This window comes from Halobiforma lacisalsi AJ5, assembly GCF_000226975.2.
In the GTDB taxonomy this organism is placed as follows: domain Archaea; phylum Halobacteriota; class Halobacteria; order Halobacteriales; family Natrialbaceae; genus Natronobacterium; species Natronobacterium lacisalsi.
Genome location: NZ_CP019285.1, coordinates 3,827,723 through 3,883,074, shown reverse-complemented (window position 1 = coordinate 3,883,074; position 55,352 = coordinate 3,827,723). Strand labels below are relative to the sequence as shown.

The following is a 55,352-nucleotide window of genomic DNA, read 5'->3' as shown; positions in this document are numbered from 1 at the left end:
GTAGTCGAAATCCTCGCCCCGCGGATCGACCTGTTCGGCGTTCTGGTCGAGAATCTCCAGGTCCAACTGGTTCGGCCACCAGTCTTGATCAGAGCCTATCATCATCGGACGATTGGTACTTTCCCCTATTAAGATTGTCTACTCGAGGAAGAAAGTGTTCGTGGATAGTTAAAAAATATTATCGAATTAGGAACGATGGTCGGTACCGGGCTCGCGACGTGTCGCCGGCACGACCCCGATGAGTCGGTCACAGAGCGAGACTTCGGTCGCTCCGATCGGCCAGTCCGCTCGCTCGAACGGTGGCGGCAGGGGTCGGTTCCGGTTCCAGCTTTCGAAGATTCCGGCCACTCAGGCAGTGATACCGGGTTTGCTGTCCGTCGTCCGCAGCGACTTTGACGTCGGTCACGCGCATCCGTTCGATCGCTTCCCGGACGAGCGTTCCCATACTGACGGACGGTCTCGTCGATGGTCAGCGATATCGTATCCATAAATTCGATGCACTGTCCCCGAATACCGATTCCGTTTCTCCTCTTTGGATCTCCGAAAGTTGGAATAAAAGTTTGTATTTGTGAAGGACAGGAAGTCATATCCGGGGTGTTCGTGATCGGTCGGTGACCGCGTCGCTCCTTCTTACTCGACGGAACGATCGATCACCACGTAGTCGCCGACGTCTACCATCCGGCCCGCAGGAACCCGGAGCTGCCCATCCTCCGTCCGAGCGAACCCGTAGCTCCGCTCTGTCGCCGGCGAGACGAGGAGGTGCGCCAGGTGGCCAGTTTCGACGTCCATCGTCACGTTGTGGACCGTCCCGATCTCGGTTCCGTCGGAGCCGAGCACTGGGGTATCGGAGAGCGTCGAAGCGAGGACCGTCGTCATACCTCGACGGTTCGGCAGAAAGGTAAATAAAACAACTGGTCGGGCGGGTCGGCCCCGGACGGTCGCAGTTCCAGTTTTCAGTGATCCGTTACTCCTCCGGCGTATCGTCGTCGCCACCGTCGATGCGCCGACTCACGTCCACCCGGTAGTTCTCGAGGATGTCCCGGCCGAGCAGGACGGGGTAGTCCATGTGGCTCCGGTCCTCGACGCTCGCGGTGACGGTGTGCTGGTTGCCGCCGACGCCGACGACCACGTCGACGACGGGACGGCTCTTCGCTGTCTTGCTGCTCCCGGACCTGATACGGGTGATCGACTTGATCGGTCCCGCACCGATGTCCGCGGCGAGGCCCGTGTCGATGCTCGTCCGGGTGGCCCCCGTGTCCGACTTCGCACGGACCGTCGACGACCCGCTGGTACCCGAGAGGACGACCTCTTCGATGTAGCCGATGACGGCGGGTTCGGTGTCGGTCGACGTCTGCTGCACCGGCTGGGCCGTCGGCCGCGAGTCGTCTAGCACACGCGATAGCTCGTCGACCCGCTCGTCGTCGACGTCGCCGCCCGCCCGTTCGATCGCCAGTTTCGCGATCCGGGGAGCGGGACTGACGCCCGTCGCCTGGTAGAGCCCCTTGAATCCGGCCGTCGGGTTGACCTCGAGGACGAACCACCCCTCGTCGCCCTCGACGAGGTCGACGCCCGCGTAGTCGAGGCCGATCGCGTCGGCCGACCGGACCGCCATCTCCGCGGCCTCGTCGGGCAGGTCTCCGGTCGCGTCCTCGACGGAGCCGCCGAGTGCGACGTTCGTCCGCCAGTCGTTGTCCGGCGCGTACCGGTACATCGCGGCGACGATCTCGCCGTCGACGACGTAGACCCGGAGATCCCGGTGGCGAACGTCCTCGCGGTCGACGAGTTCCTGCAGGAAGGCGTAGCGGTTCCCGACCTGGGCGTTGACCGGCTCGTCCGGCCCGACCTTCCAGGTCCCGCCGCCGTGGGTGCCGATCGCGGTCTTGTAGACCGCCTCCTCGCCGTACCGATCGCGGGCGGCGTTCAGCGTGTCGCTGCTGAGCGCGAGCGTCACGTTCGGCGTGCGAACGTCCTGGCTCGCAAGCGCCGTCGCCGTCGAGAGCTTGTGGATGGCGGTGAGTACCGTCGTCGGCTCGTTGAGCATCGGAACGAGCTGTGCGAAGGTGTTCGCCAGTCCCAGTTCTTCGCAGGGCTGTTCGGTGTTCGACAGCAGCATTCGGTTCGCGATCACGTCGACGTCGGGCTCCAAGACGACGCTTCCGTCGACGATGCTAACCGACGTGTTCTCGGTTCGAAGCCACGCCGTGTCGTGGCCCAGTTCCTCCACCGCGTTGAGGATCGCTTTCGTCTCTTTGCTCGTGTGAAAACTCAGGACGCCGACAGTGACGGGATCGTCGATCATACACACTAGATGCCGACCGCCGGGATAAGTATTGATAGGGAACCGCAAGCGGACGCGCCCGTCCTCGGTCGTCGCCGAAGGCTCCCGGTCGACCCCTCGAGGCCGCCGGTTCAGTGGCTCCCCTCGGACCGGATGACGGCCCGGACTTCGGTAGGATCGAGCAGGCCGCTGGCCACCGCGAGGACGGCCCACGTGGCTGCCCCGAGCGCGATCGCGCCGACCAGCATGGGAAGGTTCGAGACCAGCGGGGTCACGAGCGAGACGGCGATGGCCATCACGAGCGTGATCGCACAGATCGTCCCGATCGATCGTGCCAGCCGCCCGAGCCGGAGCGAAAGCTCCTCGTGGACGATGTAGAGGTTCACCGCGACGTACACCGAGTGGGTCGCGACCGTCGCGAGCGCCGCGCCGACGACCCCGATCGTCGGGATCAACACCAGGTTCAGTCCGAAGTTGGTGACCGCGGTGACTCCCTTCGCGATCGCGCGGGAGCGGGCGCGTCCGAGGTAATCCAGGCTGTCGCTGGTCAGGTTCGTGATCGCCTGGAGGACGACGAACCCCGCGAGGACCTGCAGCACGGGAACGGCCCCCTCGTACTCCGGGAAGACCATGGTCACGAACGGGTCGGCGACCAGCACGAGTCCGGCGGCCGCGGGGATGTAGACCAGCATCGTGTGGGTCAGCGACTCCTCGTAGATCCGGCGGGCCTGCTCGAGCTGGTCGTTCGCTTTCTGTTCGCCGAAGTTCGGCGAGATGGTAAACCCGAGCGACTCCGAGGGTGCGAGCACGAAGTCGACGACCTGTTTCCCGAGCTGGTAGAACCCCACGGCCGCCGAGGGGAGGAAGACCCCGACGAGAACGATGTCGAGGCGCTTGTCGATGACGTTCGCGCTGCGGGTTGCCGTCAGCGGAACGCTGTATTCGGCCAGTCGCCTGGAGAGTCCCTCTTCGTACTCCTCGGCGGGTTCGTAGGTCCGATAGAACTTGAAGTAGAGAACGCCGACCCCGAACGCTCCGGCCATGGCGTAGCCGACGATGTAGCCGAACAAGGCACCGAGCGCGCCAAACCCAAGCAGGACGAAGCCGACGGCGAAGACGAGTCGCGTCGCCCCGCTGACTGCCTGCACCGCGGCGCTGTACCCGAGGCGATTGAACCCCTGGAACGCCATCATCGAGAAGCCGCTAACGGAGTTTGCCACGATGAAGAGGACGCCGGCCGCCAGGAACGGGGCCGCCTCCGGGTCCCCGAGCAGGACCGCGATCCGATCGTGAAAGACCAGCAGCGCGTACGCGACTACCGCGAGGACGATCAGCTGATACGCGACGGCCGACCGTAGCAGGTGTGGGATCTGTCCCTCGTCTTTCTCGCGGTATTCGGAAATGTACCGCGCGGTGGACTTCCCGATGCCGAGATCCGCGAGCAACTGGACGACCATCAGAACCCCGATCGCCCAGTACAACGCCCCGTAGCCGTCGGGCTCGAGGATGCGCGCGAGGACGAACATCAACAGCGCGCTCGAGAGCATGTAGACCGCCCTCGAGACGAGCGTCGCCTTGAACCCGCGAACGATCCGGTTGCGTGTACTCGAACTCATAGAGAAGCGCACGACCGACGCCGCCGCGGTCGTCGTCCTCGAGGACGCCCGATCGGGCAATTGTAATGCGGGGTAAACAACGAGCAAGCCGCCCGCTTGCGGGCGAAACCTGTGCTTATTCGAAGGATACGCTCGTCCTACTCGCGCCGCTGCTTCGCGTCGGACGCGACGGCCTCGAGTTTGACTCCTTCGGGTCCTTCGCAGTAGAGCGCGTAGTAGCCGCCTGCGTAGGGGTGTTGGTCCTCGTAGAGCACCTGCGCGTCCGTCCGGCGACGGATGCCGTCGGTAAGGCGGTCGACCCGCTGTCGGGTATCGGCGTGGAACGCGAGGTGATTCAGGCCGGGCGACCGCCGGTCGAACGGGGGCCTCTCGTCGTCCGCCTCGACGAGCACCACGTACGTCGGGCCGTTCCGCCAGGACCTACCGCCGTCCCAGTCGTCTTTCGGTTCGTACCCGAGTTCGGTGAGCCACCACGCCCAGAAGTCGACCGTCGTCGCGAACTCGGAAGCGTACAGTTCGATATGGTGGAGCCGTCCGAGCCGTCCGGTATCGGCGGTATCGTCCATACGCCGTTCAGTCGTCGAACCGACAAAACAGTGGGCCTCGCCCGACTACAGGTACGAGGCGTCCCACCGAGTCGCCTTCCGCCGATTGCCACAGACGTTGCACTCGATACGCCCCATCGTGTCCATGGCGTTGTCCAGCGAGTCGCAGTTCCCACAGAGCCACGCGTACACCTCCTCCCGATCCGCCGTGCTGTAGGTACTGTAGAACGGGGCTTTGGCACCGCGAGCGGCTTCTCCGTAGCTGACGTAGACGCTTTCGCCGTCGACCTCGAGTTCGTCGACGGCACCCCAGCCCTCGTCCCCGAGGTCGCTCTCGACGTAGACGTTCTCGGTGAACGTCTCGGAGCCGATTTCGACCTCGCGCTGGCCCGCTCGCTCGAAGCCATGGTCCCGGTAGAACTGGTTGCCGCCCTCGTTGTCGGCGAGAACGAACCCGACGACCTGATCCGCCCCCTCCTCGAGCAGCCGTTCGCGGGTCCGGACGAGGAGTCGGACCCCGGTGCCGTCGCCGCGCTGATCGGGGGCGACGTGGAGCCACTGGAGTTGTCCCGTCCCGTATCGCTGTCCGACCAGTTCGCTCTGGGAGAAGCCGACGACCTCGCCGTCGCGTTCGACGACGAGCACGAGCGCGTGGTCGTCCTCGAGGAAGTCCACGAACCCCTCCCCGTACCACTGCTCGATCGCCTCGTCGATCGTTTCCTCGTCGAGGAAGTCCGTATACGTAGAGTTGAGCGACTCCTCGGCGATCGAGCGGACGGCGTCGACGTCCGTGGTAGTTGCTTCACGAATTTCCATGCGGGGGCGTACCACCCCCTCGTATAAAACGTATGGTTACGGGGAGAGATTTTCCACCACCTCGGCCATTCGGTGCCCGTTCATCCAAAAACCGATCGCGACCGTACGGGGACGTAATTCGGAGGGCAAGATTCACGTTTCGTCCCGTCCAGCGGGGGATATGAGCGACGACGTCCCCCGCGACGACCTCGAGCCCCCCGACGGGGTAACAGTCACGCCCCCCGATCTGGACGCCAATGGAGACGATCCCGAACCGTTCACGTACAACGGCGGCCGGGTCGACCCCGGCGAATCGGCCAACATCCGGTACGGTATCAGCGAGACGTACCTGGGCGATCCCGTCCGCATCCCGGTGACGATCGTCAACGGCGAGCAGCCGGGCCCGACGGTCTTCCTGTCGGCCGCGGCCCACGGCGACGAGTTGAACGGCATCGAGGTCGTCCGCGAGGTCGCCCACGACTGGAACCACGCCGACCTCCACGGGACGCTCGTCTGCCTGCCCGTGATGAACGTCCCCGGCTTCCTCGCCCAGGAACGATACCTGCCCATCTACGACCGGGACCTCAACCGGTCGTTCCCCGGCCGGGAGGGATCGACGAGCGCCAGGCGGATGGCCCACCGCATCTTCACGAACTTCATCGAACCCTGCGACCTCGGGCTCGACTTCCACACCTCCACCCGCGGCCGGACGAACATGCTCCACGTCCGGGCGAACATGGACGATCCGACGGTCGCCCGGGTCGCCAACGCCTTCAGTTCCAACGTCATCATCGCCGGTGAGGGGCCGTCGGGGACCCTCCGCCGCGAAGCGACCGACGCGGGCGTGCCAACGATCACGATCGAGATGGGCGAGGCCCACCGCTTCCAGCGGCGCCTCATCGATCGCGCGCTGACCGGCGTCGCGAGCGTACTGGCCGAGTTCGGCTGTCACCGCGACTCGGCCGTTCACTGGCCCGGCTGGCGCACCGTCATCGACGACGACGACGAGAAGACCTGGATCCGCGCCGACGCGGGCGGCATCGTCGACATGAAACGCGGCCGCGGCGAACTCGTTCGGGAGGACGAGGTGATCTGCTCGATCACGAACCCGTTCAAGGAAGAGGACGACATCGAGACCGTCGAAGCGCCGTTTACCGGCCTCATCGTCGGCGTACTCGAGAACCCCGTCGTCTACCCCGGCAACCCGCTGTGTCACCTCGTCGGCCTCTCCCAGGACACCCTGACCGCGCTCGAGCGGGAACGGGGCGAGGGCAGGGCACGGTCCCGGTCGCGACTGCGGGACTGACCGGACAGCGGTCGGTCTTCCCGGCTGAACGGATCCGACGCGTGACATTCCGGTTCGATGTGCGCTCGAGCCGAACGGGTTCGGTTCGCGCTCACGCACACCGCGAGTTTCCAACGAGTGACTCGGTAGTGGCGGTAATTGGAAGCGACAAAAGTAACTTCTATACCCTCACGGTCAAACGGTCCACATGAGCGCATGAGTCAGTCTTACAACCGCGGCCTCATCGAGGATTTCGGCCGCTGGAAAGAGTTCAAGGCCGGGATGTGGGCGTGGATCTTCCACAAGTTCACGGGGTGGATGCTGATCGGTTACCTGTTCACCCACATCGCCGTGCTGAGTACGGCAATCGGCGCAGCGAGCGGTGATCCAGCGATGATTCAGGCGGAGACGGACGTCTACACGACGACGCTGCAGGGGCTCGAGGACCTGTTCATCATCCGCGTCCTCGAGGTCGGGCTGCTCGCCGTCGCCGTCTTCCACATCCTGAATGGGCTCCGACTGCTGATGGTCGACCTCGGCATCGGGCTCGAGGCACAGGACAAGAGCTTCTACGCCTCGCTGATCCTGACGGGGGTCATCACTGTCGCGAGCGTTCCGACGTTCCTCTCGGGGGTGGGCCTCTAATGGCCGAACGCTACAGTTCCTTCGCCCCCGGCGGGACCGCGTGGCTGCTCCAGCGAATCACGGCGGCGTTTCTCGTCGTCGTCCTCGCGTTTCACTTCTTCCAGCTACACTTCGTCAACCACGCTTACGAAGTGACCTTCCTCGGCACGCAGGCGCGGATGCAGAACGTTGGCTACTTCCTGACGATGGTGTTGTTCCTGATTGCCGGGGCGTTCCACGGCGTCAACGGCGTCTACAACGCACTCGTCAACCAGGGTCTCGACGGAACCCCGAAGAAAGTAGTACTCGCAGTCCTTGTTATCGCTGGTGGCGCGCTGATCGTCCAGGGAACCTACGTCGCACTCGCTATGGCCGGGTGGACCTAACATGAGTACACAACAACAAGAACCCGAGACGCAGGAAGCACCGAAAGATCCGGACATGAAAGGGGCCCAGTCGCCCCAAGACCGCCGCCTCGCCGAGAAAGAGTCGGGCGCGATCGACGAGGAGTCCGAGAAACGGGCCGAACTCGAGGGGGAGACGGTCCACATCAAGGTGTTCCGGTACGACCCCGAAGTCGAGGGCAAGCAGGAACCCCGCTTCGACGACTTCCACGTCCCCTTCAAGAAGGGGATGACCGTCCTCGACGCGGTCATGTACGCCCGCGACGAGTACGACTCCTCGCTTACGTTCCGCCACTCCTGTCGACAGGCGGTCTGTGGCTCCGACGCCTTCTTCGTCAACGGCAAACAGCGACTCGGTTGCAAGACCCAGATCTCCGATCTCGAGCAGCCGGTTCGCATCGAACCGCTGCCCCATCAGGAGGTCGTCAAGGACCTGGTCGTCGACATGAGCCACTTCTACGACCAGATGCACGCCGTCGAGCCGTACTTCCAGGACGAAGACACGCCCGACGTCAGCGACCTCGAGGAGCAGCGCCAGAGTCCGGAGAACCGCGAGAAGATCAAGATGTCCTCGCGATGTATCTGGTGTGGCGCCTGTATGTCCTCGTGTAACATCGCGGCCGGCGACAACAAGTACCTCGGCCCGGCGGCGATCAACAAGGCCTACAAGTTCGCGATGGACGACCGCGAGAGCGAGGAGATCAAAGAGCACCGACTCCGCATTCTCGAGCAGGAACACGGCGTCTGGCGGTGCCAGACCCAGTTCTCCTGTACGGAAGTGTGTCCGAAAGACATCCCGCTAACCGAGCACATCCAGGAACTCAAGCGGGAGGCTGTCAAGAAGAACCTCAAATTCTGGTAATATGTACGAACACGACGTCATCGTGGTCGGCGCGGGCGGCGCCGGCCTCCGAGCCGCGATCGCAGCGCACGAAGCGGGAGCCGACACGGCACTCGTCTCGAAACTCCACCCGGTCCGCAGCCACACCGGCGCGGCCGAGGGCGGGATCAACGCCGCACTCCAGGAGGGCGACGACTGGGAACTGCACGCCTACGACACGATGAAGGGGTCGGACTACCTCGGCGACGCCCCGGCAGTCGAGACGCTGGCCCAGGACGCCCCCGAGGAGACGATGCACCTCGAGCACTGGGGGATGCCGTTCTCCCGCGAGGAGGACGGTCGCGTCTCCCAGCGCCCGTTCGGCGGGCTTTCGTACCCCCGCACCACGTACGCCGGTGCCGAAACCGGCCACCACTTGCTGCACACGATGTACGAGCAGGTCGTCAAGCGGGGCATCCAGGTGTACGACGAGTGGTACGTGATGAACCTCGCGACGACGGACGAGCCCGATCCCAACGATCGGGAGTGTCACGGCGTCGTCGCCTACGACGTCCAGTCCGGCAACATCGAGGGCTTCAAAGCCAACCAGGGCGTCGTCCTCGCGACCGGCGGCCCCGGCCAGGCGTTCGACCACACCACGAACGCCGTCTCCTGTACCGGCGACGGCCACGCGATGGCCTACCGTGCGGGCGCCCCGCTCGAGGACATGGAATTCATCCAGTTCCACCCCACGTCGCTGCCGTCGACCGGCGTCCTCATCAGTGAGGGCGTCCGCGGGGAGGGCGGCATCCTCTACAACAGCGAGGGCGAGCGGTTCATGTTCGAGTACGGCTACGCGAACAACTCCGGCGAACTCGCCTCCCGCGACGTCGTCGCCCGCGCCGAACTCACCGAAGTCGACGAGGGGCGGGGCATCGAGGACGAGTACGTCCACCTCGACATGCGCCATCTCGGCGAGGAGCGTATCATGGACCGCCTCGAGAACATTCTGCACCTGGCAGAGGACTTCGAGGGGGTCGATGGGCTCGTCGAGCCGATGCCGGTCAAGCCCGGCCAGCACTACGCGATGGGCGGCATCGAGACCGACGAGAACGGCCAGACCTGTATCAACGGCCTCTACGCGGCCGGCGAGTGTGCCTGCGTCTCCGTCCACGGCGGCAACCGACTCGGCGGCAACGCCCTGCCGGAGCTGATCGTCTTCGGCAAGCGCGCCGGTCGCCACGCCGCCGGCGACGATCTCGGCGAGCCCGAGATCCGGACCGGGTACGGCGACGACGCCGAGGACGAGGACGACACCGAGTTCCCGGTCACGCCCGGCAAGGCCGGCCTCGACGAGGTCGACGAGGCCATCGCGGCGGACGGCGGCGTCGCCGCCGACGCCGAGGGGCTGCTCGAACGCGCCGTCGAGCGCGAGCGGGCCCGTGTCGACCGCCTGCTGGATCGCGACGAGGGCGTCCAGCACGCCGAGATCCGCTCGAAGCTCCAGCAGGCGATGACCGACTACGTCAACGTCTTCCGGACCGAGGACGGCATCAAGAAAGCGCTGAAGATCATCCGCGAGTGTCGCCAGGAGTATCAGAACGTCTACGTCGACGACCCATCGCGGACGTTCAACACCGACCTCCAGCACACGATCGAGACGCGGAACCTGATCGACGTCGCCGAGACGATCGCGCTCGGTGCCCTGGTCCGCAACGAGTTCCGCGGGGCCCACTGGCGCCAGGAGAACCAGATCCGCGACGACGAGAACTGGCTCAAGCACACGATGGTCTCCTGGGACGGCGGCGAGCCGTCCGTCTGGTACCGTCCGGTCATCCTCGAGGGTCAGGACAAGACCTACGAGCCGAAAGAACGCAGCTACTGACTGCGCTGTTTACGGCTCGATACTCGTAGTTCGCGATTCCAACGTCGGAGTCGGCCGATTCCCTGCTCGGTGCTTTGCTTTGCTTTGCTTTCGTCCCTTCTCTTCCCGTTTCGCTCCAACCACGAGACCAGCAGGGCTATCCGTCTCCCCGGAGTAACGTCGCCAAATGAGTATCGCGCGATTCGTCTACGCGAATCTCGTTTTCGTCCCGTTGCTCGTCGCGGCCGCCTACGTATTCTACGAGTCGCTGCCGGTGATCGCGGTCCCGCTCGTAGTCGGATACCTAACCTTCGTGTTCCTCGTCTCGCTGGCGTGGGGGCTATCGAAGCTGTCGATGGCGCTCGAGTCGTAACGGTTCGAAACCGTCTTCTCTGTGTCTCTCGCCCAGTTGTGAACCTCGCCCGACGAATCCATAGAGATAAGAGCCGCGAACGGCTATCGTGGTTCGGTATGTTGCTGTCGGGGACTGTCATTGCCGACGCGGACACCGTGATCGCGGACGGTGCCGTCGTCGTCGAGGACGACCGAATCGTCGCAGTCGGGGACCGCTCGGACTGTATCGAACGCTATCCGGACCACGAACGCCGTTCGTACGACCTGCTCGCTCCGGGAACCGTCGGCGCACACGTTCACTCCGTCCAAAGCCTGGGACGTGGGATCGCCGACGACACCGCCCTGCTCGAGTGGCTGTTCGACTACGTCCTGCCGATGGAGGCCTCGCTGTCGGCCGAGGAGATGCGGACCGCGGCCGAACTGGGCTACCTCGAGATGATCGAGAGCGGGACGACGACCTGCATCGACCACCTCTCGGTGCATCACGCCGAGGAGGCCTTCGAGGCGGCCCGCGATCTGGGGATCCGCGGTCGACTCGGGAAGGTGATGATGGACAAGGAGTCCCCCGACGGACTGCTCGAGGACACCGACGAGGCCCTCGCGGAGAGCGAGCGGCTCATCCAGCGGTACCACGGCGCCGCGGACGGGCGTATCCGCTACGCGCTGACCCCGCGCTTTGCCGTCAGCTGTACCGAGGAGTGTCTCCGGGGATCGCGAGCCCTCGCGGACGAGTACGACGGCGTTCGGATTCACACGCACGCGAGCGAGAATCGGGACGAGGTCGCCACCGTCGAGAAGGAGACCGGTCGGCGGAACGTCCACTGGCTCGACGAGGTCGGACTGACCGGTGAGGACGTCGTCCTCGCCCACTGTGTCTGGACCGACGAGAGCGAACGGGAGGTGCTCGCGGAAACCGGCACCAACGTCACCTACTGCCCGTCCTCGAACATGAAACTGGCGAGCGGCGTCGCGCCGATCCACGACTACCTCGATCGGGGCATCAACGTCGCACTCGGCAACGACGGCCCGCCGTGTAACAACACGCTCGACCCGTTCACTGAGATGCGACAGGCCAGCCTCCTCCAGAAGGTCGAACGGCTCGAGCCCCAGGCGCTGCCCGCGCCGACGGTCTTCGAGATGGCGACGATAAACGGCGCCCGCGCGGCCGGCTTCGACCGGGTCGGCGCGCTCCGCGAGGGGTGGAAAGCCGACATCGTGGGGCTCGAGACCGACCTGACGCGCGCGACCCCGATCCACGACGTCCTCTCGCATCTCGTGTTCGCCGCCCGCGGGGACGACGTTCAGTTCACGATGGTCGACGGCGAGGTCCTGCTGGACGACGGGGAGGTGCTCGTCGCCGACGCCGACGCAATTCTCGATCGCGCCCGCGAATTCGCCGCCGACCTCGAGGTCGCCCCCTAACAGGTCGACGAAAAGTCCTTCGACGATCGACGACCGCCTTACAGTCCGAGCCAGCTCGATACGTTGGCCGTGATCCCCGCCGCGTCGACGAGCTTGTATCCGAGGTAAATCCCGACGATACCCATGAGTCCGGGCAGTTCGGGCGGTGCAGGGATCGGGACATCGAACAACGCGAAGAAGCCGCCCGTTGCTGCGCCCGTAGCAAGACCGAGTAAGATGAGCTCGTAATTCATATCGGTCAACGGGGCGGGACGAACGAAAATCCTCCGAACTGGAGTCGCGGCCCGACCCACTTCGGCCTACTTCCGTTCCCCACGCTCGACGACCTCTCGGCCGTCGAGTTTTCGACTATCGTCGACACTGAACTTTATTATTGTCGAAAACAGGACTGTCTCGTATGCAGACGACTGCGACGTCGACACAGGACGTATCGATGCCAGCCGACCTCGAGTCGCCGCGCGCGAAACTCGTCTACCTCTATCTCTCGTCCTACGGACGGTGTCCCGCCGATCGACTCTGTACGGACCTCGACCTCTCGAAGAGTACGGTCCTCTCGATTACGGGGACGCTCCGCAAGCGAGGACACCTCGAACGGACGGACGACGGGTTCGAACTGGCCCGCACGTAACGGCCGGTTTTTCCGGGATCCGCCGCTCGAGCGCGGGACTGTCGACTCCTCGCTCGGCGTTCGATCGGAGAAACGGAACGCTACCGCCGAATCAGAGTTCGATCCGTTCGACCAGTTGCTCCCGGTTCTCGTTGGTGTTGACCGCCACGATCCGGATCTCGTCCTCGAGCCCCGAGTCCCGGAGTTTGGCCTTCAACAGGTTGTCGACCTGGTAGACGCCCGCGGCGTTGGTCATCGCGATCTCGACCATCACAGGCCGGGTGTCGCCCTCGTGGAGCGATACTCGCTTGATCGCCTGGCTCGAGAGCGTGTTGATCCCGCGGCCGCCGTGTTCGTAGGGGATCCGCGACCGACCGCTCTCCATGTCCAGGGCGTCGGCGACGCGGATTACGCCCGCTTCCGTCGTCAGCGGCGTCTCCGCGGTGTGGTGACAGAGGATCGCGTGGAGGATCTCGCCTTTCATCCGGACCGTCTCCGCGACGTCGTAGAACTCGGGGAGGATCCGATCGAGGATGTCCGCGGCCAGCGGGATGGAGTAGTAGACGTGTTCGTCGCGGTGGACGACGTGGCCGACGTCGTGTAGCGTCGCGGCCAGCGCGACGATCACCGACTCGTCTTCCTCCGCGAGTCCCTGCTGGCCGGCGTGGAACTCGACGCCGCCGCCTTTCAGCAGATCGTACAGACACAGCGCGCGGTTGCGAACGATCTCGATGTGTTTCACGCCGTGATCGTTGTACCGCATCCGGTCGACCGCGTTGACGTTCTGGGCCTCGAGATAGGTCTGGATCTCTTCGTCGTTCTCGACGAACTCGAGGACGCGATTCAGTTTTTCGTCGGGGAACTCGTGTTCTGCATTGGGAGAATAGATGCGACGAGAGTCCGCTTCGGTACCAGAGTCGCTCATAGCCAAACGACGGCGGCCGGTTAGAAAAACCCTGTGCCGGCTCCGAAATTTCCGCGTCGACGGGAGGACGGAATCGGGGGATCGCCGGTCGGCTTACGCGGCGTCTTCGGCGGCCGCTTCGACCTCGACGTACTCCGGCTCGACGCCGGGGTCGTCGCTGACCCACGAGTAGGTGATCTCACCGTCGCTGTCGATCACGAAGACCGACCGCTTCGCGACGCCGTGGACGCCCAGGTCGGTGAAGTCCATCTCGACGCCGAACTGGTCGACGACCTCCCTGTTGAGGTCGCTGATCAGCCCGAACTCGAGGTCGTTCTGCGCGCGGAACTCGTTGAGCGTGAACGGGGAGTCACGGCTGACGCCGTACACTTCGGCATCGACGTCGTCGAACGCGGACAGCCGGTCCTGGAACGTACACATCTCCGCGGTGCAGACGCTCGTGAACGCACCGGGGAAGAAGGCGAGGACGATCGGTGCTTCGTCCTCGAGGCGCTCGGAGAGCGTGAAGGATTCGACGTCGCCGTTCGCAAGCGGTGCGGTGAAATCGGGTGCAGCGTCTCCAGTTTCTACCATCGGTGGCTAGTTTCCGTTCGGCGTGAAAGACTGTTTCGTTACCAAATTAGTTCGGACGTTCAGGAGGGGCCGGCTGTAGAGGGCGTCGATACGGTGCTCGAGACGGTATTGGCGACGCCGAGTGCGTCTCCGGAAGACCGCCTACGCTTATCCCCTCGCCGTTCGATCCTTCCACTATGACCACGTCGACGCGCGAGGCCATTCACCGGCTGAAGTACGACTACTGTTATACCATCGACGACGGCGACTACGATCGATGGGTCTCGCTGTTCACCGAAGACGGTCGATTCGTCCTCGAGGGCCAACAGTCCTACGAGGGCCACGAGGAACTCCAGGCGTTCGCTACCGGGACGTTCGATTCCCTGTACGACTACACGGCACATTTCGTCGCGAACTCCGTCGTCGAACTCGAGTCCGACGATACAGCGACCGGTCGGTGGTACCTCCTCCTGTGCTATCGGGACGCCGACGGCAACGAGGGGTGGCGACAGGGTCGGTACGTCGACGAGTATCGGCGCGTCGACGAGGGCTGGCGGATCGCCGAGTCGCGCGCGTCGTTCGGCCTCTCGGGCGAGTTCTAGTTCTAAAGCAGCGCGCGCGAGGACGATCGGAGCGATGCCGGCCCGTGCAGGCCGGGCACGGAGGGACATGCGGACCGAATCGTCGCTACCGAAGACCGGTTGAACGCTTTCGGACGGGTTTCCGCCCTCACGAGGGCGTCGCTGACTCTTGTTTAACTGAGCGGTCCAAAAAGGTTATAATTGCCAGCGGGTAAGCCACGCATAGAGATGGTAGCCGAAATCGCACCGCTGTTCATCCCCGGCGCACCCGGGGGTCCGGAACTACTGATCATCCTTTTCATCGCCATCTTGCTGTTCGGGGCCAACAAAATCCCGAAGCTGGCCCGGTCGACCGGCGAGGCCATGGGCGAATTCCAGAAGGGGCGTGAAAAGGTCGAAACGGAACTCGAGGAGATGCGTGAATCTGGCGAGTTCGACGACCTCGACGAGGAGGACGACGACTTCGTCGACACCGAGCCAGTCACGAGCGAAGACGAGACCGAGACGGAAACGGAAACCGAAACGGAGACCAACTAACCGTATTTTTCGGGGCGTGTGGCCTAGCGGAGAGGGCAGAAGGTTCCTAACCTTCTGATCGTGGGTTCGAATCCCGCCACGCCCGTTATCGTGCCGAGCGATAGCGAGGCCGATAACGGACCGTGCGGGATTCGAACGAGAGAACGGCGAGCGAAGCGAGCCGTTCGCGTGGTTCGAATCCCGCCACGCCCCTTTGCTCGCATCACCGTCCCGAGCACCCCCGAGGTCGATACTCGGACTCGATCGTCAGTTTCGAGCGGTCGAGCGGCCGGTCGGCGATCTCACGTCTCACTCCGTTCGCCGGTTCGGATCGCCGAACCGCGTCAGCGGCTCGAGTTCCTCCTCGTTTACGTCCTCGAACGCAGCACGCGCGATGACGCGCCGGTGGACTTCGTCCGCGCCGTCGACGATGCGGAACTGGCGGACCGACTCGTAGAAGTCCGATAGCGGGAGGTCTTTCCCGATGCCGTTGGCCCCACAACACTGCACCGCGAGGTCGATCGCCTCCTGGGTGACGTTCGCGGTGAATACTTTACACATCGAGACGGGGACGCGCGCCTCCTTCCCCGCGGCGATCCGATCCGCGGCATCTCGGATCGCAGTGCGGGCCACGTGGAGCCGCGTCTCGGCGTCGGCGATCCGATGGCGCAGTGACTGTTTCTCCGAGAGCGTCGAGTCGAACCCCTGGCGCTCGCTGAGGTAGGCCTTCGCGATCTCGAGCGAGCGCTGGGCCATCCCCGAGTAGCGCATGCAGTGGGTGAGTCGCGCGGGTCCGAGCCGTTCCTGTGCGTGGACGAACCCCTGATTGCGTTCGCCCAGCAGGTGCTCTTCGGGGACCCGGACCCCGTCGTACCGGATTTCGGCGTGTGAGACGCCCAGCGAACCGCCGCCCATGTGGGGAATGTCGCGGACGACCTCGACGCCGTCGGCGTCCGCGGGGACGAGAAACAGCGAGCACCCCTGGTAGGGGTGGGCGTCCTCGTCGGTCCGGGCAAGAACGATCAGCACGTCCGCCTCGACGCCCTGGGTGGTCCACCACTTGTGGCCGTCGATGACCCACTCGTCGCCGTCCTTCTCGGCCGTCGTCCGGATCATCTTCGGATCCGATCCGGCCCCTTGCATCGGTTCGGTCATCGAGAATCCTGAGCGAATATCGCCGGCGACCAGCGGCTCGAGGTAGGTCTCCTTCTGGAGCTCGTCCCCGGCCAGTTCCAGCAGGTGCATGTTCCCTTCGTCGGGAGCGTCGACGCGCATCGCGACCTGTCCCAGCAGGCTCCGGCCGGCTTCCTCGAAGGCCGGGAGCGAGTCCCGAAAGCCCACACCCATCCCGCCGTACTCTTCGGGGATCTGGGGTGCGTAGACGTCGTACTCGCGTGCGGCCTCGCGCAGTTCCGCGATGGTCCCGCTCGAGAGTGCCATTCCGCCGGCCCGTTCGCGTTCGATCGGGAGGACGACCTCTTCCATCAGCGCGTGGGCTCGCTCGGCGACCCTCTGCGCCTGACTCGAGTCTGCGTACTCCATACGTTGGCTTTTGGTCCGCCGATGGTATAGTTGCTGGCTGCCATCTGAAAGTGAAATGGCGAAATTGATTAACAACTCATGAATATATTTAACCGAGATTTACATTGATGGCCTGTCTGACCGGGCCGCGCGACGCCGAGCCACGCGTCGACGTCAGCCTGGGGCCGATTCGGGCTGTTTGCCGGCCGAACCGTCCGCGTTCGTTTCAGCGGGTCGGTCTCCCGTATAATGTCTGATAGAAATCATTGTGGGAATGATACGATCTGGAGATGTCCGATGCCAATAGTTACTGGCAGCGCTATCGAAGTGGCGGAATCCGGCGTGTCATCCCCAGTGACGGCCGACAGTGTTTGCGTTATCAGATATGGTAATGGCCACGTGACCTTTTTGAAGGGTGAGTATTTGCTTGAATGTAATGGCTATTGACGAGGCCGACCGGTCGGACGCCGGGGACTTCTCCGAGGGCGAGGCGTCCGACGCTGTGTCGGAGGCGGAACGAACCCCCGAAGGCGGCGAGTCGGAACCGTCGGCTCGGGTCGGGGAGTACACGTGGGCGGACTTCATGGACGAGTACGGCTACGGCGACGAAGTCTCCTCTCTCTATCCCGACGACCCGGATCCGGGCCGTGAAGGCGGCGGCCAGCTCGGACTCGAGACCGACGAGGAAATCGAGCCGTCACCCCCGAGCGGCGACGACTGGGACGCAGTCGAGTTCGATCCGGAAGCCTACCTGGGTTACCATCCGGACGATCTCGTCGACCGCGTGCTCCCGATCGCCGGCGACAACCACGACCTCCTCGAGACCGAGTTCCTCGAGTACGTCGATCCCGAGACGACGCCAGTCGTCAAGGACGTCTGGACCTGGGAACACTACAAGTGGGAGTACTACTACGACGAGAACGGCGTTCGACCCCGTGACAGCGACGGCGAGGTCGTCCCCCACGACAAAGAGGAGGCGCTCGGGTTCGATCCGGACACGCTCGAGGAGCGGCTGTCGATCGGCGAGGACATCGCGATGGAACTGGACGACGTCGTCGACGAGCGGACGGTCAACGTCCAGGATGACATCGAAGAGGACGAGTTCTTCTCGACCGCCGCGGGGAACACGACGCTGTCGAACCGCTACGACCTGGAGAAGGCGGTTCCGATGGAGAAGAAGAAACACTTCCGCGAGGTCGAGCGCTACTGGGTGAACAAACCCTACGCCTACGTCGTTATCTTCCACTCGGAGAAGGAAAACGAGAAGAAGTACTACGTGATCGAGCCGTACCTGAACGAAATCGAGGAGGAGCTCCAGGAGTTCCTCTCGGGCAAACTCAGGACGGCGATCAAGTATTCCGACGACGGAGTCAAAGAGAAAGCCGACGAAGACGGCCGGCGGACGGTCATCGAGGACGAAACCCGTCGGCTCTTACAGCGGTACGACCTCTTCGAGGAGACGTCCGGAAGCACCGACGCTGGTATCATTGAGACGGTCAAACGCCTTCTCAACGACGACGAGGACGAGGACGACGAGGACGACGGACCGGCCGAACTCGAGGGCATCTCCGTCCGCCCGGAGCCGGCGATCCTCGCCGACGATCCGGACACGCTGACGGAATACCAGGTCGAGAAACTGCTCTACCTGCTCAAACGGAACTTCATCGGCTACGAACGCATCGACGGCATCAAACACGACATCAACGTCGAGGACATCTCCTGTGACGGATACAACTCGCCCGTCTTCGTCTACCACTCGGAGTACGAGCAGATCATCTCGAACATCTACCACGGCGAGGACGAACTCGACGACTTCGTCGTCAAACTCGCCCAGCGGTCCGGGAAGGGGATCAGCAAACGGCTCCCGCAGGTCGACGCGACCCTCCCCGACGGCTCACGTGCCCAGCTTACGCTCGGTCAGGAGGTCTCCGATCACGGGACCAACTACACGATCCGCCAGTTCAAGGACGTCCCCTTCACTCCGATCGACCTCATCAACTGGAACACCTTCTCGCTGGACGAGATGGCGTTCCTCTGGCTCTGCATCGAGAACCACAAGAGTCTGATCTTCGCTGGCGGGACCGCGTCCGGGAAGACGACCTCGCTGAACGCCGTCTCGCTTTTCATCCCGAGCAACGCCAAGATCGTCTCGATCGAGGACACCCGCGAGGTCGAACTCCCCCAGCGAAACTGGATCGCCAGCGTCACCCGTCCCTCGTTCGCGGACGACGAACAGGGTGACGTCGACGAGTTCGACCTGCTCGAGGCCGCGCTCCGCCAGCGGCCCGACTACATCGTCATGGGTGAGATCCGCGGCGAGGAGGGTCGAACGCTGTTCCAGGTCATGTCGACGGGCCACACCACCTACACGACCTTCCACGCCGACTCCGTCGACGAGGTGCTCAAGCGGTTCACGACGGACCCGATCAACGTCTCGAAGACGATGTTCACCGCGCTGGACCTCGTTTCGATCCAGACCCAGACCCGCGTCCAGGGCCGGAAGGTCCGCCGGAACAAGTCCCTGACCGAGATCAACCACTACGAGGCCGAAAACGACGAGATCAACGTCCAGGACGTCTACCAGTGGCAGGCCGAAACCGACGAGTTCCTCAAGATGGGAGACTCGAACACCCTCGAGGAGATCCAGTTCGACCGGGGCTGGAGCACGGAGAAACTCGAGGAGGAACTGTTCAAACGGGAGGTCATCCTCGCCTATCTCATCAAAAACGAACTGAATACCTACGCCGAGGTCGCGGCGACGGTCCAGGCGTTCATCAACGACCCCGACACCATCCTCACCCTGATCGCCAACGGCCAACTCGAGGAGAGCCTCGAGGACCTCCGCGAGATGGAGAGCGTCCTCATCGACGTCGACCAGGAGAAAGAGGAACTGGTTCCCCGGCCGGAGGCGACGACCGAGACCTACAACACGTCAATGGACATCCTCGAGCGGGCCGAAGAATCGCTGTTCGAGGAGTACCGCGGCAGGGTTCCCAGCGGTCTCGCCAGTGCGCTCTCGGACGTCGACGACGCCGACACGATCGAGGTCGAGGGTGAGACCGAGACCGAGACCGGGACCGAAGCCGACGCGGACGCCGGCCCGTTCGAACCCGAGGACCTGGATGATGCCCTCGAGACGGACGCCTGGAACCCGGAAGACGGATCGACGGCGTTCGGAGCCGGTGGGGGCGACGAGTCGCCGGCCTGGCTGTCCGAGGATAACGGGTTCGAGGTCGGTGGCGACGGCAGCGACGGCGGCGTGACCGCGGATGCCGGGACCGCTTCGGGATCGGCGGACGACGCCGGCGCCGGTGGCATCGGCGGAGCCGAGGCGGACGCGACCGGGGCGTTCGACGCCGAGGTCGAGGCCGAGACTGAAGCCGAGACGCAACTCGATGTCGCCGACGAGAGCGGGTCCGAGACCGGAGCCGTCGTCGGCGTCGAGACGGCCGGCGGTGGGACCGAAACCGACGAGGAAACCGGTCCGTTCGAGAGTTCGGCGGGATCGACGGGTTCGACGCTCTCCGGCCCTGCCACCGGCATCGAAGCCGGGAACGACTCGAGTTCCGCCGACGACTCTACGGTCTTCCCCTCCGACGATCCGGAAGAAAGTGACTTTGGCGGCCTGTTCGACGACATGGGCGAGACGCTGGACGAACTCGAAACCGCCGAGACCGCCGAGACCGCCGAGACCGACGGGTCGGATCACGACGACGGAGGCTCGGGGGAAACCGGGGATCCACCGGTCTTCTCCGTCTCCGAGGGTGACTTCGAGTCGATCTTCGATCCCGACTCCGACGACGGGACCTCGACGGACTTTACGGACGAACTCGAGAACGACAGGGCCGAGCAAGCCCCCTCGGGGTCGGAATCCGTGCGAGGATTCGATACTGGCACTGACACTGACACCGATGCCGACCGCGACTCCAGCACCGGCTCTGGCTCCGACGACGAAAGCACCGGTCGATCGACCACCGACCGGGAACCACCGACGATCGAGATCGACGAGGACGCGACCGAGTCGACGGAGTCCGGCGGCACGGACGAGTCCGATGACTCGGACGATTCGTCCGAGTACGGTCGTGAGCCACCGACGATCGAGATCGACGAAGAGGAAGCCGAGGACAACGACGGGCCGGACGAACGGGCAGGCGACGACGGTTCCGCACCGGGAGAGCCCGACGACGAGCGAAACCGGTCGAGGCCGGACCACGACTCCGACGGAAACGGGGACGAGGACGAGGACGAAGACGAGGACGAGGACGTGGACGTGGTCGCCGCCGGACCGGTCGACGAAACCGCCGACACCGATTCATCGGCCTCCGACACCGACACCGGCACCGACACTGACTCCGGAGATGAAACTGAAACGGAGATCGACGACGACAACGACTCGATCTTCGGCTCCGACGACACGTTCGGCGGCCAGCGCGACCCCGTATTCGACGACGCGGCCGATTCCGCCGGGTCGGACGGCGACGACGAGTCCCTGTTCGACGACCCATCCGAGGCCGGCGAGGAGTCGATCTTCCACGGCAGCGGTGACTCGACCGACAACGGCGAACGCAACCCCGACGAGGACGACGCATGAGTCTAGGAACCGACGATGGCGCTCGATCCGGAGTGAGCGCCAGCGGATCCGGCGCGAGCAGCGCGGACGGACTCGGCGATGCGTTCTATCCGCTGTACGATCGGCTGTTCGACGATGACGGCGAGTTCGTCGCCGACGTCGAAACCAAACTCGGGCAGGCCCGGATGACGGATACGGTCGAACTCTACCTCTCCCGGGCGCTCGGGATCGGATTCATCAGCGGCCTCGCGCTGTGGCTGATCGGGCTGACCCTCGGCTACGGGATCTTCGCGACCGGGCTCGTCACCGTCGACGAACTGCTGGGGATTCCGATGCAGAACCAGACGCTGATCGAGATCCTCGACGCGCTTCGCGTCCCGGCGTTGGTCTTCTCTACCGGGCTGATTTTCGGGACGATCGGGTTCGCGCTCGGGTTCGGCTCACTCGTCGCGATCCCGTACTCGCGTGCGTCCGCCCGCAAGCGCGAGATCAACATGCTGTTGACCGACTCGGTCTCGTTTATGTACGCGCTGTCGGTGGGCGGGCTGAACCAGCTCGAGATCATCGACGCGATGGCCCAGGCCGACGACACCTACGGCGAGGTCGCAAAGGAGTTCCAGAGCATCGTCAAAGAGACCGAGTACTTCGACGTCGACTACCGGACCGCTATCCGGAAGCAGGCCCTCGAGACGCCCAGCGACGAACTCTCGCAGTTCCTGACCGACATGCTCTCGATCGTCAACAGCGGTGGCGACATGGAGAGCTTCCTCGAGGACAAGAAGGAAAAGCACATGCGAACCGCCAAGCAGGAACAGGAGCTCACGCTCGAAACGCTCGAGCTGTTCGGCGAGATGTACATGACGCTGTCGCTTTTCCCACTGCTTCTGATCATCATTATGGTCGTCATGCAGATGATCCCGCAGGCGGACGTGACCAACGAGATGCTGTATATGACGGTTTACGGCCTCATTCCGCTGACGGGGATCGGCTTCCTCGTTTTGGTTTCGACCGTCAAACACGACGAACCCGGCGACGGCTACCTCTCGATGAACGTCGGCGAAGCCGGCGACCGGACCGAGACCGGTACCCAGGGTGGCGTGCTCGATCTCGGACTGGTTGAACAGTTTACCGGCGACTACAGCGTCTTCGCCCGCATCAAGAACCGCGAAGGGACCCACGCGACGCTCGAGGTGCTCAAACAACCGCATCTCTTCTTCCGGGACAACCCGCTGTTTACCCTGGCGCTGACGGTCCCGACGGCGCTCGTAGTCGTTGCGACGGCGATGGTGAACGGCTCGGCGCCCACCTCCTGGGACGGACTCGTCGCCAACCCCATCTGGGGCACGTTCGTCTACGTCTACGTCCCGCTGTACATCGTCGCTATCCCGCTCTCGATCTTCCGTGAGTGGAACGTCCGGCACCGAAACACCGTCGTCAACCAGCTCTCGGAGGATCTCCGGAAACTCTCGAGCGCGAACGATACCGGGCTGACGCTGCTCGAGTCGCTCAAATCCGTCGCGGAGACGACGAGCGGGAAACTCGCCCGCGAGTTCGAGATGATGCACACGAAGGTCAACTACGGGACGAGCCTGAAGGCGGCCCTGATCGAGTTCAATAACAAGTACCACATTCCGCGGCTCGCCCGAACGACACGGTTGATCACGGAAGCACAGGAGGCCTCGAACCAGATCACCGACGTGCTCCGAACCGCGGCCCGCGCAAGCGAGAATCACGACGACATCGAACGGGAACGCAAGTCCCGAACTCGGATGCAGGTCGTCATCATCATCATGACGTTCATGACCGTCCTGGCGGTGATCGCGATCCTCAAGACCCAGTTCATCGATACGATGGCCGGTCTCGAGGCCGGCGGTGGCGACGTCGACGCGGCGGGTGGCGGCGGCGAACTCGCCCAGGCGGACCTGAGCGACAACATCAACGTCGATATGCTGTCGGTGTTGTTCTTCCATGCAGTGACGTTACAGGGGATCATCTCGGGGTTCATCTGCGGATACATGCGGGACGCGGACATCCTGAGCGGCCTGAAGTACGCGGTCGCGCTCTCGACGATCGCACTGGTCGGCTGGACGCTGGTGGCCTAACATGATCGGGGGGAGCAATCGACGCCGAACGGGCAGACGGGTGAACGAACGAGACGAGAGCGACCGAACCCAGGTGGCTGGTTCCGACTCCGTGTCTCCATCCGTCTCGAGTCCATCGCGTACGCGGACCCGCGGACAGACGACCCAGGACTTCGCGGTCGGGATCGGCATCTTCATCCTCGCGATCGCGTTCGTCTTCGCCTTCCTGCCGTCGATCGTGACGCCGTACGACACCTCGACGGGCGGGGCCGAGACGGCCCAGGCGGACCGGATCGCGGACAGGGTGGTCGAGAACCTCTCGACGGGAGGATCGCCGAATGAACTCGATGGAGACAAATTCGAAGACGTGTATATCGACGGCGATCTCGCCGAACTGGTCGGTCTTCGAGCCGATACGTCGGAGGACATTCACTACGATCACGTATCCATCCGCGTCGAACCGCTCAATGTTTCGAGATCCGACGAGGGTCCGCTCGAGTCAGGGAGCGAAGACCTCGTTGCGAGGACGACTGAGTACGACGACCAAGCGGCGGCCAGTTCGGCTCGAGTCGTCACGTTTGAGGACGAAACGTTCGTAGACGGCGAAGAACCGCCTTACAGACTTGTCGTGAGGGTGTGGTGATATGCGACAAGGAACGTCGACGTCGAACGAGCGTGGCCAGGCGTACACCCTCGAGGGATTCATCGGCGCGATGATCGTCCTCACAGCGGTGTTGCTCGCTTTGCAGTCGGTTGTTATCACACCGACGACGGGCGGAGCCGCGGATCGATCCGTGCAGGCACAGATCCAACAGGAGACTCAGGACGCACTCGTGGTCGCTGCCGCCACGGACGACGAGGCGAACCTCTCGGCCATGGTTCGCCACTGGGACGGAGACGGCGGCTTCAACGGTACCGACCAGCCTGGCCCGAAGGAGGAAGTGTACACTGTCGAAGATTTCAGCAAGAAATTCGTGCTGGGGGAAGTGCTCGATAAGCGGTTTACCGAGGCTGGGCAGAACTACAACGTCGAACTTCACTACCTGAACGAGACCGCAACCGACGACCGCGTCCACGAAAACCGGTCGCTCGTCGTACAGGGAAGTCCGTCCTCGGACGCCGTTACCGCGAGTTACACCGTTAGCTTGTTCGACAATCAGTCGGTGTCTTCCGACGAAGGAACCGCTGATACGATAAGCGAGGCTGCGGACAACGATTCAGAGTCGATACCACGGCTCGACGATACCGGGGATGAGCTGTACAACGTCGTCGAAGTACGGGTGATCGTATGGTGACCGATCTCGAGGGGACCGATCGTGGTCAGATCATCCTGATCGGTGCCATCACGTTGGCGTTTATAATCCTCGGTGTCGTCGTCGTCTTCAACGGCGTTCTCTACACGGAAACAATCTCGTCAGGGACGTCCAGTCAGGCGGCGACGACTGAGGAAGTCTCCGGCTACGAGGTCGAACAACACCTCGAGTGCCTCCTCGCCACTCACGACGGCTCGGACAAAAAGAGCGACTTCGAGGCCTACACGGACGCCTACCGAAACGTAAGTTCACAGTCGTCGGCAGGAGTGACGAACGTCAGCCTCGCCGACGATTCTATCGATCCCGATGGCCCGATCAACGTCACGATCACCTACGACACACACGAGTTCAGTTACAACCAGACACGAGAGATCGATCCAGGCAACGGAAACTGTCCGGAGGAACCATGATCGGCGACGGGTTCGACACGGACACGGAACACGAACGCGGTATCTCGGTCGCCGTCACCCACGTCCTCACGATCGGAATTACGACGATCCTCATCGCGATGTTGCTAACCAGCGGGGCGACGCTGCTCGAGTCGGAAACCGAACGGTCGGCCGAGTCGTCGCTCGAGACGATCGGCGAACGCCTCGCAGACGAGATCGAAAACGTCGACCGGATGGCAAACGAGGAGACTCACTCGGTGATCGTTACGACGGAGCATCCCGGAACGGTCGCGAACTCGAGGTATACCGTTGAGCTACTGGAGGGAGACAACGGGAACGGCGAGTGTTCCGAGGCACCGTTACTCGACGGTTCGACTGACTGTCTACGGCTGACCAGCAACGATATCGATCGCGACGTGTACGTCCCGCTGGTTGTCGAGTCTGCGATGGGAAGCGACGATCCAGTCGCTGGGGGAACGATTGAAATAGTCTACGATGGTGATGATGATGAACTCCGACTCGAGGGTGGGAATCGATGAGTTGTCGTGATCATCGCTCGGATACGAAACCGAAATGGCTCCATGATGACCGCGGCGTCTCCGAAGTCGTCGCGTTCGTTCTCGTGTTCGGCATCATCCTCAGTTCGATCGCACTCCTTTCCGTGACCGGCTTCCAGGCGATGGACGATTACCAGGCGATCGAACAGCAGCGAAACGGCGAACGGGCGATGGGCGCGCTCGCGGAGAACTTCAACGACGTGCTCCGGTACGACGGGATCGATCAGCGATACGGGGAACTGTCACTTCGGGGTGGCACGATTAGGACTGGTAGCGGGGGAACGGCGATCAACGTCAGCGTGAACGGCGAGTTCATCGGGGACCGAAGCGCGTTCGCCGAGAGCGGCATCGACGGTGATAGCATCGAACTCGGCGAATTCAGCTACGAGTCCGGATCCGATACGCTTTCGTACGAGAGCGGTGCGGTGATTCGCGAAAGCGATGGCGGCGCCGTCGTTCTCGAGGATCCGCTCCTGACGTACAACGAAGAAACCGATACGGCGATTATCTCGCTCGTACGGATCGACGGTGACGATCGATCGATCCAGAGCAGCGAGAGCACGGGATTCACGCTCTCCGTCGAGAATCGAACGACGGAGGTCGTCGACGATCCGGGCACCGTCTCTGTCGAAGTCCCGACGGCCGAATCGGACGCGAAAGAGGACGCGTGGGGACGCACACTCGAGGACTGGGAGGCGGGAGAACGCGACGACGTCGACCGAGCCGTAATTACGGTCGTTACTGTCGATATCTCGTACTGACGTGTTTTCGCGGTCCGCTCCGTTCGCCGTGTTACTCCCAGTCGCCCGTCAGCATCGCCCGCAAACCCGCTCGAGCGGTCAAGCGCTCTACCAGTTCGGCGTGGGTTTCGGTATCGCCCTCGGTCTCGAGGTAGCGGCCGTTCGAGAGTTCGCGGGGGGCGGCCATCGGCGTGCCGTCGGCCCGAACGGGGTCGTCGTTCAGGACTGTCGGTTCGGATTCTCCTTCCGGACTCCAGGGGACTGATACCCCGGAAAGCCCCCGATCGAAGAGGTACTCCGCGGCGGCGACGAGGGCGCGGTCGGAACTCGAGTGCCCGATAGCACCGATCGATCCGCGGTCGTTGAAGAACCGGACGACGTACTCGTCGTCCTCGGCCCCATCGTCGGGGTCCTTCCCCTCGTCGCGGTCGTTCGTCTCGGGTTCGGTTTCGCTCCTGTCGGCTTCGTCGGCCTCACCTGCCGATGTCGTTTCGTTCCCGTGGCTCCTCTGATCCTGGTCCTGGTCCTGGTCCTGGTTCCGGTCGTCTTCCGTTTCCGTCCCCTCCGGATTCTCGTGTCCGTAACCGTCGTCGCTGAACTCGAGCGTGAGTCCGTTCTCCGCTCGCTCGCCGTCGACGGTACCCGTATGCGTATCCGTCCTCCTATCCGGGGTCCCGCCGGAGCCGGAGCCGGAGGCGGCGAACGCGTCGATCAGCTCATCGAGGAACTCCTCGGCCGCCGACCCGAACTCGCCGGCGTGGGTTTCACCGCCCGGTACCGTCTCCGTTAACTCGTCAGTGATCGCTTCGGCCAGCGACTCCCGCTCGAGGACGAGCCGTCTCGCGACGAAGGGTCGGGCATGGCGCTCGAGCCGTCTGGCGACGACGGGACGGGCGTAGTGTTCGAGCGCAGACTCGCGCTCGACCAGTGAGGGGAGTCGACAGCCCAGGCGTTCGATTCCACCATCACCGTCGGCCAGCAGGAGGTACTCCCGACCGTTCGTATAGAGCGCACGATCGACGCCGGATCGATCCATGGCCTTCTCGAGCGCCGCTGCTCGAGTTTCGTCGAGGGTCTCGTCGGCGGACTCCACGGCGACGAAAACGGCTGGAACGTCGCCGATGGAGAGCACGTACGCGAGGCGGATACCGCCGATCGATCGATCCGTCCTCCGGGCCTCCGAATCGGCCGTGGTCGTGGTGTCCCACCCAAGCGTCTCGAGGAACGGTTCGACGATCCAGATACGGGTCTCCCGGGGGCTCGTCGGCGTCGAGGACTCGAGAAGTGCACGCGAGCGTGCGACGAAGGCCGGGAGGTCGCCGATGTCAGGATCGGAACCGTCGTTCCCTCCGGGGTCCGTTCCAGAGCCGGGTCCGGAACCGGAATCGGTCATACCACCAGCATTCGAACCCGGCTACGTAAGCGTATCCGAACGGGCGGAGAGAAAGTCGTGATCGTCGCTATCGCGTCTCGTGACATGGGATCGCGAGAACGCGATGGGAGGCGGGATCGGAATCCGTACCGAACGAGGCCGACGTTACTCGTCGTCGCGCTGGTAGATCCGCAGCCGCGCGTCGTGGACCGAGAAGGCGGATTTGAGGTTCGGTGGAATCGTCTCGGCCTTGCCGATGACGAGGTACCCACCTGGGCGGAGCGACTCGGCGATCACTTCGAGCATCGATCGCTTGTACTCGTTGTCGATGTAGATGAAGAGATTCCGGCAGACGACCAGGTCGAACCCGGATTTGGGATCGTCGTTGATCAGGTCGTGTCGTTCGAAACTCACGTTGTCCTTGACGTCGTCGCCGATCCGGTAGGTGCGGCCGTCCCGGTCGACGTAGTGTGAGTACTCGTCCAGAAAGGAGAGTTGGTCGTCCATGTCGACCGTCCGAGACTCCTCGTAGACGCCCTTTTCGGCCGTCTCGAGGGCCGGTTCGCTGATGTCAGTCCCGAGGATTTCGATCGCGGACTCGTCGATCCGCCGATCGTCGTGAGCGAGCATCGACAGCGAGTAGGGTTCGCGGCCGTCGGCGCAGGCGGCGCTCCAGACATCGACGGTGTCGGTCCGTCCGTCGGCGTCGGCCGACAGTGTCCTGAGCACCTCCCGAATCCCCGACCAGACGTCGGGGTTCCGGAAGAAGCCGGTGACGTTGATACTCATCGCCTCGAGCAGCGCCTCCTGCTCGTCGGGATCCGATCGCAGCGTCCGCAGGTAGTCGGCGTAGTCGTCGCTCTGGGTTCGGCGCATCCGGGAGGAGACGCGCCGGTCGAGATAGCTGTCGTTGTAGTGGCTGGTCGCGAACTGCAGTTCGTCCTCGACGAACGAAAGCAGGTCGTCGAACGCGCCGTCGTTCATAGCTCCGTCACTCCGGTGGTTCCGTCCGACTCGGAGATCTTCACGAGGAGCGCCCCCGAGCCAGGCGTGAACTCGACGGTTCGCCCCCGATCGCCGCCGACGTCCTCGGCGACCAGCGGCACGCCGAGTTTCTCGAGTTCGTCGCGTGCCGCAACGACGTTGCGCTGACCGACCCCGTCCCCGAAACTGTCGAATTCGAACATATCACTTCCTCCTGCGATCTTTGCTTCGACGGACGTATAACTCGCTCCTTTTTCGACCATCCGCCGCAGCAAGGCCCGGATCGCGGTGTCGGCGTACTTGCCGGGCTTTCGATCGCTATTTTCGGCCGCGTCACCGTCGGGTAACATCGCGTGGGCGAGCCCGCCGATCTCGCTGTCGGGGTCGTAGAGGGCGATCGCGAGACAGGAGCCGAGACCGTACGACCTGAGCGTCTCGTCGCCGTCGCTCACGGCCAGCTCGGAGATACCGACCTGGACCGGCGTTGGCGCGCCTGGTTCTGTTCCGTACGTCTTCATGCGTTATCGACTTCCTGAAAGTCGGCGGTCGTCGGTGCGTCTTCGATCCGGCCGACGTCTAAGTCGTTCAATGCCCGCTCGAGGTCGGCCTCGTCCGGGATCGCGTACACTTCACAGTCGAACTCCTTCCCGTCGGCCGTGATGAGGGTATCGAACACGAACGCGAACTCCTGGTTCTCGCCGAGTTGGACGATCACGGGGTCGACTGCGGCGGTGCCGATGTCGTGGACGAACTCCGGCGTCGAGTGGTCGATCGTCGTGTCGAGGACGTTCGCCCAGCCGTCGAGGAACCCGCTTGCCATGATGTTGCCGAGTTCCTTGATCGCGCTCGTCCCCATCTCGTCGAAGCTCTCGGGGCCGTCGTCCGCGTCGCCGTCGTCGGTCGCCATCGGGACCATCGCGTCGACGATTTCCCTGGCGGACTCCTCGTCGAACAGGAACAGCAGGTAGCCGCTTGGCACCCCGTCGAACTCGAAGGCGACGCCGACCAGCCGTTCGTCGGGGACCTCCTCTGGGATCGCCTCGAGCGAGACGAAGTTGAGCCGGCGGATCTCGACGCTCGTGTCGATTCCGGTCAGCGTCGTCGCGGTCTTTGCGACCTCCTCCGCGCCGCGTTCGGCCATTCGGTCGAACCCCTCGAGTTTGTCGTACTCGATGCCGCCGCTGTCGCGAAGTTGCTCGAGCACCTGGGACATCGACTCCCGTTCTGGGAACAGGTAGTGGCTGAACCCGACCTCGGTGTCGACGGCCTCGATGTGGCTCTGGAAGAGCAAGGCGAGGTCGTCGTCGTCGGGCGCTTCCTCGAGGTCGCTGAAGAAGACGTCGGCCGACTCGCCCTCGACGAACTCCGGCGTCGAGACGTCGATGACGGTCTCTAGCACGTCGGCCCAGCCGTCGATGAAGCCGCTGTTCATGATGTGGCCGACTTCCGTGACGGCGCTGCGGCTCATCTCGTCGAACTCCTCGGCATCGGACTCGGAGACGAGCGTTTCGACGATGCGAAGCGCGTTCTCTCGGTCGAAGACGACGATGGAGTAGCCCTCGATCGCACCGCCGAGTTCGACACGGACGCCGACTTTCTCGGTCGGGTCCTCGAAGTCACGGCGGATCTCCCGGCCGCGCATGAAGTTGAGCTTCGTCACGCCGACCCGCGTTTCGACGTCGGTCATGTGAGTCAGCCGACCCGCGGCCAACCCGGCACCTTCCCGGGCCATCCGGTAGAACGTTCCGAGCGCGTTAACGTCGAGTTTCATGACGAGTGGGAGGTGGGTGTCGAACTCTTCGAGGGGACGTCCATAGCGTTGACCATTTCGACGAACGTCTCGAGGTCGGGGAACGCGTAGATTTCGGCCTCGATCTGGTAGCTCGGGACCGTCAGGTCCGAGTCGAAGAACAGGGCGAGATCGTCGCCCCCCAGTCCCGCGGTCCGGCTGACGATCTCGCCGCCGGGCGCGTAGACGAGCTGGGGCGCGGCGATGTCGATCACGCGTCCGAGGACGTCGGCCCAGCCGTCGATGAAGCCGCTTGCCATCATCGTTCCCATCTCCTCGACGGCGCTTCGAGCCATCTTGCCGGAGACGTCGGACATGTCGTCGACGACGTCGTCGAGCATGATCGCCGTGATCTTCTTGGCGCTCGTCTCGGGGAAGAGGATGAGGATGTGCCCGTGGGGCGGGTCGTGGAGCCGAACTCGGACGCCGACGCGCTTGCCGTCGTCGAGTTGTCCCTCGAGGTCCTCGACGTCGATGAAGTTCGTCTTCGTCACCTCCATCTGCGCGTCCTCGCCGGTCAGCTTGCTCATGTTGTCGGCGACGCCGTTCGTCCCGACTTTCGCCATCTCGTTTATAAAACTCAGCTTGCGGATATCGACTTTCATCGTCATGTGTTCCTCCGTTTCCGTGGGTGTGGGTGTCGGTGTGGGTGTCGATGTCGGTATGACTGTGACTGTAACTGTCGGTGCGGGCGTCGATACGGCTGAACGCCTCCGTCTGGCTGTGTGTTCCGTCTCATAGCGTCGTAACGTCGAGGATGTTGACCACCTGTCCCCGCCCCCGTACAGTCGCCCCACTGAGCCCAGGGATGCCGCCCATGAACCCTTCGAACGGCTTGACGACGACCTCCTGCTGGTCTCGGACCCGGTCGCAGTGAAGGGCGATGGGCCGAACGTCGTCGCGGATCCGGACGATCATTCCCCGATCGACGGTCGGTTCGGAGCCGACGGCGGGTTCGGTCCCCGTTCCAGCCCCGGCACCGACGGCGGCCGCTCCGACGTCCCCGCCGGACGCGGCATCGGACGCGACGGCCGCCTCAGCACTGATTCCCTCGTCGACCTCGAGTTCGTGCTCGACGTCGAATCCGAGTTCGGATCCGAGTTCGAGGACCCGGTACTCCTCGTTGCCGTCGACGATTGCCGGCTCGCCGTCGACGGTCTGTACCATCGCCGTCGACTCGACGTCCTGGACCACCTTGGTCGGGATGCCGAACTCGGCGTCCCCGACCTCGAGGAAGAGGACGTCCTCGATGGCGATCGACACCGGGAGGGTCATCGTGACGGTCGTCCCCTCTCCGGGTTCGCTCTCGATCTCGACGGTGCCGTCGAGGTCTTCGACGGTTCGCTTGACGACGTCCATCCCGACGCCGCGGCCGCTGACGTCGGTCACCGAGTCGGCCGTCGTGAATCCGGGGTGGAACGCGAGGTCGTACACCTCGTCGTCGCTCAACTCCTCGGCCGCGTCCTCCTCGAGGATGCCAGCATCGATGGCTTCCGAACGGAGCCGGTCGGGATCCAGTCCCGCGCCGTCGTCTGACACCGTGATCGTCGCCCGGCCCCGGGACCGCGATGCGGTGACTTCGACCGACCCCTCACGGGGTTTGTCGGCAGCTTCCCGTTCCTCCGGTGGTTCGATCCCGTGATCGACGGCGTTTCGAACGAGGTGGATCAGTGGATCGCGGATCCGGTCGAGGATACTCCGATCGAGTTCGACGCCCTCGCCGGAGAGTCCGAAGGCGACGTCTTTCTCCTGTTCCCGGGCGATGTCCCGGACGATCCGGGGGAGCCGGTTGACGACCGTCTCGAGGGGGACGAGTCGGACGTCCATCACCGTCTCCTGGAGGTCGGTCGTCAGATCGGTCAGGTCGTCGAGTTCGGGCTCGATCTCCGAGATGTCCTCCCCGGCGTCGGCTGCATGCCGGAGCCGAATACGGGTCGTCACCAGCCCTTCGACGAGCGTCCGCAGTTCGTCGATCCTGTCCACGTCGACCCGAACCGACTGGATCTCTTCGGTCCGGTCGTCCGGTTCGTCCCGGCTGGCCGGTTCCGGCACGGTGAGATCCGGAATCTCGAGGTCCGGTTCCTCGACGACGCGTTCGGGTTCGAGGTCGACCCCCTCCGTCCGGGCGTCGGGTCCGGCATCGACGTCGTCGAAGCCGCTGCCGACCCCAGGTTCGATTCCCGAGACCTCGTCGTCGATGCCCGACGCATCGAACTCCCCGGCGGAGTCGACACTCACGTCCACGTCCGAGTCGATCCCGGAGTCGTCGAGGTCGATCTCGTCGATAACGTCGGTTTCGTCGCCTGCCTCGAGCGTTTCGTCAATCGACTCGTCGACGGGGGTGGCGTCCGAGGAGTCGGTCTCGTCGGTCGTTTCCGTCGACTCGACCGTCGCCTCGAACTGGAACCCCCCGGTCTCGTCCTCGTCGTCCTCGTCGCCCTCGTCTCCTTCGGATTCGTCCACAGTACCTGCATCGACCGGCGTCGCGTCGTCGACGTCGCTCTCGGCGACGCCGTCGTTACCGAATTCGTCGGCATCGAAACTCGTCTCGACGCTGAAGTCGGACTCCGTGTCGTCGAACCCGTCGGTGTGCTCGAGGTCTGTACCAGTGAACTCCGCCGGTTCCGGTTCGTCGGGCCCGGTGTCGAACGTCGTTTCGCTCTCGAAGTCGGCGTCCGCGTCCGCGCCGAAGGCATCGTCGACCCCTTCCTCGCCGAACTCCGGTTCGAAGTCGATGTCGGCCTCCACGGGATCCGGTTCCTCGGGCTCGAACTCCGTGTCGGGTTCCGTGAGCTCGTCGACACCGGCGTCGTCCTCGGCCGCGTCCTCGAGGTCCGATTTCACCTCGGTTGCATCGACTTCCCCTTCAGCCGCGTCCTCGACCTCGAGGGTGGCCTCCAGATCTTCTGTGCCGGGTTCGTCGATTTCCTCGGCGGCGTCGTCGGCTCCCGGTTCGTCGCCGAAGTCGACGATCTCGTCCTCGGTCGCAGCCCACGCGGGGTCCGCTTCGACCGGCTCGTCACCTTCGGTCGCAGCGGCGGTGTCTTCGTCTTCGCTAACGTCCGCAGTGATTCCGTCGGCGTCTGCCTCCACATCGCTCGCGTCCGCCTCGAGGTCACTGTCCGCGTTCACGGACTCGAGGTCGGATTCAGGTTCGGATTCCGGTTCAGGTTCGGACTCGTCGTCCACACTCTCCGGGGACGGACTTTCGACAGCCTCGCTTTCGGCGTCCGGCGCGACGCCCGGGAACGGTCCGCTGCCGACGCTCGAGTCCTCGAGTTCGTCGGCCGCGTCTTCCTGCTCGTCCTCGGCTGTTTCCGCCGACTCGGGAGCAGTTTCGGTTTCGGCCGGTATCGGTTCGGCGTCCCTCGAGGCCTCGACTGGGGGTTCGGTATCGGTATCGGTGTCGGTGTCGGTGTCGGTGTCGGTGTCGGTGTCGGTGTCAGTTTCCGCGACGGCCTCGGAACCGGTCTCTGCAGCGGGTTCGGGAGTCGGGGATTCCGGCTCCGTTTCTGGTTCCGGTTCCGGTTCCAGTTCCGTCTCCGTCTCCGCCTCCGCCTCGTCTACATCCGTGTCCGCTTCGAGATCGGCGGCGGTCGACGAACCTTCGCTGTCGTCACTCTCGAGGAACGGATCGTCGGCCGGCGAGCCCTCGTCGACTTCATCGCCGAGCAGTTCGTCCATACCGACCTCTTCGTCGGAGTCGAACTCGTCGAACTCGAGTTCCTCGAGTTCGTCCTGGAGTTCGTCGAAGCCGACCATCTCGACCTCGTCTTTGAGTTCCTCGAAGACGGCACTCGCGTCCTCGACTTCGTCGTCCGCCGGGGCCGCCGTCGGCTCGTCGTCGGGCGCATCCTCGTCGGCGCCGGCTGCCGCGTCGTCGGTATCGGCGTCTTCGACCGCCGACTGCGGTCCATCGTCCGGGTCCGGGGCAGCCCCGGCGTCGGCTTCCGTCTCGGCTTCGACGTCCTCGAGGAGGTCGTCGAACGATCCGGCCTCGCCCATGTCCTCGAAGGCCTCTAGGTCGTCGTCCTCTTCGACGTCTTCGACCAGTTCGTCCAGGTCGTCGAACTCGTTGAACTCGTCGAGCAGTTCGTCGACCTCGAGTTCCTGTGCTTCGTCGGGCGAGAGATCCGCGCTGGGCGCGGTCCCGGGCTCGAGGTCGGCGAACGGATCGTCTTCGGCCGCGTTTGCGGCGGTCGGTTCGCCCGACGTCGACCCGGAACCGATCCGATCCGTTACGCGGATGATCTCGAAGTCGGCCACCTCCTCGACCGGCTCGAGGCCGGAGGCGATGGCGGATTCGCTGACGGGGCTGGCGAAGACGGCATCGATCAGCTCGCCGTAGTCACCGGCTGCGATCGCCTCGCGGGGCGGTTCGGTGCCGATCAGCTCGAACGCGTCTATCAGCGCCTCGACGACGAGCATCCCGTCGTTGACGCCCTCGCCGGTATCGGCGATCGAGAGCCGCGCGAGGTAGGCCTCGTGGTCGTCGTTGGCCGGCTGTGCGAGGTCCGCGACGACGTCGTCGATCTCGGCCTCGGTGGGCGATCTGAGCCCGGCCGGCCCCTCGAGGTGGTCCCGCAAGGCGTCGATCCGATTCGACGGATCGGTCTCGATTTCGCCGTGGCGATCGACCTCCCGGACCATCGTCTCGAGTTCGTCGACGGCGTCGAAGATCGCGTCCATCAACTCCGGCGAGACCTCGAGATCGCCCGACCGAACCGCGTCGAGCACGTCCTCGATGGCGTGGGCGAGGTCGCTCGCCCGCTCGAGGCCGGCCGCGCCACAGTTACCCTTGAGCGTGTGGGCGACCCGGAAGATGTTCTCCATCGCTTCCTCGTCGTCGGGGTGGCGCTCGAGGGTCAGCAGGGCGTTGTTCAACTCGGTGATGCGTTCCTCGCTCTCCCGGACGAAGTCGGGCCAGTACTCGGTCATGTGTCACCTCCGGTATTCTCGTCGACGGCGTCGACGGTGCAAGCGTCGACGATCCCGTCGACGATCTCGTCGGCCGGCGCGATCTCGTCGATGCAGCCGGTTTTGATCGCCTGACAGGGGATGCCGAAGACGGGACTCGTCGTCTCGTCCTGTGCGATCGTATACCCGCCGGCGGCGTCGAGCGCTTCGATCCCCGCCGCGCCGTCCTGTCCCATCCCGGAGAGGACGACGCCACAGAGGGGACCCGAGATGCGATCGGCCACGCTCTGCATGGTGACGTCGATCGACGGGCGAACGCCGTGGACGTGGTCGTCATCGGTGAGAGACAGCCCGATCGATCGACCGAGGTCGCCGGTTACCTCGAGGTGGGCGTCGCCGGGCGCGACGACGGCCTCGCCGGGCCCGACGCGGTCGCCGTCAGTCGCCTCGCGGACCGCGTACTCGCCTGCGGCGTCCAGTCGATCGGCGAACCGGTCGGTGAACGCCGCTGGCATGTGCTGGACGACGAGGACGGATGCCTCGAGGGCGGCCGGCAGTCGTTCGAACAACCGTTCGACGATCCTGGGGCCGCCGGTCGAGGCCCCGACGACGACCGTCGGTGCGTCTCCGTCCTCGGGCCGACCGTCGACTGTGACGGGTGCGCGGTCGGCACTCGAGTTGGACGAATCGGGATCGGGTCGCCAGTTCGATCGGGACTGCGGTCCAGTAGATTCCGCTTTCGAGGGGCCGTCACCGGGGCCAGCGTCGCCCCGGGCGGCGACCGATCCGCCGGAGTCGGGTCCCGACGCGGCCGCCCGATCGGCACGGACGGCGGCGGTCGCGTTCGCCGTCGCCGCCGTGCGGGCCACCGCCAGCGACGAGATATCGGCGTTTGCGAGTTCGGTCACCTTCTCGACGACTTCGGTCGCGAGGTGACCGATGTTCCGCGACCCCGATCCGTCGGGCTTCTCGAGGAAGTCGACCGCACCGCTCTCGAGCGCGTCGAAGGTCGCGTCCGCGCCCTCCTCGGTGTAGGCACTCAGCATGAGGATCGGCACCGGATCCGTCGTCATGATCCGTTCGACGGCTTCGATGCCGTCCATCTCGGGCATCTTCACGTCCATCGTGACGACGTCCGGTTCGAACGCATCGACTGCCTCGAGGGCCTCGCGTCCGTTCGCGGCCGTTTCGACGTCGTAGCCGGCGTCGGCGAGCGCGTTGCCGATGACTGTTCGCATGAACTGCGAGTCGTCGACAACGAGTGCGCGCGTCATGCCGCGACGACGTCCGTAAGCGCCTTTCTGACGCTCGGTTCCTCGAACGGCTTCGTCACGTAGCCGTCCGCGCCGGCCTTGACGGCCAGTTTCATCTTTTCGCGTTGTCCGACGCTCGTACACATGATCACCCGGGCGTCCGGGTCGATCTTCTTGATGGCAGCCGTGGCCTTGATGCCGTTACACTTCGGCATCACGATGTCCATCATTACGATGTCGGGTTCGTGTTCCTTGTACAGTTTGACCGCTTCGGCACCGTTGGACGCCTCGCCGAGAATGCGGTAATCCTCCTCGAGGATCTGTCGCAGTAGATTCCGCATAAAATGTGAGTCGTCCACGATGAGCACCCCTGTCGACATTCAGTAGTACACCAAATTCTGATAGAAATACGATTACCATAAATGCTGTCTCTCGATTATCAATCGTGATAAGGTACAGATACCGGGTCGACGACCGGGGAAAGCGGGGGTACCACGAACGGTTATACACACGGTGTATTCGACGGGTCGTCCGGGGCTACCTCGCGACTGGCGGCCGTTTCGTCGTCGGACCGCCGACGCTGACTCCCGACCGACCTCGAGTCGCTATGCCGGGTCAGTCTCGAGGGCCGGTTGCGAATCGCCGCGCTGCCCGGACGCCGCCAGGAAGTCCTCCACGTCGATCAAGGGGGTTCCCTCGACGATAACCCGATCGGCCGTCGCTCCCGTCGCGGATACGTCGGCGGCCCCATCGTCCTCCTCGAGGTCGAACGACTCCACGGCGGGGTCGCTCGCGTCCGCCCCGGATCCGGTCCGTTCGCGTTCGGGATCGCTTCCGGCCTCGCCCGCCCCGTCGACCGGCTCGGGAGTGACGACCGGGTCCTCGAGCCGCCGCGTCGGCCGTCGTTCACGCTCGAGCAGCGCTGCGACGAGCGGGTGCTCGAGTGCGTCCCCGTCGAACGGGGAGTCCGCGATGCTCTCTTCGTCGTGGACTTTCGACTCCGGGACCGGTTCGACGCGGAGGACGTCGTCGACGCGGATCGCCGCGGCCTGCAGGTCGGCGGGGCGTTCGAAGACGAGCAGTTGGTCGCTGTCGGGATCGACCCGGGCCGGCGGGAAGTGAACCGACGGGTCGAGTACCGCCGTAACCTCCCCGCGGAGGTCGACGACGCCCTCGATGACGTCGGCGGCTCGCGGAACCGGCGTCACGTCTTCCTGGAGTTCGGTCGTCGTCCGAACGTCGTCGACCGGCACCGCGAACCGGTGGTCGCCGACCCGGAACAGGACGACGCGGATCCGTTCCTCCGCGTCCTGGCCGGGATCGTCCGCGCTGCGGGTTCGTCCCGAACGGGAGCCGTCGCTCCCGTCGATATCGATGCCGAGGAGTTTGTCGGGTAGCTCCGCCATTGGTTTCGTTCGGGTATCCCAGTCCAGCGATAAAAACGTTCACCGCGCTCGGCCGGTTCGTCCCGGCCGTCGACGGGGCGGTGATCGGCTATCGAACCCCAGCGAACGGACGCTCCGGCGTCCCCAACCCTTATTTTCGCTAACTGAGTAGCTGCGGGAGAATGACCCCGCCCTCCGACGTCGACGATCCGGTCCCTGACGACGACCGGCACCCGGACGCGAACTCGAGTCACGGTTCGAACCGCGACGCCGGTCCGCTCCGGGTCCTCACGTTCGGCCTCGCCGACGACCGCTACTGCGTCCGGACGGACGCTATCGCGACCGTGCTCGGCGTGTCCGACCCCGAACCCGTAATGAGTGCTCCGGAGCCGTGGAACGCGGGTACGATCACCGTCGACGGCGAACGCGTCCGGATCGTCGACCTGGCGCGGATCTTCACCGGCGTCGGAGCCGGGTCCAGCGACCGCCCCCAGCCGGCGGAGCCGACGTTGCTCGTTCTCGGAGTGACGGACGGCGACGGCGCCTACTACGGGTGGCTCGTCGATCGCGTCGGCAGGACCAGGACGATCGAGCGCGACGCCCTCGAACCGCCGCGGGTCGCCACCAGCCACGTCGAGGGCCGGTTCACCCTCGAGGACGGCGGCGCGATCCTGCTCGACGAGCGGGCGATCCACGGCTGATCGACGGTGACGGAGCGGTCCCCTGACTCGTCGTCGGTTCCGAAAACGAGCATGAAAGGGGACGGAAACGGAAGAAAACCGGCAGCCGGGAACCGACTATCGAGCCCAGTCGCGCCCCCTACAGTAGCCCCGGCCCGTCGTCCGAATCGTCCTCGAGCTCGACGTCTAGCCCCATCTCCTCGCGTTGCTCCCGCAGTTGCTTGACCTGCAGGTAGTAATAGCCGATACCGAGGGTTCCGAGCACCACGACGACCCCGATCAGGCCGGTAAACAGCGTGATGTCCCGGGTCAGGTAGAACCGCAGCGAGATCGTGCTATCGACCTGATCCCAGACCAGTCGCTCCCGATCGTCGACGATCTCCCGTTCGTAGCCGCCCGGGTTGACGTCGCCGAACAGGAAGTTCGACGTCCGGTACCCCTCGGGGAGGGTCACTTCGTAGGATCCCTCGACGAAGGCCGGCAGCCGGAACGTCCGGCTCCCGGCGCTTCCCGAGAACGCGAGCGTCCCGTTCCCGTCGGGGACGGTGATCTCGGTGCTCGAGCGGCTCTGATCGACCTCGAGTTCCGAGCCCGTCATTTCCGTCCCGTTCGGGTGGTAGTACCGGACCCCGTAGACGTCCAGCGCCTCGTCGCGGTAGAACGACGAGCGGTACAGCGACAGTTCCTCGGTGCCGTTGAGGTCGTACACCGCGCGGAACTCGCCGTTGGTGATCAGACCGGCGTCTTCGATCTCGATGGCGACGTCCGCGTCGCTGTCGCGCAGGTCGTCGTACTCGACCTCTCGATCGAGTTCTTCGTCGGAGATGCCGCCGAAGATCGTCGAACAGCCGGCGAAGCCGACAAGCAGTGCGACCGCGACGACGGCGAGAAGGAGGCGTCGATTCATACGTATCTAGATCTACCGGGATCAGGGAACGACACAGCGCAGTTCCGCCGGGAGGTACTCGCCGACGCTGGCCAGCAGCCCCGGCGGGTCGGTATCTTCGGTACAGATCACGCTCTGCTCGAGGAGGCCCAGCCGTTCGACCGTGACGTAGTCCTGGGCGTGACCGGCGCGGTTCAGCGTCGCGCGAACCTCCGCTCGGGTGGCGCTGTTGACGTTGAGGCGGCCGTTGCCGCGGGTCCAGTCGTAGAGGCGGTCCCGCTCCTCGTCGGCCAGTCGCGACGCGCCGTCGGCGTCGTAGACGAACCGCAGGGGCATGTGCTGGACCAGCCCGTACCGCTCGCGCAGTTGCGTCGGTGAACCGGGCCCGAGCCCGAGTTCGTCGGTCGGGATCCGGACCGCCGTTCCGGCGTCGAGGGCGATCCCCTCCTCGTCCCACGATTCGAGCGTGCCGACGTGGGTCTCGCCGTCCTCGAGATCGGGGACGATCTCACCGAACTCCTCGCGGAGGACGTTGCGTGCGACGGTGGCGTCGTCGCCCTCGATCGTGACCGAGGGGAAGTCGTCGTGGCGGACGCCGAGTTCGTACTCGACGGCCAGTTCGCCGATCTCGTTGTCCACGAGCGACCGCAGGGAATCCAGCGCCCGCTCGCGGGCGTCGCCGTCGACGTAGAGTTTGGTTGCAAGTACGACCATCAGGCTTCCGCGTCCGTTTTCTCGATGTTGAGTTCGTCCTCGAGCGCCTCGATCCGGTCGTGCATCGCGTTGATCAGTCGATCGTTGTCCATCGATTCGACCGGCGAGCCACACTCGGGACACTCGAACCCGTAGTCCATCGCCTCGCCGAACTCGAACCGGATCGAACAGATCTCACAGAGGTAGAATTCGTGGTTGCGCTCGTACTCCTGGCGCTCCTCCAGGGCGTCGTGGAGCCGGTACATCTCTTCCTCGAGGTTCTCCGGGATATTGTCGTACTCGAAGGTCCAGAGGTAGGTGAGCCAGCCGGAGTCCTCGTCGCGCAGCCGTCGGTAGCTGGCGAGGTCGTTCTCGTACAGGATAAACAGCGCCCGGCGCACGTCGTTCAGCTCGAGATCGAGCTCTTCGGCGAGTTCCTCGTCGGTCACTTCCCCGTCCGGCGGCGCCGCCGCGACGGGCATCCCCTTGGGACCGACCAGCTCGTGTAAGTACTTCTGGACGACCGGATCCTCGAGCAGGTCCTCAAAAGCCATTACCTACGTATAACGCCATCCGGCCATTAAGTCTTGTCAACTGCCTCCGGACGTCCCGGGCGGCGGAGACCGGTGACGGAGATCGGCGACGGACGACTCGAGTTCGCGACGCGAACCGGTCACTCCGCCTCGCTTGCTTCCCAGCCGATAGTGACGGTAATCTCCTCGCGGTCGCCGCCGAGCATGGGCGAGCGTTCCTCGATCTCGATACCGTACTCGACCGTCGCGCCGGGACGGAGCGTCAGCGTCTTGTTGCCGACCTGTACCTCCGCGATGTCCCCGCTGTCGCCGCGGACCTCGCTGGCGAGCGCCTGTAGCAGGTCGGCCGCCTCTTCGCGCGGGACCTCTTCCTCGTAGCTGGTGGTTTCGCTCACAGGCGCATTGCCACGAACGCGGTCAAATAGGTTGGCCGCGAAGTGGCAGGCCTCGCGACTGTCCCTGTTCGCGCCTTGGCCTCGAGACGGGCCCGGTCAGTCACCCATCGTCGCTTGCCTCCGTCCCAGTTTCGTCGGGCGACTCGACTCGCTTCCCGGTCTCCATCGGGACGACCCGGCGGTCTGCGTCCTCCCACTCGGCCTCGAGTTCCTCGCCCTCGAACAGGCGGTCGAGAAAGACCGCGAGGCCGGCGACCTCCGAGTGGGGCTGGTTCGTGACGCCGACGTTCCAGTCGGCTAGCTCGTAGACGTCGAACGGCACCTTCTCGGAGCCGACGACGATCAGGACCGGTTCGCCGTCGTCCCGGTGGGCGCGTCGGATCTCGGTTTCGACGTCCTGGACGCGTTCCCCGTACATCGTCAGATGGACGACGCGGCCGTCCCACTCGCGGAGCAGTGCCTTCGGGGAGTCGGTGAGGTCGGCCTCGAAGGGGCCGCCGAACCGATCGGTGATGTCCGCGACGGTCTCGAGCGACTGGCCGGCGTTGTCGGGGAACCACACGCGGTCGGCCCCGAGTGCGCGGGCCGTCAGTCCGACGTGGGTCGTCATCCGGTCGTCCCGGCCGGGCCGGTGGCCGAGCCGAAGGACGGCGGCTTCGGGTTCGTCGTCGTGCATAGCGGACCTCGGAGCGGGGTCGGTTAGGGGGTTTCGCTTCGCGACTCCCGATAGGCTTTTTCCACTGCCTGCGAAACGTTCGCACGATGGAGCTAGTCGTCGGCGAACCGACGAACGGACGGGTGAGCGATCGATGAGCGACATCCGTGAACGACTCGCGACGGCACGGGAGGAACGGTGGGGGATCCTGGCGGACCTCGCGTTCGCGGTCGTCTGGGTGACGATGGTCGAGGTGCTTTTCACGTTCGTCGACGGGCCGACGTGGGCGTACTACGCGTGCATGTTCGCCGGCGTCGTGGCGTATTTCGGGTTCGTCTGGAACTTCGAACTCGCCACCAGCCGGCAGCGCTCGAGCCGGTAACGTCCGTCTCGGAAAAATCGGTGCGGTCGGCGACCGCCTACTCGGCCTGCGCGTCGACGACCAGGATCGGCACGTGCGTCGACCGGAGCGTTCGTTCGGTGACGCTGCCGAGCAGCGCCCGCGTGATGCCCGAACGGCCGTGTGAGCCCATGACGACGAGGTCGATGCCGTTGTCCTCGACGTAATCGCCGATCAGCGAGTGGGGTCGTCCCGCCGAAATGTGCTCGACGGCCGGAACGTCACGTTCCCGGGCCCGGTCCGCGACGTACCCGGTGGCGCTTTCGGCCCGTTCCCGGATCTCGTCCATCTCGTCGAACTGCCCCTGTTCGATGCGATCGAGTTGTTCGCCGCCCAGGGTGATACTCATCGAGTCGGTATCGACCACGTACAGGGCGTGAACCTCGGCGTCGTACTTTTCGGCGAGATCGATGCCGTGATCGACGGCACCGGCTGCCGTGTCGCTTCCGTCGGTCGGAATGAGGATTTTCTCGTACATGGATCAGTCATCCGCGGGGGTCTGGCTTTCGCCCCCGTCGGCGACGACGTCTTCCGCGGTCTGTTGCTGGCCCATCGGTTCGGGGCTGTGACACTGGCGGACGATACGCTTCGTTTCGGCCGGCGGGTCGTCGGTCACCAGCGAGACGATGATCGTGACCGCGAAGACGATCGGCAGCGTGATGAGCGCCGAGCCGATGGCCGGCATCCACTGTGCCAGCCCCGCCGACAGCGGTGCCTCCAGCGAGGAGACGTACGTCGGAACGATCTCGTTGATCATCGGGATGGACCAGAGGACCAGCCCGGTGGTCATGCCCGCGAGGGCACCCTGGCGGTTGGCGTTCTCCCACCACATCCCGATGAAGAACATCGGGAACAGCACGGAGCCAGCCAGTGCGAACGCGTAGCCAACCAGCGCGGCGATCGACGACGCGGGGTCGAGTGCCGCGAGCGTGGTCAGCACGCCCAGCGCGACGATCGAGAGGCGACCGACGAGGATCTGCTGACGCTGGGTCGCGTCCTCGTTGATGATGTTCGTGTAGATGTCGTGGCTGATCGCCGACGAGCCGGCGATGAACAGCCCGGCGACCGTCGCGATGGCCGCGGCGATCCCGCCCGCGGCGACGATGCCGACGAACCACTCGGGCAGGTTCGATAGCTGAGCGGCCAGCACGACGATGACCTCGCTTGCCGCACTCGCCATGCCGGGATCACCGTACGTCGGGCGGACGTTCGTGGTGTAGAGGTCGGTCCCGAACGCCGCGAACGCCGGCGCGCTCCAGTACAGGAGACAGATGAAGAACAGCCCCCAGACGGTCGACCAGCGGGCCGTCCGCTCGCTCTCGACCGTGTAGAACCGCACCAGCACGTGGGGTAGCCCGCAGGTCCCGACGATCAGCGAGAACGTCGTCGCGATCCACAGGTAGTAACTCGAGGTGACGAACGGTTCGGAGAACTCGCTGCCGAGGTCGTCGATCAGCATGCCGTACTCGAGTTGCGGCAGCACCGTCGAGTAGCCGTTCGTGTAGCCAACGACGAACAGGCCGACCAGGAACGCCACGATGAGGATGGTGTACTGGACCGCCTGGTTCTTCGTCGCGCCCAGCATCCCGGACAGCGTCAGGTAGCCGACGGTGATCGCCATCATGAAGATGACCATCACCTGGTAGCCGTCGAGTCCGGGGAGCAGGAACCCGAAGTCGCCGAAGACGTACAGGCCGACGAGCGCCATGCCCTTCGCCTGGCCGATAGCGTAGACGAACCCGATGAGGAACGTCGTCACCGCGGCGATCGCGCGGGCGCTGTCGGAGTTGAACCGGTCGCCGACGAAGTCCGGTGCGGTGTACTTCCCGAACCGGCGCAGCTGCGCCGCCAGGAAGATCAGCAGGATGAAGTATCCCGTCGTCCAGCCGACGACGAACACCAGCCCGTAGAAGCCGGCCAGTGCGATCGATGCCGCCATCCCGAGGTAGGACGCGGCGGACATCCAGTTCGCGCCGATCGCCATCCCGTTCTCGACGTTCCCGATCGAGCGGCCGGCGACCCACATGTCTTCGGTGTCCGCCACGCGGAAGACGAACCCGATCGCGAGGAACAGCGCCAGCATCCCCAGCACGAGGACGGCCGGAACCACCTTGAACGAGATGTCCAGCGATTCGGGGAGCAGACTTTCCTGTAGCGGCAGGGCCGTGATCCCCGGTATCCCAGTCTCAGTCCCAGTCCCAGTCATTCGTCAACACCACCGTCGGCGGCCGTCGCTCCGCCGTGTTCGGTTCCTTCGGGGGTCGTGTGATCGATACCGTACTTCTCGTCGAGCGCGTCCCGCTTGCGCGAGTACCACACCGACAGGAGCAAGGCGCTGGTCGGCGCGCCGAACGCGACCAGGAAGTAGTGCCACGGGAAACCAAGCACCGGCATCTGGGTCGTCATCGCGTCCGTCGCCAGGTACGTCAGCGTCACCGGTCCAAACACGGCCACGACCCAGATCACGAACCCCGTCCAGACCACCCGCAAATGGTCGCGCATGAACGGGGTGCTGGGCTTGAGCAGGTTGACCTCCTGGTTGAGGTAGTCGGTGTCTCGGTGGGCCTGGCCGTGTCCGCCGGCCACCCCACCGTCCGTTTCGAGTTCGTCGTCCGAATCTTGAGTGTTATTATCTCTCATATTCTTTCGCGTGGTCTCGGTTCGGGTTCCGGTCGATTCGCGGAAAACCGAAAACCGAAGCTGTGGTCGGTTAGTCGTTCTCGACTTGGTCGGCGATCTGGTCGACGATATCGGGGTTACGCAGCGTCGAGGTGTTCCCGAGTTCGTTGCCGCTGGCGATGTCCTCGAGCAGTCGGCGCATGATCTTGCCCGACCGCGTCTTGGGCAGTTCTGGCGTGAAAACCACTTCCTCGGGCCGTGCGATCGGGCCGATCGAGTCCTCCACCGACTCGATGGCTCGCTCCTCGAGTTCGTCCTCCTGGTCGCCGTAGCCGTCTTCGGGGATCGCGTAGACGTAGACGGCCTCACCTTTGACCTCGTGGTCGCCGCCGACGACGGCGGCCTCGGCGATTCCCTCGACGCCGACGACGGCGGATTCGATCTCCATCGTCCCCAGCCGGTGCCCGGAGACGTTGAGTACGTCGTCGACGCGGCCGAGGACGGTGATGTAGCCGTCGTCGTCGATCTTCGCGCCGTCCTCGGGGAAGTAGACCCACTCGTCAGCCTCGGGGTCGGAGTATTCCTCCCAGTACTCGGAGACGAACCGTTCGTCGTTCCGGTAGAGGGTCCGGAGCATCCCGGGCCAGGGTTTCTGGACGGTCAGGTAGCCGGCCTCGCCGGCGTCGACCTCCTCGCCGGCTCCGTCCACGATTCGGACGTCGATCCCCGGCAGGCCGGGGCCGGCGGAGCCGGGTTTCATCTCGTTGATGCCCGGCAGCGTCGTGATCATGTGGCCGCCGGTCTCGGTCTGCCACCAGGTGTCGACGATCGGGCACTCCTCGCCGCCGATGTGCTTGTAGTACCACTTCCAGGCCCGCGGGTTGATCGGCTCCCCGACGGTTCCCAGCAGGCGCAGCGACGAGAGATCGTGGCGCTCGGGGTACTCCTTACCCCACTTCATGAACGCGCGGATCGCCGTCGGCGCGGTGTAGAAGACGTCGACGCGGTTTTTCTCGACGATCTCCCAGAAGCGATCCTTGTCCGGGTAGTCCGGCGTCCCCTCGTACATCACCGTCGTCGTCCCCAGCGCGAGCGGCCCGTAGAGGATGTAGGAGTGACCCGTGATCCAGCCGATGTCCGCCGAACACCAGTAGGTGTCCTCCGGCTCGAGGTCGAGCACCGAGTGACTCGTCCAGGTCACGTACGAGAGGTAGCCGCCGGTCGTGTGCTTGACGCCTTTCGGCTTGCCCGTGGTCCCCGAGGTGTACATCAGGAACAGCATGTCCTCGGCGTCCCGGGAGACCGGTTCGACCGTCTCGCCCGCGTGAGCCTCGACCAGTTCGTCGTAGTCGTGCTGGCTCTCGGACAGCGAGTGGTCGAGGTCGTCGCCCAGCCGGTCGACGACGACGGTCTCGGTCTCGTGCTCGACATCCTCGAGGCCCTCGTTGGTCTTCGAGATGTGGTCGAGGGCGTCCCCGCGCCGGTAGTAGCCGTCACAGGTGATCAGGTACTCGCTGTCGGCGTCGTTCATCCGGGTCGCGAGCGCGTCCGCGGAGAAGCCCGCGAAGACGACGCTGTGTGGCGCACCGATGCGCGCACAGGCTAGCATCGCGATCGGGAGTTCCGGGACCATCGGCATGTACATCGTGACGACGTCGTCCTCCTCGACGCCGAGGTCCCGCAGCGCAGCCGCGAACTCGTTGACCTCGTTGAGAAGGTCGCCGTAGGTGTAGGTCCGCGTTTCGCCGAGTTCACCCTCCCACTTGATCGCGGCCCGGTTCTTCGCACCGTTTTCGACGTGCCTGTCGAGACAGTTGTACGACGCGTTCAGTTCCCCGCCGGTGAACCACTGGTAGGTCGGCGCTTCGGACTCGTCCAATACCTCGTCGTAGGGCTCGTCCCAGTCGAGGAACTCCGCTGCCCGCTCCCACGACTCGGGCCAGTTCTCCTCGAACTCCTCGTAGATCCCCGGATCGGAGACGTTCGCCTGCTCGACGAACGACTCGGGAGGTTCGAACGTCTCTTGCTCCTCGAGCCGTGCCTCGAGACTGGCATCCTCCTGTGACATGATACACACAACCAATCTGCAAGGACCATAGTAAAGGCGGCCTCTAGTTGTACCAAATGGACTCGCCGAACCGACGGGTATCAGAATATTTCTACTATCGAATATTGAAATAATCCGAACAGTCGCCGGTCATCGCGCCCGACCGATCCCAGAACGCGCGATCGAACGGTCGGAACGGGTCTCGAGCGAGGGGCGGTTCGGTCCGTCGCACGAACGCTCTAGAGGCTTAGGTCCCACAGCGATGACTGCTCACTCGGTCGTCGCGGCCCGCTCGCCGTCGGACTCCTGGCGGTCGTCGGAGGGGTCGTCGAAGAACGTCCGCAGGAGTTCGTGCTGGCCTTTCCGGAGGTGGTTGTGCAGCGTCGGTGAGGAGACCCCCATTGCGTCGGCGATCTCCTCGGCCGTGCTCTCGCGGGGCCAGTCGTAGTACCCTCCGAAGTACGCCGCTCGCAACGCGGCGACCTGGCGGTCGGTCAACCGTTCCTCGAGGCCCTCGCGGAACTCGCGGGCGGTCCGGACGGTCCGTTCGGCCTCGCGTTTGCCGACCAGTTCCGAGTCGGGGAACGCGGCCCGGAACCCGTCGACGATCGTCCGCAGGTCCGCGTCGCCGGCGCACTCGCCGGTGATCGTCGCCGTCCCGGACTCCACCGTCGCCGCGCGGACGGTGACGCCGTACTCCGAGAGGGTCAACAGCGGTGACGAGCCCTCGACGACGAACTCGACGCGCCAGCCGTCCTCGTAGGTCTCGATCAGCCGGAAGTCCGCGACGCTGTCGCTCTCCTGGGCGAGGTCGAACACGGCCGCGGGCTCGGCGTCCTCGAGCCGGAGGTAGTACAGCTGGGTCGACTCCGAGGTCGGCACGAGCGAGTCGAGTTCGAACCGACAGTCCAGCCGCTCGGAGACGTCCACGAGGAACGAGCGGTCGTCCCGACAGGCGAGGTCGAACTCGACGACGCGATCCGACAGCAGGAGGTTCCGCCGGCGGACGGCGGTGATCGCGTAGCCGACCTGGCGGCCGATCGTCGCGAGCCAGGACCGTTCGTCCCCGTCGAAGGCCGACTCCCGGTCGGTCGTGACCGTCAGCGTGCCGTAGGTGGTATCGCCGTACGCCAGCGGGACGCGTGCGAACGTCCGGCCGTCGCGCTCGGCGACCCGGATACTGGAGTCTCTGTCTCCTTCGCCCTCGGAGCGGTCGTCGTCCTCCGTCGACCCGGCCTCCCACGTCTCGGGTGCGAGCGGGTCGATCGCGTCGGGTTCGATCCCGCTCGCGACGCGCCACTCCCGGCGGCGGTCGGCCATCGTCGTCCGGTCGATCCAGGCGAACTCGTAGCCGTCGCCCCGGGCCAGCGTCTCGCAGGTCTCCGTCTCGACCGCCTCGTGGTCGTCGGCCTCGAGCAACGACTCCGTCAGTTCGCGGTGTCGCCGGGCCAGCGCGTACCGGCGTTCGAGTTCCGCCCGGCGGCCGCGGAGGTCGGCGAGTTCGTCGTAGTAGCTCGAGACGTCGCGGACGAACAGCGCGTAGCCGCGGTGTCGCCCCCGGTCGTCCCGCAGCGGGGTGACGACCGTCGTCGCGCGGAACGTCGACCCGTCCTTGCGGACGCGCCACCCCTCGACCTCGTGGCCCGAGTCCTCGAGGGCGGCCGACAGCACCCGCTCGGGCTCTCCCTCGTCGACGGCGTCGTCCGGGTAGAACGCCGAGACGTGCGTGCCGACGATTTCGCCGGCCCGGTAGCCGAACATGGCGGCCGCGCTGCGGTTCCAGCGTTCGACGTAGCCGTCCTCGTCGAGGCGGACGAGCGCGTACTGGTCGCTCGCGGCGAGCAGGAGCCGGACGACGCTATCGTCGCCGACCGTGTCCGCCCTGTCGCCTGCCCGGGACCGGTCGCGGCCTCGCGGGTCCGACGGCCGCTCGATGGCCTCGAAGGCGTCGACGATCTCGGCCTCGGTCGGCTCCGGGAGGTACGACTCGAGGGCCTCGAAACTGCGCCAGCCGCCGGCGGCCTTGACGACGCGAGGGTTGATCCCGCGGTCGACGAGCGAGCGGTACGCGAAGTAGTGACGGAGGTCGCCCGTCGACACGTCCGCGAGCGCGGGGTCGTCGTACAGGTCGGCCGCGCGGTCGGCGACGTCGGAGACGAGCATCTGGAGTCGACGCGGAGTCACCGAAAAGATCCGATCTGCCGGGGAGAGGTCGTTGCTCCTGGCGTACCGCCGGAGTTCGCGCTCGACCCTTGTCGGGAGGTACGCGGTCCGGCCGTCACGCCCTTCCTCGGTTCCCGGCACGCGGACCAGATACCGCGGCGGGTCGATCCGCGCCTGTTCGACGTCGTCGATCGTGAGTCGGGCGAGTTCCGCGGGGCGCAGGCCGACGTCCCCACAGAGCCGAACGACCAGCGCCTCGCGGTACGTTTCGGCGGCGTCGAGCAGGGACTCGTACTGTCGCCTCGAGAGGACGTCGGCCTTCCCCGCATCGACGCTCATAGGTTGTTTCGCGTTTTCTGGTCTTGCGAATATAATTCTACCGACTGTCGGCGACTGTTCCAGGTGCTTCCGTGATCGTACGGATTCGAACTCGACATCGACGTTTCGTGATATTCGAAACTCCGAAACACGTCACTCGTCGGCGTCGACGGCGCCGCTCTCGGACTGGATCTCTCCGACGATTTCGGGGTTCCTGAGTGCGCTCGTGTCCCCCAGTTCCTCGCCGTTCGCGACGTCCTCGAGCAGTCGCCGCAGGATCTTGCCCGAGCGGGTCTTGGGGAGTTCGGGCGTGAAGACGATCTCCGCGGGGACGGCGATGTCGCCGATGGTCGACTCGACGGCGGTTTCGATCGCCCGGCGCACGTCGTCGTCCGGGTCGCAGTCGTTCTCGGTGCTGACGTAGGCGTAGATGTCGGTTCCGGCGGTCTCGCTCGAGCGGCCGACGACTGCGGCTTCGGCGACGCCGTCGGCGTCGGTGACCGCGCCCTCGATTTCCATCGTACTGAGGCGACGGCCGGAGACGTTGATCACGTCGTCGACGCGCCCGAGGACGGTGACGTAGCCGTCCTCGTCGATCGAGGCGGCGTCGCCGCTGAAGTAGGTCCAGTCGTCCCCGTCGGGGTCGGAAAACTGCTCCCAGTACTCGCTCCGGAACCGGTCGTCGCCGTCGTACAGCGTCCGGGCCATGCCGGGCCAGGGACGGTCGACGGTGAGATAGCCAGTCTGTCCGGGTGCGACCGGGTCGCCGTCGTCGTCGACGACCTGGACGTCGATTCCGGGCAGGCCGGGGCCGGCGACGCCGGGTTTCATCCCATCGACCCCGGGGAGCGTCGATACCATGATCGCCCCCGTCTCGGTCTGCCACCAGGTGTCGACGATCGGGCACCGCTCGTCGCCGATGTGTTCGTAGTACCACTCCCAGGCGCGGGGGTTGATCGGTTCGCCGACGCTACCGAGCAGGCGCAGCGAGGAGAGGTCGTGACGCTCGGGGTACTCCTCGCCCCACTTCATGAACGCCCGGACCGCCGTCGGCGCGGTGTAGAAGACGTCGACGGCGTTCCGGTCGACGATCTCCCAGAGCCGATCGCGGTCGGGGTAGTCCGGCGTCCCCTCGTACATCACCGTGGTCGTCCCCAGCGCGAGCGGGCCGTAGACGATGTAGGAGTGGCCCGTGATCCACCCGATGTCGGCCGCACACCAGTAGGTGTCCTCGGCCTCGACGTCGAGCACCGCGTGGCTCGTCCATGCCACGTGCGCGAGGTAGCCCCCGGTCGTGTGGACGACTCCTTTCGGCTCGCCGGTCGTCCCCGAGGTGTACATCAGGAACAGCATGTCCTCGGCGTCCCGGGAGACCGGCTCGACCTCCTCGCCGGCGAACTCCTCGCGGAGGTCGTGGTAGTCCCACTCGCCGTCGCCGAGCACGTGCGGGAGTTCGTCGCCGAGGCGATCGACCACGACCGTCTCGACGTCGTGCTCGAGCGCGAGGCGGGCGTTGTCGACCTTGCTCTTCTGGTTGAACGCGTCGCCCCGCCGGTAGTAGCCGTCGCAGGTCACCAGATACTCGCTGTCGGCGGCATCCATCCGGGCCGCGAGCGCGTCGGCGGACAGTCCGGCGAAGACCACGCTGTGTGGCGCGCCGATGCGGGCACAGGCCAGCATCGCGATCGGTAACTCGGGGATCATCGGCAGGTACAGCGTGACGACGTCGTCCTGACCGACGCCAAGGTCCCGCAACGCCGCGGCGAACTCGTTGACCGCGACGTAGAGGTCCCGGTAGGTGTAGGTCTCCCGCTCGCCCTGCTTTCCCTCCCAGCGGATCGCCGCGTGGGTCTTCCGGCCCGCCTCGAGGTGGCGGTCGATGCAGTTGTACGCGGCGTTCAGCCGGCCACCCGTGAACCAGCGGTAGTGTGGCGGCTCGTCGTCCTCGAGGACCGTCCCGTACGACCGGTCCCACGAGAGCAGGTCCGCCGCTCGTTCCCAGCAGTTCGGCCACTCCTCGTCGAACGCCTCGTAGATGCCCTCGTCGGTTACGTTCGCTTGCTCGACGAACGCCTCGGGGGGCTCCCGGGGCGACCCGGTGGGCACGGACTGGCCCCGTTCCCACCCGTTCCGATCGACCATGTCGTTCGAACCGAAGCGAGTCAAGCGGATAAACGTTCCTCCGAATCGGATCGATTCCGGGCCGCCGCACGTCGATTTTGCCGGAAAATATCGACCCAGTTATTGGATCACTCGAGGGAGTCGACGTCGGACACGTCGTCCGCGTCGCTCGTCTCGTCCGGGTGGCGAACCACGTACACGTCGTACCGCTGGTCGTTGGCCACCGGACTGCCGACGCTGGACTGGGGCGAGATCACCGACCCGGCGTTCTCCGACCCGATGAAGACGACGGTCGCCTCGACCTCGCCGGCGACGCGGCGGATCTCGCGGACGACGTTCGTCGTCGAGGTCGCCGTCGGTTCGTCGGAGCTGACCCGCTCGACGCGGAACGTCGCCTCGGGAGCGACGTCCCGGGCCCGTGTCTCCATGCCCGCGGCGATCGCATCGCGGTCGAACGGTTCGCCGGGCGCGATCCAGCCGCGGTCGCGAGCGTAGTCCGCATCGTCCGGGATAACTGTCAGTGCGATCACGTCCTCCTCGAGGTGATCGCCGAACGTGGCCGCCCTCTCGAGTGCCTTCTCCGCGAGCGGGGACCCGTCGAACGGAACGAGCAGTGACATACCACGATATGATACGACAGCGAAAGTAAACCTTCGCCCTCCGGACGGAATCAGGTTACTCGGGGACCGAGTCGTTCCCGGTCTCGCTCCCGTCGCCGTCCTCGTCCGGGCCGTCGACGACCACCACCGGCCGGTCGGCGTACCTGACGACCGCGTCGACGGTCCCGCCGAGCAGCGCCCGTTTGAACGAGGACCGCCCACGAGAGCCGACGACGATCGCGTCCGCGTCCCGCGCCTTCGCGGCCGCGATGATCTCCTCGTACGGGACGCCCGACTCGACGGCCGTCTCGACGTCGACGCCGGCTTCGGCCGCCGCCGACTCGAGGTCCGCAACGATCTCCTCGGCTTGCTCCCGTCGCCGGCGGTCGACCTCCTCGGGGTCGACGATCGCGTTGTCGTAGTCCGTCCGGCTCTCGAGGACCGTCAGGCCGAACAGGTTGGCACCGAACCGGCTCGCGAGCCCGATCGCGTGGTCGACGGCGGCGGTTCCGGTCTCGCTCCCGTCGGTCGCGACGACGATGGCGTCGTACATACCGGACCCTGCGGGCGCGACGACCAAAGTGGTACTCCCGTCCTCGCCCCCGTCCCTGCCCCGCCTCGTCCCGCCGGGCGATCGACGACCGTCCCGTCAGTCCGTATCCTGACCCTCGTCTTCGTCGAACAGTTGGTTCCGCTCCGGCATCGTCGAGAACCGGCGCACGGCACGCAGGTCCGCCCGCTTCGACGGCGACGGGGCCATCGTCGAGTGGCGGGTCGCGCCGCTGGGGGAGTCGCGCCCGCCCGCTCCGAGGTCCGACTCGAGGAGGCCGTCGTCCTCACCGTCCGAAGGTTCGTCCCGGTCAGGTTCTCCGGATTCGGATTCGGAGTCGGCTCCTGAGTCAGCGTCACCCTCCGCCATCCCCTCGAGTTGATCGCGGAGTCGGTCGATCCCGTCGCTGAACTCCGTGACGTTCGACTTCACGGCGTCACGGAGCCGTTCCTCGAGGTCGTCCGCCGCCCCGTCTTCGGACTCGCCGTCCCCATCCTCGGACGGCTCTCCGTGCTCTTTGGGCTCGGCGTCGGCCCTCTCACCTTCCTCTGGCGCCGTTTCCGCTCCCGTCTCCGTCTCCCCGTCGCCCCCTCGAGTAGCCGCTTGCAGCCCGTCTACGGCCACGTCGAGGTCGCTCGCCACCTCGTCCTCGTCGACCCGGTCCCCGAGATCTGCGAGTCGGAGCAACCGCTCGAGGTCCTCGACCGCGTCGGCGTCACCCTCGGAGATCGCCTCGGGGATCGACGACGGCTCCGACCCGTCGGGGAGGGTGTCGAGTCCGACCGCCTCGAGCAACGCGTCTGGATCGGCCGACGCCACGAGTTCGTTCGCCTTCCGGGCCGCCTCGCGGAACTCGTCGGCGTCGGCGGGAGCCTCGTCCTCGCCCTCGTCCCCGGCCGTCATAAGCCGGGCGCTCGCCGCGTCGGTCTCGTCCAGGATCTCCGTCACCTGCTCGCGCGTGGGGTCTGTCACTGTGTATCCTCGCGGTCGTTCTCGATTCGCTCGGTGTATCGTCTCGCCTCGAGTCTGCCGGGAACCGCAACAGTTACTCGGCGTTCGCCGTTGCGTCTGCCTCTTCCTCGTCGTCCCCGTCGTCCCCGTCGCTTCCTTCGCTCTCCTCGCCCGTCACGGCCTCGATGATCTCCTCGGTCATCTCCTCGCGGCTCAGGTTCGCCTTGACGTCGACGTCCTTTGCGACCGACTGCAGGTCCTCGTAGGACATCACCCCGAGGAAATCCTCGAGCGTCTCGCGCCTGAGGTCCTCGAGTTCGTCGGCGGACGGGCCGTCCTCGGCCTCCTCGGGGTCGGTTTCCCCTTCGTCTTGGTCGGCTTCCGTCGCTTCCTCCTCTTCCTCTGTCGGCTGTTCTGGTTCGTCCGGTTCCGCCCCCCCTCCGGCTGCCTCCTCTTCTGCTGCCTCCTCTTCTGCTGCCTCCTCTTCTGCCGCCTCCTCGCCCAGCAGATCCGTCTCACCCGTCGCGCTATCGGCTACCGACTCGAGCGGTTCCCGCACGCTGCTGTCCTCGAACGCCTCGCTGACCCCATCTCGGACGGCCGTCGTGACCGTCGTTCGAAGCGGTTCTCCGGTCTCGTCGTCGCCCTCGCCTTCTCCCTCGTGTTCGTCGCCTTCCGCGTCCTCCTCGGTCCCGGCCAACTCGGTCGCAAGTGCCTCGTGAACGTTGCGACCGATCGAGGCGCCGATCTCCCGGCCGAGGCTCTCGCCGAACTGCCGGCCGACCGCCGCACCGATCTCGCCCGCGTCGACCTCGTCCTCGATGCTGCCGTCCCCGAGCAGATCGCCGACCCCGACCTGGTTGCTCACCTCGTCGGCGATCATCCCCTTCAGGTCCGTTCCGTCGGTCACGGGGACCACCTCGAGCGCCGCCAGGACGTGAGTGGGTGCGTCACGAGCACGGGGTTACGCCTCCTCGTTGTCGTCCTCGTCGGTTTCGTCGGCGGATTCCGATTCGCTGTCGGTCTCCGAACCTTCCTCGTCGGTTTCGGCTTCTTCGCTCTCGTCTCCGGACTCGGATTCGGCTTCGACTTGCTCGTCTCCCTCGTCGGCTTCTTCCTCCCCGGCTTCCTCCTCTTCTTCCGTGGTTTCCTCGTCTTCGTCGGCGGTTTCCTCCTCTTCCTCCTCCGCTTCGCTATCCGTTCCGAGCAGTTCGTCGAGGGTCATCTCGCCGATCATCCGACCGAGGCTCTCGCCGAGCTTTCGGCCGATGATCGCGCCGATCAGGCCGCCCAGAGCCTCACCGAGCGGCTGCTCGTCGTCGATATCGTCCTCCCACTGGGTGCCCTCGACGAGTTCGCCGACGTCGATGTTCTGGGTGATCTCCTCGTAGTCGATACGCCCGGTCAACGATTCCGCGGCCGAACTCGTACTCGTGCTCGTACCGGTAGTAGATTCCTCACTCATGATCCTGCCTCCGCCTGCGTGTCCGCTTCCGGCTGTTCGTCCGCCCGTTCACGTTCACGTTCACGACCGTCCTCGCCTTCGGCCTGCTCGAGCAGCGCCTGTACGACTTCCCGGACGACCGTCGCGATGAGTTCCTCGACCGGCAAGCCGGGCACGAGGCCGGCGAATTTCTCCTTCACCCAGCCTCCGGCCGCGGCGAATCGGTCCCGTATCCAGCC

At 65.1% G+C, this 55,352-nt stretch carries 55 protein-coding genes and 1 tRNA gene (2 of these 56 running past the window's edge); 20 read left to right on the top strand and 36 right to left on the bottom strand.

Features of this window, described 5'->3' with window-relative positions; all coding sequences use genetic code 11:
* The 6 genes from katG to CHINAEXTREME_RS18885 form a co-directional block, all read right to left on the bottom strand.
* Nucleotides 1–102: the 5' portion of a catalase/peroxidase HPI gene (gene katG / locus CHINAEXTREME_RS18915; protein ID WP_007140668.1), read on the bottom strand. It extends 2,040 nt beyond the left edge of the window; 102 of the gene's 2,142 nt are visible here — the first part of the coding sequence; its start codon is at nt 100–102; its stop codon lies off the left edge, out of view.
* 528 nt (nt 103–630) lie between these two features.
* A complete protein-coding gene (locus CHINAEXTREME_RS18905) occupies nt 631–876 on the bottom strand; it encodes a PRC-barrel domain-containing protein (protein WP_007140670.1) in 246 nt (81 codons plus the stop codon).
* An 88-nt stretch (nt 877–964) separates the two neighbouring features.
* A complete protein-coding gene (locus CHINAEXTREME_RS18900) occupies nt 965–2,299 on the bottom strand; it encodes a RimK family alpha-L-glutamate ligase (RefSeq protein ID WP_007140671.1) in 1,335 nt (444 codons plus the stop codon).
* Nucleotides 2,300–2,409: 110 nt separating this feature from the next.
* On the bottom strand, nt 2,410–3,894 hold the full coding sequence (locus CHINAEXTREME_RS18895; protein WP_007140672.1) for a flippase: 1,485 nt from the start codon (nt 3,892–3,894) through the stop codon (nt 2,410–2,412).
* 137 nt (nt 3,895–4,031) lie between these two features.
* On the bottom strand, nt 4,032–4,460 hold the full coding sequence (locus CHINAEXTREME_RS18890; RefSeq protein WP_007140673.1) for a VOC family protein: 429 nt from the start codon (nt 4,458–4,460) through the stop codon (nt 4,032–4,034).
* 45 nt (nt 4,461–4,505) lie between these two features.
* The gene (locus CHINAEXTREME_RS18885; protein ID WP_007140674.1) at nt 4,506–5,255 is read right to left on the bottom strand and encodes a GNAT family N-acetyltransferase; all 750 of its coding nucleotides are present in this window, start codon (nt 5,253–5,255) and stop codon (nt 4,506–4,508) included.
* A gap of 160 nt (nt 5,256–5,415) precedes the next feature.
* Between CHINAEXTREME_RS18885 and CHINAEXTREME_RS18880 the strand changes: the two genes are divergently transcribed.
* The 7 genes from CHINAEXTREME_RS18880 to CHINAEXTREME_RS18850 all read left to right on the top strand — a co-directional run bounded on the left by CHINAEXTREME_RS18880 (nt 5,416) and on the right by CHINAEXTREME_RS18850 (nt 12,007).
* Nucleotides 5,416–6,540, top strand: coding sequence for a succinylglutamate desuccinylase/aspartoacylase family protein (locus CHINAEXTREME_RS18880; protein ID WP_007140675.1), 1,125 nt, complete (start codon nt 5,416–5,418; stop codon nt 6,538–6,540).
* A 195-nt stretch (nt 6,541–6,735) separates the two neighbouring features.
* The gene (gene sdhC, locus CHINAEXTREME_RS18875) at nt 6,736–7,164 is read left to right on the top strand and encodes a succinate dehydrogenase, cytochrome b556 subunit (protein WP_007140676.1); all 429 of its coding nucleotides are present in this window, start codon (nt 6,736–6,738) and stop codon (nt 7,162–7,164) included.
* Nucleotides 7,164–7,529, top strand: coding sequence for a succinate dehydrogenase (locus CHINAEXTREME_RS18870; RefSeq protein ID WP_007140677.1), 366 nt, complete (start codon nt 7,164–7,166; stop codon nt 7,527–7,529). Before sdhC ends, CHINAEXTREME_RS18870 begins: the two co-directional genes overlap by 1 nt.
* Nucleotide 7,530: 1 nt before the next feature.
* Nucleotides 7,531–8,409 (top strand): succinate dehydrogenase/fumarate reductase iron-sulfur subunit, encoded by an 879-nt coding sequence (locus tag CHINAEXTREME_RS18865; protein WP_029601594.1) that lies wholly within the window; start codon nt 7,531–7,533, stop codon nt 8,407–8,409.
* Between the two features lies 1 nt (nt 8,410).
* Entirely contained in the window at nt 8,411–10,252 is a 1,842-nt protein-coding gene (locus CHINAEXTREME_RS18860; protein WP_007140679.1) for an FAD-binding protein, read from the top strand.
* 166 nt (nt 10,253–10,418) lie between these two features.
* A complete protein-coding gene (locus CHINAEXTREME_RS18855; protein WP_007140680.1) occupies nt 10,419–10,604 on the top strand; it encodes a hypothetical protein in 186 nt (61 codons plus the stop codon).
* Between the two features lie 98 nt (nt 10,605–10,702).
* A complete protein-coding gene (locus CHINAEXTREME_RS18850; RefSeq protein WP_007140681.1) occupies nt 10,703–12,007 on the top strand; it encodes a 5'-deoxyadenosine deaminase in 1,305 nt (434 codons plus the stop codon).
* Nucleotides 12,008–12,045: 38 nt separating this feature from the next.
* Here CHINAEXTREME_RS18850 and CHINAEXTREME_RS18845 read toward each other — a convergent pair whose 3' ends face one another.
* Nucleotides 12,046–12,240: a XapX domain-containing protein gene (locus tag CHINAEXTREME_RS18845; protein ID WP_007140682.1), complete on the bottom strand. Its 195-nt coding sequence runs from the start codon at nt 12,238–12,240 to the stop codon at nt 12,046–12,048.
* 164 nt (nt 12,241–12,404) lie between these two features.
* Between CHINAEXTREME_RS18845 and CHINAEXTREME_RS18840 the strand changes: the two genes are divergently transcribed.
* Nucleotides 12,405–12,635: a helix-turn-helix domain-containing protein gene (locus CHINAEXTREME_RS18840; protein ID WP_007140683.1), complete on the top strand. Its 231-nt coding sequence runs from the start codon at nt 12,405–12,407 to the stop codon at nt 12,633–12,635.
* 91 nt (nt 12,636–12,726) lie between these two features.
* Here CHINAEXTREME_RS18840 and CHINAEXTREME_RS18835 read toward each other — a convergent pair whose 3' ends face one another.
* Nucleotides 12,727–13,539, bottom strand: coding sequence for an HD domain-containing protein (locus CHINAEXTREME_RS18835; RefSeq protein WP_007140684.1), 813 nt, complete (start codon nt 13,537–13,539; stop codon nt 12,727–12,729).
* Nucleotides 13,540–13,632: 93 nt separating this feature from the next.
* Nucleotides 13,633–14,112, bottom strand: coding sequence for a redoxin domain-containing protein (locus tag CHINAEXTREME_RS18830; protein WP_007140685.1), 480 nt, complete (start codon nt 14,110–14,112; stop codon nt 13,633–13,635).
* A gap of 176 nt (nt 14,113–14,288) precedes the next feature.
* Here CHINAEXTREME_RS18830 and CHINAEXTREME_RS18825 point away from each other — a divergent pair, with 176 nt between their 5' ends.
* The 3 genes from CHINAEXTREME_RS18825 (at nt 14,289) to CHINAEXTREME_RS18815 (ending at nt 15,294) form a co-directional block, all read left to right on the top strand.
* Nucleotides 14,289–14,693 carry a nuclear transport factor 2 family protein gene (locus CHINAEXTREME_RS18825; RefSeq protein ID WP_007140686.1) on the top strand — a complete coding sequence of 135 codons (405 nt, stop codon included), beginning with the start codon at nt 14,289–14,291 and terminating at the stop codon, nt 14,691–14,693.
* 207 nt (nt 14,694–14,900) lie between these two features.
* Nucleotides 14,901–15,209, top strand: a complete 309-nt coding sequence (gene tatA / locus CHINAEXTREME_RS18820) for a twin-arginine translocase TatA/TatE family subunit (protein ID WP_007140687.1) — start codon at nt 14,901–14,903, stop codon at nt 15,207–15,209.
* A gap of 12 nt (nt 15,210–15,221) precedes the next feature.
* Nucleotides 15,222–15,294: transfer RNA gene (locus CHINAEXTREME_RS18815), tRNA-Arg, on the top strand.
* A 203-nt stretch (nt 15,295–15,497) separates the two neighbouring features.
* Here the strand turns inward: CHINAEXTREME_RS18815 and CHINAEXTREME_RS18810 are convergent.
* Entirely contained in the window at nt 15,498–16,730 is a 1,233-nt protein-coding gene (locus CHINAEXTREME_RS18810; RefSeq protein WP_007140688.1) for an acyl-CoA dehydrogenase family protein, read from the bottom strand.
* A gap of 415 nt (nt 16,731–17,145) precedes the next feature.
* On the opposite strand from CHINAEXTREME_RS18810, the gene CHINAEXTREME_RS18805 reads away from it, so the two are divergent.
* The 7 genes from CHINAEXTREME_RS18805 to CHINAEXTREME_RS18775 are packed head-to-tail and all read left to right on the top strand — an operon-like array spanning nt 17,146 to nt 26,380.
* Complete coding sequence (locus tag CHINAEXTREME_RS18805; RefSeq protein WP_007140689.1) at nt 17,146–21,300, top strand: ATPase, T2SS/T4P/T4SS family; 4,155 nt, start codon at nt 17,146–17,148, stop codon at nt 21,298–21,300.
* Nucleotides 21,297–23,381, top strand: coding sequence for a type II secretion system F family protein (locus CHINAEXTREME_RS18800; RefSeq protein WP_029601593.1), 2,085 nt, complete (start codon nt 21,297–21,299; stop codon nt 23,379–23,381). Before CHINAEXTREME_RS18805 ends, CHINAEXTREME_RS18800 begins: the two co-directional genes overlap by 4 nt.
* Before the next feature lie 40 nt (nt 23,382–23,421).
* The gene (locus CHINAEXTREME_RS18795) at nt 23,422–24,003 is read left to right on the top strand and encodes a DUF7287 family protein (protein ID WP_007140691.1); all 582 of its coding nucleotides are present in this window, start codon (nt 23,422–23,424) and stop codon (nt 24,001–24,003) included.
* 1 nt (nt 24,004) lies between these two features.
* Nucleotides 24,005–24,655, top strand: coding sequence for a DUF7288 family protein (locus CHINAEXTREME_RS18790; protein WP_007140692.1), 651 nt, complete (start codon nt 24,005–24,007; stop codon nt 24,653–24,655).
* A complete protein-coding gene (locus CHINAEXTREME_RS18785) occupies nt 24,649–25,083 on the top strand; it encodes a hypothetical protein (protein WP_007140693.1) in 435 nt (144 codons plus the stop codon). The genes CHINAEXTREME_RS18790 and CHINAEXTREME_RS18785 overlap by 7 nt, the downstream gene beginning before the upstream one ends.
* Nucleotides 25,080–25,601 carry a DUF7266 family protein gene (locus CHINAEXTREME_RS18780; RefSeq protein WP_007140694.1) on the top strand — a complete coding sequence of 174 codons (522 nt, stop codon included), beginning with the start codon at nt 25,080–25,082 and terminating at the stop codon, nt 25,599–25,601. The genes CHINAEXTREME_RS18785 and CHINAEXTREME_RS18780 overlap by 4 nt, the downstream gene beginning before the upstream one ends.
* On the top strand, nt 25,598–26,380 hold the full coding sequence (locus tag CHINAEXTREME_RS18775) for a DUF7289 family protein (RefSeq protein ID WP_007140695.1): 783 nt from the start codon (nt 25,598–25,600) through the stop codon (nt 26,378–26,380). Before CHINAEXTREME_RS18780 ends, CHINAEXTREME_RS18775 begins: the two co-directional genes overlap by 4 nt.
* 31 nt (nt 26,381–26,411) lie before the next feature.
* Here the strand turns inward: CHINAEXTREME_RS18775 and CHINAEXTREME_RS18770 are convergent, their stop codons facing one another.
* The 9 genes from CHINAEXTREME_RS18770 to CHINAEXTREME_RS18730 all read right to left on the bottom strand — a co-directional run bounded on the left by CHINAEXTREME_RS18770 (nt 26,412) and on the right by CHINAEXTREME_RS18730 (nt 38,080).
* Nucleotides 26,412–27,752 carry a hypothetical protein gene (locus CHINAEXTREME_RS18770; RefSeq protein WP_007140696.1) on the bottom strand — a complete coding sequence of 447 codons (1,341 nt, stop codon included), beginning with the start codon at nt 27,750–27,752 and terminating at the stop codon, nt 26,412–26,414.
* A gap of 144 nt (nt 27,753–27,896) precedes the next feature.
* Nucleotides 27,897–28,715, bottom strand: coding sequence for a CheR family methyltransferase (locus CHINAEXTREME_RS18765; RefSeq protein WP_007140697.1), 819 nt, complete (start codon nt 28,713–28,715; stop codon nt 27,897–27,899).
* Nucleotides 28,712–29,233 (bottom strand): chemotaxis protein CheD, encoded by a 522-nt coding sequence (locus CHINAEXTREME_RS18760; RefSeq protein ID WP_007140698.1) that lies wholly within the window; start codon nt 29,231–29,233, stop codon nt 28,712–28,714. The genes CHINAEXTREME_RS18765 and CHINAEXTREME_RS18760 overlap by 4 nt, the downstream gene beginning before the upstream one ends.
* Complete coding sequence (locus CHINAEXTREME_RS18755) at nt 29,230–30,486, bottom strand: chemotaxis protein CheC (RefSeq protein WP_007140699.1); 1,257 nt, start codon at nt 30,484–30,486, stop codon at nt 29,230–29,232. Before CHINAEXTREME_RS18755 ends, CHINAEXTREME_RS18760 begins: the two co-directional genes overlap by 4 nt.
* Nucleotides 30,483–31,115, bottom strand: coding sequence for a chemotaxis protein CheC (locus CHINAEXTREME_RS18750; protein ID WP_007140700.1), 633 nt, complete (start codon nt 31,113–31,115; stop codon nt 30,483–30,485). Before CHINAEXTREME_RS18750 ends, CHINAEXTREME_RS18755 begins: the two co-directional genes overlap by 4 nt.
* Nucleotides 31,116–31,239: 124 nt before the next feature.
* Nucleotides 31,240–35,442 carry an ATP-binding protein gene (locus tag CHINAEXTREME_RS18745; RefSeq protein ID WP_076738768.1) on the bottom strand — a complete coding sequence of 1,401 codons (4,203 nt, stop codon included), beginning with the start codon at nt 35,440–35,442 and terminating at the stop codon, nt 31,240–31,242.
* Nucleotides 35,439–36,695 (bottom strand): chemotaxis-specific protein-glutamate methyltransferase CheB, encoded by a 1,257-nt coding sequence (gene cheB / locus CHINAEXTREME_RS18740; RefSeq protein WP_007140703.1) that lies wholly within the window; start codon nt 36,693–36,695, stop codon nt 35,439–35,441. The genes CHINAEXTREME_RS18745 and cheB overlap by 4 nt, the downstream gene beginning before the upstream one ends.
* A complete protein-coding gene (gene cheY / locus CHINAEXTREME_RS18735) occupies nt 36,692–37,054 on the bottom strand; it encodes a chemotaxis protein CheY (RefSeq protein WP_006671731.1) in 363 nt (120 codons plus the stop codon). Before cheY ends, cheB begins: the two co-directional genes overlap by 4 nt.
* Nucleotides 37,055–37,279: 225 nt before the next feature.
* The gene (locus CHINAEXTREME_RS18730) at nt 37,280–38,080 is read right to left on the bottom strand and encodes a chemotaxis protein CheW (RefSeq protein ID WP_007140704.1); all 801 of its coding nucleotides are present in this window, start codon (nt 38,078–38,080) and stop codon (nt 37,280–37,282) included.
* Nucleotides 38,081–38,241: 161 nt separating this feature from the next.
* Between CHINAEXTREME_RS18730 and CHINAEXTREME_RS18725 the strand changes: the two genes are divergently transcribed.
* A complete protein-coding gene (locus CHINAEXTREME_RS18725; protein WP_007140705.1) occupies nt 38,242–38,760 on the top strand; it encodes a chemotaxis protein CheW in 519 nt (172 codons plus the stop codon).
* A 118-nt stretch (nt 38,761–38,878) separates the two neighbouring features.
* Here the strand turns inward: CHINAEXTREME_RS18725 and CHINAEXTREME_RS18720 are convergent, their stop codons facing one another.
* The 5 genes from CHINAEXTREME_RS18720 to CHINAEXTREME_RS18700 all read right to left on the bottom strand — a co-directional run bounded on the left by CHINAEXTREME_RS18720 (nt 38,879) and on the right by CHINAEXTREME_RS18700 (nt 41,922).
* A complete protein-coding gene (locus CHINAEXTREME_RS18720; RefSeq protein ID WP_007140706.1) occupies nt 38,879–39,646 on the bottom strand; it encodes a DUF5803 family protein in 768 nt (255 codons plus the stop codon).
* Nucleotides 39,647–39,667: 21 nt separating this feature from the next.
* The gene (locus tag CHINAEXTREME_RS18715) at nt 39,668–40,339 is read right to left on the bottom strand and encodes a DUF2110 family protein (protein ID WP_007140707.1); all 672 of its coding nucleotides are present in this window, start codon (nt 40,337–40,339) and stop codon (nt 39,668–39,670) included.
* Complete coding sequence (gene tfe, locus CHINAEXTREME_RS18710; protein ID WP_007140708.1) at nt 40,339–40,872, bottom strand: transcription factor E; 534 nt, start codon at nt 40,870–40,872, stop codon at nt 40,339–40,341. The genes CHINAEXTREME_RS18715 and tfe overlap by 1 nt, the downstream gene beginning before the upstream one ends.
* A 119-nt stretch (nt 40,873–40,991) precedes the next feature.
* Nucleotides 40,992–41,246: an amphi-Trp domain-containing protein gene (locus tag CHINAEXTREME_RS18705; RefSeq protein ID WP_007140709.1), complete on the bottom strand. Its 255-nt coding sequence runs from the start codon at nt 41,244–41,246 to the stop codon at nt 40,992–40,994.
* Nucleotides 41,247–41,346: 100 nt separating this feature from the next.
* Nucleotides 41,347–41,922, bottom strand: a complete 576-nt coding sequence (locus CHINAEXTREME_RS18700; RefSeq protein WP_007140710.1) for a tRNA (cytidine(56)-2'-O)-methyltransferase — start codon at nt 41,920–41,922, stop codon at nt 41,347–41,349.
* A 133-nt stretch (nt 41,923–42,055) separates the two neighbouring features.
* Here CHINAEXTREME_RS18700 and CHINAEXTREME_RS18695 point away from each other — a divergent pair, with 133 nt between their 5' ends.
* Nucleotides 42,056–42,283, top strand: coding sequence for a hypothetical protein (locus CHINAEXTREME_RS18695; RefSeq protein ID WP_007140711.1), 228 nt, complete (start codon nt 42,056–42,058; stop codon nt 42,281–42,283).
* A gap of 37 nt (nt 42,284–42,320) precedes the next feature.
* On the opposite strand, the gene CHINAEXTREME_RS18690 is transcribed toward CHINAEXTREME_RS18695, so the two are convergent.
* The 12 genes from CHINAEXTREME_RS18690 to CHINAEXTREME_RS22325 all read right to left on the bottom strand — a co-directional run.
* On the bottom strand, nt 42,321–42,779 hold the full coding sequence (locus tag CHINAEXTREME_RS18690) for a universal stress protein (protein ID WP_007140712.1): 459 nt from the start codon (nt 42,777–42,779) through the stop codon (nt 42,321–42,323).
* Between the two features lie 3 nt (nt 42,780–42,782).
* On the bottom strand, nt 42,783–44,507 hold the full coding sequence (locus CHINAEXTREME_RS18685; RefSeq protein WP_007140713.1) for a VC_2705 family sodium/solute symporter: 1,725 nt from the start codon (nt 44,505–44,507) through the stop codon (nt 42,783–42,785).
* The gene (locus CHINAEXTREME_RS18680; protein WP_029601590.1) at nt 44,504–44,941 is read right to left on the bottom strand and encodes a DUF4212 domain-containing protein; all 438 of its coding nucleotides are present in this window, start codon (nt 44,939–44,941) and stop codon (nt 44,504–44,506) included. Before CHINAEXTREME_RS18680 ends, CHINAEXTREME_RS18685 begins: the two co-directional genes overlap by 4 nt.
* 70 nt (nt 44,942–45,011) lie before the next feature.
* Complete coding sequence (gene acs / locus CHINAEXTREME_RS18675) at nt 45,012–46,988, bottom strand: acetate--CoA ligase (RefSeq protein ID WP_007140715.1); 1,977 nt, start codon at nt 46,986–46,988, stop codon at nt 45,012–45,014.
* 249 nt (nt 46,989–47,237) lie between these two features.
* Nucleotides 47,238–49,469 (bottom strand): bacterio-opsin activator domain-containing protein, encoded by a 2,232-nt coding sequence (locus tag CHINAEXTREME_RS18670; RefSeq protein ID WP_007140716.1) that lies wholly within the window; start codon nt 49,467–49,469, stop codon nt 47,238–47,240.
* A 132-nt stretch (nt 49,470–49,601) separates the two neighbouring features.
* A complete protein-coding gene (gene acs / locus CHINAEXTREME_RS18665; RefSeq protein WP_007140717.1) occupies nt 49,602–51,590 on the bottom strand; it encodes an acetate--CoA ligase in 1,989 nt (662 codons plus the stop codon).
* Between the two features lie 107 nt (nt 51,591–51,697).
* A complete protein-coding gene (locus tag CHINAEXTREME_RS18660; protein ID WP_007140718.1) occupies nt 51,698–52,189 on the bottom strand; it encodes a universal stress protein in 492 nt (163 codons plus the stop codon).
* 55 nt (nt 52,190–52,244) lie between these two features.
* Nucleotides 52,245–52,721, bottom strand: coding sequence for a universal stress protein (locus tag CHINAEXTREME_RS18655; RefSeq protein ID WP_007140719.1), 477 nt, complete (start codon nt 52,719–52,721; stop codon nt 52,245–52,247).
* 96 nt (nt 52,722–52,817) lie between these two features.
* Nucleotides 52,818–53,690 (bottom strand): hypothetical protein, encoded by an 873-nt coding sequence (locus tag CHINAEXTREME_RS18650; protein ID WP_007140720.1) that lies wholly within the window; start codon nt 53,688–53,690, stop codon nt 52,818–52,820.
* Between the two features lie 73 nt (nt 53,691–53,763).
* Nucleotides 53,764–54,579 (bottom strand): hypothetical protein, encoded by an 816-nt coding sequence (locus tag CHINAEXTREME_RS18645; protein WP_007140721.1) that lies wholly within the window; start codon nt 54,577–54,579, stop codon nt 53,764–53,766.
* 54 nt (nt 54,580–54,633) lie between these two features.
* Complete coding sequence (locus CHINAEXTREME_RS18640) at nt 54,634–55,134, bottom strand: hypothetical protein (RefSeq protein ID WP_007140722.1); 501 nt, start codon at nt 55,132–55,134, stop codon at nt 54,634–54,636.
* A protein-coding gene (locus tag CHINAEXTREME_RS22325) for a hypothetical protein (protein WP_169855122.1) crosses the window boundary here: on the bottom strand, nt 55,131–55,352 show its 3' portion. It continues 318 nt past the right edge of the window; only the last 222 of its 540 coding nucleotides appear in the window; the start codon falls outside the window, past its right edge; its stop codon occupies nt 55,131–55,133. The genes CHINAEXTREME_RS18640 and CHINAEXTREME_RS22325 overlap by 4 nt, the downstream gene beginning before the upstream one ends.

Excerpts from the sequence above, each read along its gene's own strand:
- CHINAEXTREME_RS18905 (WP_007140670.1), bottom strand. The coding sequence starts at position 876 with ATGACGACGGTCCTCGCTTCGACGCTCTCCGATACCCCAGTGCTCGGC.
- CHINAEXTREME_RS18900 (WP_007140671.1), bottom strand. The coding sequence starts at position 2,299 with ATGATCGACGATCCCGTCACTGTCGGCGTCCTGAGTTTTCACACGAGC.
- CHINAEXTREME_RS18895 (WP_007140672.1), bottom strand. The coding sequence starts at position 3,894 with ATGAGTTCGAGTACACGCAACCGGATCGTTCGCGGGTTCAAGGCGACG.
- CHINAEXTREME_RS18890 (WP_007140673.1), bottom strand. The coding sequence starts at position 4,460 with ATGGACGATACCGCCGATACCGGACGGCTCGGACGGCTCCACCATATC.
- CHINAEXTREME_RS18885 (WP_007140674.1), bottom strand. The coding sequence starts at position 5,255 with ATGGAAATTCGTGAAGCAACTACCACGGACGTCGACGCCGTCCGCTCG.
- CHINAEXTREME_RS18880 (WP_007140675.1), top strand. The coding sequence starts at position 5,416 with ATGAGCGACGACGTCCCCCGCGACGACCTCGAGCCCCCCGACGGGGTA.
- sdhC (WP_007140676.1), top strand. The coding sequence starts at position 6,736 with ATGAGTCAGTCTTACAACCGCGGCCTCATCGAGGATTTCGGCCGCTGG.
- CHINAEXTREME_RS18870 (WP_007140677.1), top strand. The coding sequence starts at position 7,164 with ATGGCCGAACGCTACAGTTCCTTCGCCCCCGGCGGGACCGCGTGGCTG.
- CHINAEXTREME_RS18865 (WP_029601594.1), top strand. The coding sequence starts at position 7,531 with ATGAGTACACAACAACAAGAACCCGAGACGCAGGAAGCACCGAAAGAT.
- CHINAEXTREME_RS18860 (WP_007140679.1), top strand. The coding sequence starts at position 8,411 with ATGTACGAACACGACGTCATCGTGGTCGGCGCGGGCGGCGCCGGCCTC.
- CHINAEXTREME_RS18855 (WP_007140680.1), top strand. The coding sequence starts at position 10,419 with ATGAGTATCGCGCGATTCGTCTACGCGAATCTCGTTTTCGTCCCGTTG.
- CHINAEXTREME_RS18850 (WP_007140681.1), top strand. The coding sequence starts at position 10,703 with ATGTTGCTGTCGGGGACTGTCATTGCCGACGCGGACACCGTGATCGCG.
- CHINAEXTREME_RS18845 (WP_007140682.1), bottom strand. The coding sequence starts at position 12,240 with ATGAATTACGAGCTCATCTTACTCGGTCTTGCTACGGGCGCAGCAACG.
- CHINAEXTREME_RS18840 (WP_007140683.1), top strand. The coding sequence starts at position 12,405 with ATGCAGACGACTGCGACGTCGACACAGGACGTATCGATGCCAGCCGAC.
- CHINAEXTREME_RS18835 (WP_007140684.1), bottom strand. The coding sequence starts at position 13,539 with ATGAGCGACTCTGGTACCGAAGCGGACTCTCGTCGCATCTATTCTCCC.
- CHINAEXTREME_RS18830 (WP_007140685.1), bottom strand. The coding sequence starts at position 14,112 with ATGGTAGAAACTGGAGACGCTGCACCCGATTTCACCGCACCGCTTGCG.
- CHINAEXTREME_RS18825 (WP_007140686.1), top strand. The coding sequence starts at position 14,289 with ATGACCACGTCGACGCGCGAGGCCATTCACCGGCTGAAGTACGACTAC.
- tatA (WP_007140687.1), top strand. The coding sequence starts at position 14,901 with ATGGTAGCCGAAATCGCACCGCTGTTCATCCCCGGCGCACCCGGGGGT.
- CHINAEXTREME_RS18810 (WP_007140688.1), bottom strand. The coding sequence starts at position 16,730 with ATGGAGTACGCAGACTCGAGTCAGGCGCAGAGGGTCGCCGAGCGAGCC.
- CHINAEXTREME_RS18805 (WP_007140689.1), top strand. The coding sequence starts at position 17,146 with ATGGCTATTGACGAGGCCGACCGGTCGGACGCCGGGGACTTCTCCGAG.
- CHINAEXTREME_RS18800 (WP_029601593.1), top strand. The coding sequence starts at position 21,297 with ATGAGTCTAGGAACCGACGATGGCGCTCGATCCGGAGTGAGCGCCAGC.
- CHINAEXTREME_RS18790 (WP_007140692.1), top strand. The coding sequence starts at position 24,005 with ATGCGACAAGGAACGTCGACGTCGAACGAGCGTGGCCAGGCGTACACC.
- CHINAEXTREME_RS18785 (WP_007140693.1), top strand. The coding sequence starts at position 24,649 with ATGGTGACCGATCTCGAGGGGACCGATCGTGGTCAGATCATCCTGATC.
- CHINAEXTREME_RS18780 (WP_007140694.1), top strand. The coding sequence starts at position 25,080 with ATGATCGGCGACGGGTTCGACACGGACACGGAACACGAACGCGGTATC.
- CHINAEXTREME_RS18775 (WP_007140695.1), top strand. The coding sequence starts at position 25,598 with ATGAGTTGTCGTGATCATCGCTCGGATACGAAACCGAAATGGCTCCAT.
- CHINAEXTREME_RS18770 (WP_007140696.1), bottom strand. The coding sequence starts at position 27,752 with ATGACCGATTCCGGTTCCGGACCCGGCTCTGGAACGGACCCCGGAGGG.
- CHINAEXTREME_RS18765 (WP_007140697.1), bottom strand. The coding sequence starts at position 28,715 with ATGAACGACGGCGCGTTCGACGACCTGCTTTCGTTCGTCGAGGACGAA.
- CHINAEXTREME_RS18760 (WP_007140698.1), bottom strand. The coding sequence starts at position 29,233 with ATGAAGACGTACGGAACAGAACCAGGCGCGCCAACGCCGGTCCAGGTC.
- CHINAEXTREME_RS18755 (WP_007140699.1), bottom strand. The coding sequence starts at position 30,486 with ATGAAACTCGACGTTAACGCGCTCGGAACGTTCTACCGGATGGCCCGG.
- CHINAEXTREME_RS18750 (WP_007140700.1), bottom strand. The coding sequence starts at position 31,115 with ATGACGATGAAAGTCGATATCCGCAAGCTGAGTTTTATAAACGAGATG.
- CHINAEXTREME_RS18745 (WP_076738768.1), bottom strand. The coding sequence starts at position 35,442 with ATGACCGAGTACTGGCCCGACTTCGTCCGGGAGAGCGAGGAACGCATC.
- cheB (WP_007140703.1), bottom strand. The coding sequence starts at position 36,695 with ATGACGCGCGCACTCGTTGTCGACGACTCGCAGTTCATGCGAACAGTC.
- cheY (WP_006671731.1), bottom strand. The coding sequence starts at position 37,054 with ATGTCGACAGGGGTGCTCATCGTGGACGACTCACATTTTATGCGGAAT.
- CHINAEXTREME_RS18730 (WP_007140704.1), bottom strand. The coding sequence starts at position 38,080 with ATGGCGGAGCTACCCGACAAACTCCTCGGCATCGATATCGACGGGAGC.
- CHINAEXTREME_RS18725 (WP_007140705.1), top strand. The coding sequence starts at position 38,242 with ATGACCCCGCCCTCCGACGTCGACGATCCGGTCCCTGACGACGACCGG.
- CHINAEXTREME_RS18720 (WP_007140706.1), bottom strand. The coding sequence starts at position 39,646 with ATGAATCGACGCCTCCTTCTCGCCGTCGTCGCGGTCGCACTGCTTGTC.
- CHINAEXTREME_RS18715 (WP_007140707.1), bottom strand. The coding sequence starts at position 40,339 with ATGGTCGTACTTGCAACCAAACTCTACGTCGACGGCGACGCCCGCGAG.
- tfe (WP_007140708.1), bottom strand. The coding sequence starts at position 40,872 with ATGGCTTTTGAGGACCTGCTCGAGGATCCGGTCGTCCAGAAGTACTTA.
- CHINAEXTREME_RS18700 (WP_007140710.1), bottom strand. The coding sequence starts at position 41,922 with ATGCACGACGACGAACCCGAAGCCGCCGTCCTTCGGCTCGGCCACCGG.
- CHINAEXTREME_RS18695 (WP_007140711.1), top strand. The coding sequence starts at position 42,056 with ATGAGCGACATCCGTGAACGACTCGCGACGGCACGGGAGGAACGGTGG.
- CHINAEXTREME_RS18690 (WP_007140712.1), bottom strand. The coding sequence starts at position 42,779 with ATGTACGAGAAAATCCTCATTCCGACCGACGGAAGCGACACGGCAGCC.
- CHINAEXTREME_RS18685 (WP_007140713.1), bottom strand. The coding sequence starts at position 44,507 with ATGACTGGGACTGGGACTGAGACTGGGATACCGGGGATCACGGCCCTG.
- CHINAEXTREME_RS18680 (WP_029601590.1), bottom strand. The coding sequence starts at position 44,941 with ATGAGAGATAATAACACTCAAGATTCGGACGACGAACTCGAAACGGAC.
- acs (WP_007140715.1), bottom strand. The coding sequence starts at position 46,988 with ATGTCACAGGAGGATGCCAGTCTCGAGGCACGGCTCGAGGAGCAAGAG.
- CHINAEXTREME_RS18670 (WP_007140716.1), bottom strand. The coding sequence starts at position 49,469 with ATGAGCGTCGATGCGGGGAAGGCCGACGTCCTCTCGAGGCGACAGTAC.
- acs (WP_007140717.1), bottom strand. The coding sequence starts at position 51,590 with ATGGTCGATCGGAACGGGTGGGAACGGGGCCAGTCCGTGCCCACCGGG.
- CHINAEXTREME_RS18660 (WP_007140718.1), bottom strand. The coding sequence starts at position 52,189 with ATGTCACTGCTCGTTCCGTTCGACGGGTCCCCGCTCGCGGAGAAGGCA.
- CHINAEXTREME_RS18655 (WP_007140719.1), bottom strand. The coding sequence starts at position 52,721 with ATGTACGACGCCATCGTCGTCGCGACCGACGGGAGCGAGACCGGAACC.
- CHINAEXTREME_RS18640 (WP_007140722.1), bottom strand. The coding sequence starts at position 55,134 with ATGAGTGAGGAATCTACTACCGGTACGAGCACGAGTACGAGTTCGGCC.